This is a genomic window from Streptomyces sp. NPDC060028 (assembly GCF_042736725.1).
Taxonomy (GTDB): domain Bacteria; phylum Actinomycetota; class Actinomycetes; order Streptomycetales; family Streptomycetaceae; genus Streptomyces.
In genome coordinates this window covers 1-55,242 of the sequence record NZ_JBHWVJ010000017.1, presented here as the reverse complement: position 1 = coordinate 55,242, position 55,242 = coordinate 1, and the positions used below count along the sequence as shown (strand labels likewise).

The 55,242-nt window shown below is 71.9% G+C and carries 54 protein-coding genes and 1 tRNA gene (1 of these 55 only partly in view); 31 read left to right on the top strand and 24 right to left on the bottom strand.

Translation table 11 applies throughout. The features are described from left to right. From ACFWBF_RS11835 to ACFWBF_RS11825, 3 genes are all read left to right on the top strand, one after another. On the top strand, nt 1–1,398 hold the 3' portion of the coding sequence (locus tag ACFWBF_RS11835) for a beta-galactosidase (protein WP_385598992.1). It extends 699 nt beyond the left edge of the window; the window shows 1,398 of its 2,097 coding nt (coding positions 700–2,097); its start codon lies beyond the left edge, outside the window; its stop codon occupies nt 1,396–1,398. Nucleotides 1,399–1,436: 38 nt separating this feature from the next. Next, nucleotides 1,437–3,308: a glycoside hydrolase family 5 protein gene (locus tag ACFWBF_RS11830; RefSeq protein ID WP_385599083.1), complete on the top strand. Its 1,872-nt coding sequence runs from the start codon at nt 1,437–1,439 to the stop codon at nt 3,306–3,308. A gap of 164 nt (nt 3,309–3,472) precedes the next feature. Next, the gene (locus ACFWBF_RS11825; protein WP_385598988.1) at nt 3,473–4,396 is read left to right on the top strand and encodes an aminoglycoside phosphotransferase family protein; all 924 of its coding nucleotides are present in this window, start codon (nt 3,473–3,475) and stop codon (nt 4,394–4,396) included. Between the two features lie 40 nt (nt 4,397–4,436). Here the strand turns inward: ACFWBF_RS11825 and ACFWBF_RS11820 are convergent, their stop codons facing one another. The 3 genes from ACFWBF_RS11820 to ACFWBF_RS11810 form a co-directional block, all read right to left on the bottom strand. Further along, nucleotides 4,437–4,823, bottom strand: a complete 387-nt coding sequence (locus ACFWBF_RS11820) for a VOC family protein (protein ID WP_385598985.1) — start codon at nt 4,821–4,823, stop codon at nt 4,437–4,439. Between the two features lie 48 nt (nt 4,824–4,871). Then, the gene (locus ACFWBF_RS11815) at nt 4,872–5,675 is read right to left on the bottom strand and encodes a polysaccharide deacetylase family protein (RefSeq protein WP_385598982.1); all 804 of its coding nucleotides are present in this window, start codon (nt 5,673–5,675) and stop codon (nt 4,872–4,874) included. 180 nt (nt 5,676–5,855) lie between these two features. After that, entirely contained in the window at nt 5,856–6,443 is a 588-nt protein-coding gene (locus ACFWBF_RS11810; protein WP_385598980.1) for a TetR family transcriptional regulator, read from the bottom strand. Nucleotides 6,444–6,552: 109 nt separating this feature from the next. On the opposite strand from ACFWBF_RS11810, the gene ACFWBF_RS11805 reads away from it, so the two are divergent. Beyond that, a complete protein-coding gene (locus ACFWBF_RS11805) occupies nt 6,553–7,536 on the top strand; it encodes an aldo/keto reductase (protein WP_385598978.1) in 984 nt (327 codons plus the stop codon). On the opposite strand, the gene ACFWBF_RS11800 is transcribed toward ACFWBF_RS11805, so the two are convergent. The 4 genes from ACFWBF_RS11800 to ACFWBF_RS11785 all read right to left on the bottom strand — a co-directional run bounded on the left by ACFWBF_RS11800 (nt 7,522) and on the right by ACFWBF_RS11785 (nt 11,885). After that, complete coding sequence (locus tag ACFWBF_RS11800) at nt 7,522–9,891, bottom strand: Orn/Lys/Arg decarboxylase N-terminal domain-containing protein (RefSeq protein WP_385598975.1); 2,370 nt, start codon at nt 9,889–9,891, stop codon at nt 7,522–7,524. The genes ACFWBF_RS11805 and ACFWBF_RS11800 overlap by 15 nt on opposite strands. Nucleotides 9,892–10,062: 171 nt before the next feature. Continuing rightward, complete coding sequence (locus ACFWBF_RS11795) at nt 10,063–10,863, bottom strand: VOC family protein (protein ID WP_385598972.1); 801 nt, start codon at nt 10,861–10,863, stop codon at nt 10,063–10,065. Between the two features lie 84 nt (nt 10,864–10,947). Then, a complete protein-coding gene (locus ACFWBF_RS11790) occupies nt 10,948–11,310 on the bottom strand; it encodes an STAS domain-containing protein (protein WP_385598969.1) in 363 nt (120 codons plus the stop codon). Nucleotides 11,311–11,342: 32 nt separating this feature from the next. After that, entirely contained in the window at nt 11,343–11,885 is a 543-nt protein-coding gene (locus ACFWBF_RS11785) for a type 1 glutamine amidotransferase domain-containing protein (RefSeq protein WP_385598966.1), read from the bottom strand. 189 nt (nt 11,886–12,074) lie between these two features. Between ACFWBF_RS11785 and ACFWBF_RS11780 the strand changes: the two genes are divergently transcribed. Further along, nucleotides 12,075–14,441, top strand: coding sequence for a phosphoketolase (locus ACFWBF_RS11780; RefSeq protein ID WP_385598963.1), 2,367 nt, complete (start codon nt 12,075–12,077; stop codon nt 14,439–14,441). Between the two features lie 356 nt (nt 14,442–14,797). Here the strand turns inward: ACFWBF_RS11780 and ACFWBF_RS11775 are convergent, their stop codons facing one another. Continuing rightward, the gene (locus tag ACFWBF_RS11775; RefSeq protein WP_385598961.1) at nt 14,798–15,031 is read right to left on the bottom strand and encodes a hypothetical protein; all 234 of its coding nucleotides are present in this window, start codon (nt 15,029–15,031) and stop codon (nt 14,798–14,800) included. A 175-nt stretch (nt 15,032–15,206) separates the two neighbouring features. On the opposite strand from ACFWBF_RS11775, the gene ACFWBF_RS11770 reads away from it, so the two are divergent. Continuing rightward, nucleotides 15,207–16,310 (top strand): NAD-dependent epimerase/dehydratase family protein, encoded by a 1,104-nt coding sequence (locus tag ACFWBF_RS11770; protein WP_385598958.1) that lies wholly within the window; start codon nt 15,207–15,209, stop codon nt 16,308–16,310. Between the two features lie 28 nt (nt 16,311–16,338). Here the strand turns inward: ACFWBF_RS11770 and ACFWBF_RS11765 are convergent, their stop codons facing one another. Beyond that, nucleotides 16,339–16,575: a DUF6479 family protein gene (locus tag ACFWBF_RS11765; protein WP_385598955.1), complete on the bottom strand. Its 237-nt coding sequence runs from the start codon at nt 16,573–16,575 to the stop codon at nt 16,339–16,341. Between the two features lie 232 nt (nt 16,576–16,807). Between ACFWBF_RS11765 and ACFWBF_RS11760 the strand changes: the two genes are divergently transcribed. Then, nucleotides 16,808–17,083, top strand: a complete 276-nt coding sequence (locus ACFWBF_RS11760) for an isoamylase early set domain-containing protein (protein ID WP_385598953.1) — start codon at nt 16,808–16,810, stop codon at nt 17,081–17,083. Between the two features lie 115 nt (nt 17,084–17,198). Further along, on the top strand, nt 17,199–17,843 hold the full coding sequence (locus ACFWBF_RS11755; RefSeq protein ID WP_385599080.1) for an endonuclease: 645 nt from the start codon (nt 17,199–17,201) through the stop codon (nt 17,841–17,843). Between the two features lie 101 nt (nt 17,844–17,944). Here the strand turns inward: ACFWBF_RS11755 and ACFWBF_RS11750 are convergent, their stop codons facing one another. Further along, nucleotides 17,945–18,196: a DUF6213 family protein gene (locus ACFWBF_RS11750; RefSeq protein WP_385598950.1), complete on the bottom strand. Its 252-nt coding sequence runs from the start codon at nt 18,194–18,196 to the stop codon at nt 17,945–17,947. A 149-nt stretch (nt 18,197–18,345) separates the two neighbouring features. Between ACFWBF_RS11750 and ACFWBF_RS11745 the strand changes: the two genes are divergently transcribed. Next, entirely contained in the window at nt 18,346–18,768 is a 423-nt protein-coding gene (locus ACFWBF_RS11745) for a CBS domain-containing protein (protein ID WP_385598947.1), read from the top strand. A gap of 30 nt (nt 18,769–18,798) precedes the next feature. On the opposite strand, the gene ACFWBF_RS11740 is transcribed toward ACFWBF_RS11745, so the two are convergent. Next, nucleotides 18,799–19,656 carry a SigB/SigF/SigG family RNA polymerase sigma factor gene (locus ACFWBF_RS11740; protein ID WP_385598945.1) on the bottom strand — a complete coding sequence of 286 codons (858 nt, stop codon included), beginning with the start codon at nt 19,654–19,656 and terminating at the stop codon, nt 18,799–18,801. Between the two features lie 270 nt (nt 19,657–19,926). On the opposite strand from ACFWBF_RS11740, the gene ACFWBF_RS11735 reads away from it, so the two are divergent. Genes ACFWBF_RS11735 through ACFWBF_RS11715 form a run of 5 tightly spaced genes read left to right on the top strand, consistent with a single transcriptional unit; the run spans nt 19,927 to nt 22,582 of the window. Further along, nucleotides 19,927–20,541, top strand: coding sequence for a nucleotidyltransferase family protein (locus tag ACFWBF_RS11735; protein ID WP_385598942.1), 615 nt, complete (start codon nt 19,927–19,929; stop codon nt 20,539–20,541). After that, the gene (locus ACFWBF_RS11730) at nt 20,538–20,804 is read left to right on the top strand and encodes a BON domain-containing protein (protein ID WP_385598939.1); all 267 of its coding nucleotides are present in this window, start codon (nt 20,538–20,540) and stop codon (nt 20,802–20,804) included. The genes ACFWBF_RS11735 and ACFWBF_RS11730 overlap by 4 nt, the downstream gene beginning before the upstream one ends. Next, nucleotides 20,801–21,532 carry a metallophosphoesterase gene (locus ACFWBF_RS11725; RefSeq protein WP_385598936.1) on the top strand — a complete coding sequence of 244 codons (732 nt, stop codon included), beginning with the start codon at nt 20,801–20,803 and terminating at the stop codon, nt 21,530–21,532. The genes ACFWBF_RS11730 and ACFWBF_RS11725 overlap by 4 nt, the downstream gene beginning before the upstream one ends. A gap of 54 nt (nt 21,533–21,586) precedes the next feature. Further along, nucleotides 21,587–21,898: a PRC-barrel domain containing protein gene (locus ACFWBF_RS11720; RefSeq protein WP_385598934.1), complete on the top strand. Its 312-nt coding sequence runs from the start codon at nt 21,587–21,589 to the stop codon at nt 21,896–21,898. 36 nt (nt 21,899–21,934) lie between these two features. Continuing rightward, nucleotides 21,935–22,582 carry an ATP-binding protein gene (locus ACFWBF_RS11715; protein ID WP_385598931.1) on the top strand — a complete coding sequence of 216 codons (648 nt, stop codon included), beginning with the start codon at nt 21,935–21,937 and terminating at the stop codon, nt 22,580–22,582. A gap of 176 nt (nt 22,583–22,758) precedes the next feature. On the opposite strand, the gene ACFWBF_RS11710 is transcribed toward ACFWBF_RS11715, so the two are convergent. Then, entirely contained in the window at nt 22,759–22,932 is a 174-nt protein-coding gene (locus tag ACFWBF_RS11710; RefSeq protein ID WP_385598928.1) for a CsbD family protein, read from the bottom strand. 263 nt (nt 22,933–23,195) lie between these two features. Here ACFWBF_RS11710 and ACFWBF_RS11705 point away from each other — a divergent pair, with 263 nt between their 5' ends. The 9 genes from ACFWBF_RS11705 to ACFWBF_RS11665 all read left to right on the top strand — a co-directional run bounded on the left by ACFWBF_RS11705 (nt 23,196) and on the right by ACFWBF_RS11665 (nt 30,823). Further along, entirely contained in the window at nt 23,196–23,867 is a 672-nt protein-coding gene (locus ACFWBF_RS11705; RefSeq protein WP_385599077.1) for a HemK2/MTQ2 family protein methyltransferase, read from the top strand. Next, nucleotides 23,851–24,132, top strand: coding sequence for a CDGSH iron-sulfur domain-containing protein (locus ACFWBF_RS11700; protein WP_385598925.1), 282 nt, complete (start codon nt 23,851–23,853; stop codon nt 24,130–24,132). The genes ACFWBF_RS11705 and ACFWBF_RS11700 overlap by 17 nt, the downstream gene beginning before the upstream one ends. After that, nucleotides 24,129–25,154 carry an iron-containing redox enzyme family protein gene (locus ACFWBF_RS11695; protein WP_385598922.1) on the top strand — a complete coding sequence of 342 codons (1,026 nt, stop codon included), beginning with the start codon at nt 24,129–24,131 and terminating at the stop codon, nt 25,152–25,154. Before ACFWBF_RS11700 ends, ACFWBF_RS11695 begins: the two co-directional genes overlap by 4 nt. Nucleotides 25,155–25,421: 267 nt before the next feature. Continuing rightward, a complete protein-coding gene (locus ACFWBF_RS11690) occupies nt 25,422–26,834 on the top strand; it encodes a family 2B encapsulin nanocompartment shell protein (RefSeq protein WP_385598919.1) in 1,413 nt (470 codons plus the stop codon). 289 nt (nt 26,835–27,123) lie between these two features. Further along, nucleotides 27,124–28,407: a family 2 encapsulin nanocompartment cargo protein terpene cyclase gene (locus ACFWBF_RS11685; RefSeq protein ID WP_385598916.1), complete on the top strand. Its 1,284-nt coding sequence runs from the start codon at nt 27,124–27,126 to the stop codon at nt 28,405–28,407. 14 nt (nt 28,408–28,421) lie between these two features. Continuing rightward, entirely contained in the window at nt 28,422–29,318 is an 897-nt protein-coding gene (locus ACFWBF_RS11680; RefSeq protein WP_385598914.1) for a geranyl diphosphate 2-C-methyltransferase, read from the top strand. 18 nt (nt 29,319–29,336) lie between these two features. Continuing rightward, nucleotides 29,337–29,756: a BlaI/MecI/CopY family transcriptional regulator gene (locus tag ACFWBF_RS11675; RefSeq protein WP_385599074.1), complete on the top strand. Its 420-nt coding sequence runs from the start codon at nt 29,337–29,339 to the stop codon at nt 29,754–29,756. Between the two features lie 8 nt (nt 29,757–29,764). Next, complete coding sequence (locus tag ACFWBF_RS11670) at nt 29,765–30,208, top strand: hypothetical protein (RefSeq protein ID WP_385598911.1); 444 nt, start codon at nt 29,765–29,767, stop codon at nt 30,206–30,208. Nucleotides 30,209–30,538: 330 nt separating this feature from the next. Then, nucleotides 30,539–30,823, top strand: coding sequence for a hypothetical protein (locus ACFWBF_RS11665; RefSeq protein ID WP_385598909.1), 285 nt, complete (start codon nt 30,539–30,541; stop codon nt 30,821–30,823). Nucleotides 30,824–30,841: 18 nt separating this feature from the next. On the opposite strand, the gene ACFWBF_RS11660 is transcribed toward ACFWBF_RS11665, so the two are convergent. Further along, entirely contained in the window at nt 30,842–31,951 is a 1,110-nt protein-coding gene (locus tag ACFWBF_RS11660; protein ID WP_385598906.1) for an alpha/beta hydrolase, read from the bottom strand. A gap of 253 nt (nt 31,952–32,204) precedes the next feature. Between ACFWBF_RS11660 and ACFWBF_RS11655 the strand changes: the two genes are divergently transcribed. Both ACFWBF_RS11655 and ACFWBF_RS11650 read left to right on the top strand, forming a co-directional pair. After that, nucleotides 32,205–32,816 (top strand): phosphatase PAP2 family protein, encoded by a 612-nt coding sequence (locus tag ACFWBF_RS11655; protein WP_385598904.1) that lies wholly within the window; start codon nt 32,205–32,207, stop codon nt 32,814–32,816. Then, complete coding sequence (locus ACFWBF_RS11650) at nt 32,813–33,472, top strand: phosphatase PAP2 family protein (RefSeq protein WP_385598901.1); 660 nt, start codon at nt 32,813–32,815, stop codon at nt 33,470–33,472. The genes ACFWBF_RS11655 and ACFWBF_RS11650 overlap by 4 nt, the downstream gene beginning before the upstream one ends. A gap of 69 nt (nt 33,473–33,541) precedes the next feature. Here ACFWBF_RS11650 and ACFWBF_RS11645 read toward each other — a convergent pair whose 3' ends face one another. The 5 genes from ACFWBF_RS11645 to ACFWBF_RS11625 form a co-directional block, all read right to left on the bottom strand. Continuing rightward, nucleotides 33,542–36,103 (bottom strand): aldehyde dehydrogenase family protein, encoded by a 2,562-nt coding sequence (locus tag ACFWBF_RS11645; protein ID WP_385598898.1) that lies wholly within the window; start codon nt 36,101–36,103, stop codon nt 33,542–33,544. Next, the gene (locus tag ACFWBF_RS11640) at nt 36,100–37,281 is read right to left on the bottom strand and encodes an acyl-protein synthase (protein ID WP_385598895.1); all 1,182 of its coding nucleotides are present in this window, start codon (nt 37,279–37,281) and stop codon (nt 36,100–36,102) included. Before ACFWBF_RS11640 ends, ACFWBF_RS11645 begins: the two co-directional genes overlap by 4 nt. Continuing rightward, nucleotides 37,278–38,471, bottom strand: coding sequence for a GNAT family N-acetyltransferase (locus tag ACFWBF_RS11635; RefSeq protein ID WP_385598892.1), 1,194 nt, complete (start codon nt 38,469–38,471; stop codon nt 37,278–37,280). The genes ACFWBF_RS11640 and ACFWBF_RS11635 overlap by 4 nt, the downstream gene beginning before the upstream one ends. After that, a complete protein-coding gene (locus ACFWBF_RS11630) occupies nt 38,468–39,745 on the bottom strand; it encodes a phenylacetate--CoA ligase family protein (RefSeq protein WP_385599072.1) in 1,278 nt (425 codons plus the stop codon). Before ACFWBF_RS11630 ends, ACFWBF_RS11635 begins: the two co-directional genes overlap by 4 nt. Before the next feature lie 526 nt (nt 39,746–40,271). After that, nucleotides 40,272–41,354, bottom strand: a complete 1,083-nt coding sequence (locus ACFWBF_RS11625; protein WP_385598889.1) for a DUF5954 family protein — start codon at nt 41,352–41,354, stop codon at nt 40,272–40,274. 199 nt (nt 41,355–41,553) lie between these two features. On the opposite strand from ACFWBF_RS11625, the gene ACFWBF_RS11620 reads away from it, so the two are divergent. Together ACFWBF_RS11620 and ACFWBF_RS11615 are read left to right on the top strand one after the other, a co-directional pair. Then, entirely contained in the window at nt 41,554–42,303 is a 750-nt protein-coding gene (locus ACFWBF_RS11620) for an SAM-dependent methyltransferase (RefSeq protein ID WP_385598886.1), read from the top strand. Between the two features lie 40 nt (nt 42,304–42,343). Further along, a tRNA-Trp gene (locus tag ACFWBF_RS11615) sits at nt 42,344–42,418 on the top strand. A 231-nt stretch (nt 42,419–42,649) separates the two neighbouring features. Here the strand turns inward: ACFWBF_RS11615 and ACFWBF_RS11610 are convergent. The 4 genes from ACFWBF_RS11610 to ACFWBF_RS11595 all read right to left on the bottom strand — a co-directional run bounded on the left by ACFWBF_RS11610 (nt 42,650) and on the right by ACFWBF_RS11595 (nt 48,554). Then, complete coding sequence (locus tag ACFWBF_RS11610) at nt 42,650–44,782, bottom strand: hypothetical protein (RefSeq protein ID WP_385598883.1); 2,133 nt, start codon at nt 44,780–44,782, stop codon at nt 42,650–42,652. Between the two features lie 299 nt (nt 44,783–45,081). Continuing rightward, on the bottom strand, nt 45,082–46,293 hold the full coding sequence (locus tag ACFWBF_RS11605; RefSeq protein ID WP_385598880.1) for an enoyl-[acyl-carrier-protein] reductase FabV: 1,212 nt from the start codon (nt 46,291–46,293) through the stop codon (nt 45,082–45,084). Between the two features lie 123 nt (nt 46,294–46,416). Further along, nucleotides 46,417–46,557 carry a hypothetical protein gene (locus ACFWBF_RS11600; RefSeq protein ID WP_385598877.1) on the bottom strand — a complete coding sequence of 47 codons (141 nt, stop codon included), beginning with the start codon at nt 46,555–46,557 and terminating at the stop codon, nt 46,417–46,419. A 209-nt stretch (nt 46,558–46,766) separates the two neighbouring features. Beyond that, nucleotides 46,767–48,554, bottom strand: coding sequence for a hypothetical protein (locus tag ACFWBF_RS11595; RefSeq protein ID WP_385598874.1), 1,788 nt, complete (start codon nt 48,552–48,554; stop codon nt 46,767–46,769). Between the two features lie 641 nt (nt 48,555–49,195). Between ACFWBF_RS11595 and ACFWBF_RS11590 the strand changes: the two genes are divergently transcribed. After that, on the top strand, nt 49,196–49,849 hold the full coding sequence (locus ACFWBF_RS11590; RefSeq protein ID WP_385598871.1) for a class I SAM-dependent methyltransferase: 654 nt from the start codon (nt 49,196–49,198) through the stop codon (nt 49,847–49,849). 221 nt (nt 49,850–50,070) lie between these two features. Further along, on the top strand, nt 50,071–51,330 hold the full coding sequence (locus ACFWBF_RS11585; RefSeq protein ID WP_385598868.1) for an MFS transporter: 1,260 nt from the start codon (nt 50,071–50,073) through the stop codon (nt 51,328–51,330). Between the two features lie 29 nt (nt 51,331–51,359). Here ACFWBF_RS11585 and ACFWBF_RS11580 read toward each other — a convergent pair whose 3' ends face one another. Beyond that, entirely contained in the window at nt 51,360–52,355 is a 996-nt protein-coding gene (locus ACFWBF_RS11580; RefSeq protein WP_385599069.1) for a hypothetical protein, read from the bottom strand. Between the two features lie 125 nt (nt 52,356–52,480). On the opposite strand from ACFWBF_RS11580, the gene ACFWBF_RS11575 reads away from it, so the two are divergent. Further along, nucleotides 52,481–53,845: an RHS repeat-associated core domain-containing protein gene (locus tag ACFWBF_RS11575; protein WP_385598865.1), complete on the top strand. Its 1,365-nt coding sequence runs from the start codon at nt 52,481–52,483 to the stop codon at nt 53,843–53,845. Nucleotides 53,846–53,920: 75 nt separating this feature from the next. On the opposite strand, the gene ACFWBF_RS11570 is transcribed toward ACFWBF_RS11575, so the two are convergent. Next, nucleotides 53,921–54,325, bottom strand: coding sequence for a DUF5997 family protein (locus tag ACFWBF_RS11570; protein ID WP_385598862.1), 405 nt, complete (start codon nt 54,323–54,325; stop codon nt 53,921–53,923). Between the two features lie 58 nt (nt 54,326–54,383). Here ACFWBF_RS11570 and ACFWBF_RS11565 point away from each other — a divergent pair, with 58 nt between their 5' ends. Next, nucleotides 54,384–55,172, top strand: a complete 789-nt coding sequence (locus ACFWBF_RS11565; RefSeq protein ID WP_385598859.1) for a LysR family substrate-binding domain-containing protein — start codon at nt 54,384–54,386, stop codon at nt 55,170–55,172. Nucleotides 55,173–55,242: the final 70 nt, after the last annotated feature.

Here is a 55,242-nt window from a genome sequence, read left to right as displayed (position 1 = left end):
GACGCACTGCGCACGTGCTTCACCCTCGAACGCGACGTGCTGCGCCGCATCACCCCCGACGTTCCCGTGACCACGAACTTCCTCGCCGGTCACAAGGCGGTGGACGTCCGTGCGTGGGCACCCGAGATGGACGTCCTCGCCCTCGACAGCTACCCGGACCCGCACTGGGATGCGGCGCACATCGGCGCGGCCCTGTCGTACGACATCCTGCGGGGTGCCGGCGGGGGGAAGCCGTGGCTGCTGACCGAGCAGGCCCCGTCCGCCGTCAACTGGCGGGGCCGCAACGGGGGCAAGAGCCCCGGCCGGATGCGCCTCTGGAGCTGGCAGGCCGTCGCGCAGGGCGCGGACGCCGTCATGTACTTCCAGTGGAGGCAGTCCCGCGGCGGAGCGGAGAAGTTCCACTCCGGCATGGTCCCGCACGCGGGGCCCGGGACCCGGGTGCACGCGGAGGTGCGCGAGCTGGGCCGCGAACTGGCCCTGGTGCCCGAGCTGGCCGGCACGCGTATCCGCAACGAGGTCGCGATCGTGTTCGACTGGGAAAACTGGTGGGCGCTCGAACTCGACTCGCACCCCTCGGACGGCGTGCGCTGCCTCGACCGCGTCCTCGACCACTACGCCCCCCTGTTCGAAGCGGGCGTCGGCATCGACGTCGTCCATCCCTCCGCGGACCTCTCGCCGTACAAGCTGCTGGTGCTGCCCAGCCATTACCTGCTGTCGGCTGAGAACGCCGGGCGGATACGCGCCTTCGTGGCGGACGGCGGCTCCCTCCTCGCGTCGTTCTTCACCGGGATCGTCGACGAGCACGACCGCGTGCACACGGGTGGCCATCCGGCCCCGCTGGACGACGTACTGGGCGTACGGGTCGAGGAGTTCTGGCCCGCCGCCGTCGATGAGGCGGTCGCGCTCCGAACCCCGGATGCGGATACGGATGCGGACGCCCCGGTGCCCGCGCCGGCTTCGCTGTGGCGCGAGGACGTGAAGCTCACCGGCGCCCGCGCCGAGCTCCTCTTCGCCGGCCCCGACTGGGACGACCGCCCGGCCGTCACGGTGCACACCCACGGTCGGGGGACCGCCCGTTACATCGCGACCCGGCCCGACCCCGTCACGATGCGGGCCGCCGTCGACCGCTCACTCGCCGAGGCGGGAGTCGCCCCCGTTCTGCCCGGTCTGCACGCCGGCATCCAGGCGACGATCCGCCGCGGCGCGGATCACGACGTCCTCATCCTGCTCAACCACACCGAGGACACCCATGAGGTGACCCTGCCGACCGACCGCCGAGACCTCCTCGACGATCACAGGCCTCTCGTCCGCAGGATCGCCCTCGAACCGCGGGGCGTCGCCGTCCTCGGCAGCGCCGTACCCTCTTCCACCCCCCAGGTCCCTCGGAGGACACCGTGAGAAGACCCCTGGTGTCGACGGCACTCGCCGCGGCGCTCATGCTCGGAACGCTGGGTGCCCACCCGGCCGTCGCGTCCGCGCCGCCCGCATCGACCGCGGCCCCCGCGGCCCCCGGCGCACCGGCCGTCCTGTCCGACTCCTGGCGTGCGCCCCTCAGCACCCGGGGCCGCTACATCGTCGACGCCGACGGCAACCGCTTCAAGCTCAAGTCCGCGAACTGGCACGGGGCTCAGGGATCGTGGAACGGCTCCGGCGACATCAACGACCCGGCCGCCCACCACGACGGTGAGAAGGCCGACGAGATGCCGCTCGGCCTGGACCGCGCGCCGATCGCACGGATCCTCGCCGGATTCCACGAGCTCGGGATCAACAGCATCCGGCTGCCGTTCTCGAACGAGATGCTGCACGACCAGCGCCCGGTTTCCGACGCATCGATCGCCGCGAACCCGCAACTGCGCGGCAAGACCCCGCTCCAGGTCTTCGACGCCGTCATCGCCGCCACCACGGCCGAGGGCTTCGCGGTGGTCCTCAACAACCACACCAACACCTCGCGCTTCTGCTGCGGTCTGGACGGCAACGAACGCTGGAACACCAGCCAGTCGACCGCGCAGTGGGAGAACGACTGGATCAGTCTCGCCCGCCGCTACAAGGACAACAAGCGCGTCGTCGGCGCCGACCTCTACAACGAGGTCCGCCGCACCGTCACCGACGACGCCAACTGGAACTGGGGCGACGACCACGACTGGTGGGCCGCGTCCCAGCGCCTCGGCGACCGGCTGCTCACCGAGGCCAACCCCGACCTGCTGGTGATCGTCGAAGGCATCAACTGGCAAGGCATCCCCGCCGACGGGCTGCCCCACGGGCGTCCCACCCTCGAACCGGTACGCACCCTCTCGCACACGCTCGTCGCGTCCAACAAGCTGGTGTACGCGGCGCACTTCTACGGCTACACCGGTCCGAACCACACCGGCGCGACCGGTATGGGCGAGACCCACGACCCGCGATACCAGGAACTCTCCCGCGAAGACCTGTTCGCGACCCTGCAGCGCCAGGCGTTCTACGTCACGTCCGAGACCGGCCGCCACTTCACCGCACCCCTGTGGATCAGCGAGTTCGGCATCGGCAGCGATGAGACCAACCCGCAGGCCCGCGCCTGGTTCGGCAACTTCGTGGACTATCTGATCGCCAACGACACCGACTTCGCGTACTGGCCCCTGGTCGGCTGGGCCGGACACGGCAGCTGGTCGATCCTCAACTTCGACGCCGCGGGCCGCCGTTCCGGGATCCTCGACGGCGGTGACTGGCGCGCCGCCAACTGGAACCGGCTCGTCAACGCATCGCAGAAGAGCGGTCAGGTAGCCGTATCCGACACCTGGGACATGCTCAACCTCGACCACGCCGATGCGGTCCAGTCGGCCCGTACGAGGGCGCTCGGGGACTGGGATTCGGGAGCCCGCAAGGGAGCGTGCCCCGACGGCCAGCGGCTCGTCGGCCTGTCGCACCGTGACGGGCGCGGGTTGTGCACCGATGCGGGGGCCGCCGCTCTGGCGGGCGCCGCCCCGGTCTCGACCGTGGTGAGCGACGAACGTCACGTACAGCAGGGCGACTGGGCCGGTGGCTACACCAAGTACCAGTGCGGGCCCAACCAGTTCATGACCGGCTACAGCCTGCGGGGCCAGGCGGTCTCCGCGGTCCTGTGCACCCAGGCGGGCCGCACGCTCGGAACGAACGGCCGTACCGTCTGGTTCGACCGGGGCGAGAACCGTCCGGCCGGCGGCCCCGGGGGCGACTTCGCGTACGGCAACTACAAGGGCCAGTGCGGAACGGACGAATACGCCGCGGGGATCGCCTTCACCGGCGCATGGGCCAAGGGCAAGACCCCGGACGCCCTGTTGTGCCGCAAGCTGTGACACCCGGCCTCCTGCCCCCACGGGTGCCGCCGGACACCCGAACATGATCGAGCGCCTCCTCCGACGGCATGGCCCGCGGGCCGAACCGTCGGGGGAGGCGACTCGAGACCTCGGCCCGCGGTGCCTGCCCGCGTCCGGTTCCCTTCGATGTGTAGGGTGCCTGGATGATCGGGATTCCAGAGGCGTTCTCGCGGAGCACCATCGAGCGCGAGGGGGAGCCCGGAGCGGCGTGGCTCGTCGAACTGCCGGGGATCGTCGAGGGGTTGCTGCGGCAGTGGGAGTGCGTGCCGGACGGCGAAGTGATGCACGGAGGCGTCGGGCTGATCGTCCCGGTGTTGCGGGGGACCGACGGGGCCGCCGTGTTGAAGGTGTCCTTTCCGCACCCCGGCAACGTGCACGAGCCCGACGCGTTCGCGGCGTGGCGCGGGCGCGGAGCGGTGCGGCTGCACGAGCGCCACGACGAGCAGTTCGCGATGCTGCTGGAGCGGGTCCGGTCCTCCACTCTGGCGGAAGTCGAAGACGGCGACGAAGTGGTGAGGGTCGCAGGGCGCCTCAACCACCGGCTGGCCGTCCCCGCACCGCCCGGCCTGCCCCGGCTGCGGGAGCAGGCCGACGCTTGGGAGGAGGAACTGCGCAAGGACGCGATGGAGCTGCCGCACGGACTGTCGCCCTACGTGGTGGACGCCGCAGTGGCGACCGTACGGGAGGTGGCCCGCGTCCAGCCGGACACCCTCATCCACGGCGACCTCCACGCCAGGAACGTCCTGGCCGCCGACCGTGAGCCGTGGCTGGCCGTCGACCCCAAGGGATACGCGGGGGACCCCGCCTACGACTGCGGCACCCTGCTCAAGTCGCGGGCACTGACGCTCATCGAAGCGCACGACCCGCACAAGGCCGTCCACCGCATCCTGGACGTCTTCGCCGATGCCGCGGAACTCGATCGCGAACGCGCCCGACGGTGGGCTCAGTTCCATGCCGTCCAGGCCGCGTTCTGGGGCCGCCGCCACGGATTTCGTGTGGCCCGCGCGGGATCGCGATTGGACTGGCTCACCGAATTCCTCGACCGGCTGGCGGAGTTGCTCACGTAGGGTGCGCGCCCCGATGGACCCGGCGGCGGCGCCGAACGGCTCAGGGGCGCGAGCGCAGCGGGTGATCGGCTGGCACCTCCACGACCGCGATGCGCACGCCGTCCGGGTCGGCGATCCACATCTCGATCAGGCCCCAGGGCTCGCGCAGCGGAGGCCGCAGCACCTCCGCACCCCGGCCGCGCAGTTCCTCGTACGCCGCCTGCGCGTCGGCGACCTGGAGCCACAGCCGCAGCCCGGGCGCGGGCGGCGCCTCGGCGCGCCCCGACAGCTCCAGGAAGCCGCCGCCGAGGAAGTAGACCGTGCCGCGCTCGGGGCCGGTCGCGAACTCGCGGTAGACAGCGAGCCCCAGGACGTCCCCGTAGAAGACGCGTGAGCGCTCGGGATCAGTGGGGCGCAGCAGAATCCTGCTGCCCAGTACGTGCACCATGGCCCCACCTTCGCTCACGCAGGGGGACCTGCCCGGCTCGCCGCGCTGTCAGGGGGCGGTGCGGACGGGGAAGGCGAAGGAGTAGCCGTGCCGGGCGAACCAGGGAAGGACCTCGCGCAGGGCGGCCACGGTCTGCGAGCGGTCGCCGCCGCCGTCGTGGAAGAGGACGGTCGGGTGGGGCTGCTGCTGTTCCACCGTCGACACGATGGACGCGGTGCCCGGACGGCTCCAGTCCCTGGGGTCCACGCTCCAGCCCAGCGGGCGCATGCCCCCGGCCGCGGCGATCTGCCGGCTGTCGGGGGTGAAGGCACCGCCGGGCGCCCGGTAGTAGTCCACGGTCGCGCCCCGCGCGGCCTGCTCGATCATGGCCTTGCCGTCGAGGATCTCCCGCTGCTGGAAGGCGACCGGCTTGTGATCCATCGTGGTGTCGTGGCTGACGGAGTGGTCGCACAGCCGATGGCCGGCCGCGACCACGTCCTTGACCAGGGCGGGGTACTTCCGGGCGCTGGTGCCGATCATGCAGAAGGTCGCCTTGACGTTGTTCCGCCTGAGCACGTCGAGGACCTGCGGCGTCCACACCGGGTCCGGGCCGTCGTCGATGGTGATCGCGACGTCCCGCGGACCGCCGGCGGCCGAGCGGGCGATCGTGACGGGTATGGATGCCGGGGCGGCCGGGACCACCGACGGCGCCGGGCGCCGGGCCCGCGCGCCGGACGCGTCGGTGCCGGGGAGTGCGGTGCCGGGGACCGCGGTGGCGGTGCCCGCTCCCAGGAAGACCATCGGGGTCAAGGCCGCTGCCGCGAGGGCGGCCCGGGCCGTGTGCCGGGCCGTGCGCGTGCTGATGAGTGCCATGAATGCCGGTCTTCCGTCGCGGGTGGGGTGTGCGGACTCCAGAGTAGGAGCGGTCGGCCGCCTTCCACCTCCCCCGAAGGAACGACCCGAACGCCGTCGGCGCCGGGCCGTCGCGGCGGGGTGCGCGGTCCAGCCGCACGGGGCGCCGGGCGGCCCCTTTCCACAGGCACGCCTGACGGCTCAGCGGGCCGGCCGTGGGGGCAGGATCAGGCGGCGGACGGATTCGACCACCGTCTCGCGGTGACGGGCCAGCCGCTCCGGGGGCCAGGCGGCGCCCAGGCCGCCCGCCGCCACGCCGCCCACCGTGCCCGTCCACGCCTGGGCCAGGGCCATCGCCAGCGTGAGCAGGTCCGCCGGATCGAGTGCGGGGTCGATCAGTCCCGCCCCCTGTGCCCGCTCCACCGCCGCGATCTTGCCCCGGTAGGACTCCGCCTCGGCGTCGGTGGTGCCCGGCCGCTCCAGCTGCTTCCACTGCACCAGCCGCATCAGGTCCGGCCGCGCCACGAGATGGTCGAAGACCGCCCCCGCGTATCCGGGCAGGTCCTCCGCGTCGAAGGGCACCGACTCCGACCCCGTCGCCAGGGCGCGCTGGAGCACGGCGTCGAAGAGCTGCTCCTTGTTGCCGTAGTAGACGTAGATGAGCCGCTTGTTCGCCTGGGCGGTCTCCGCGATGCGGTCGACCCGCGCCCCGGCGATGCCGAACGCGGCGAACTCGGAGAACGCCGCGTCGAGCAGCCGTGCCTTCGTTGCGCTGGAATCCCGTGCCATGGCGGGCAGCCTAGCAAGTAACTATCTAGTTATTGACATCTGGCGGACCCGTGCCGCAGACTCGAACTATCCAGTTAGTTACCTACCTGCTCGCTTTATGGAGGACATCATGGAGATCCGCGCACTGGGCAACCAGGGACTGAAGGTCGGCGCCGAGGGCCTCGGCCTCATGGGCATGAGCGCCCACTACGGAGCCACCGACGAGACCGAGTCCCTCGCCACCATCGACCGCGCCCTCGAACTGGGCGTGACCCTGCTCGACACCGCCGAGGGCTACGGCCCCTTCCTCAACGAACAGCTCCTCGGCAAGGCCCTCACCGGCCGCCGCGACGCCGCCGTCATCGCCACGAAGACCGGCGTCGAGTTCACCGACGACGGAGCCTTCCGCGGGCAGAACGCCACCCCCGAGTACATCCGCCGCTCCGCGGAACGCTCCCTGCGCCACCTCGGCACCGACCACATCGACCTGTACTACCTCCACCGCGTCGACCCGAACGTGCCGATCGAGGAGAGCATCGGCGCGATGGCCGAGCTGGTCGCCGCCGGCAAGGTCGGCCACATCGGGATCTGCGAGGCCGCCGCGGGCACCATCGCCCGCGCCCACGCCGTGCACCCGCTGGCCGCCGTACAGACCGAGTACAGCCTCTTCGAGCGCGGGATCGAGCACGACGGCGTACTGGACACCCTGCGCGAGCTCGGGATCGGTCTCGTCGCCTACTCCCCGCTCGGCCGCGGCTTCCTCTCCGGCGCCGTGACCAGCCCGGACGACTTCGCCGCCGACGACTTCCGCCGCACCGACCCCCGCTTCCAGGGCGAGAACTTCGAGCGCAACCTGGCCGTCGTCGACCGGGTCCGCCACCTCGCCGCGGAGAAGGGGGTCACCCCCTCGCAGCTCGCGCTCGCCTGGACCCTGCGCAGCGGCGCCGTCCCGATCCCCGGGACCAAGCGCCGCCGCTACCTGGAGGAGAACGTCGCCGCGACCGCGGTGACGCTGACCGACGCCGACCTGGCGTCCATCGACTCCGTCGCGCCGCACGGCGTGGTCTCGGGGGACCGGTACGCCCCCGAGCTCATGACGTCACTGAACGGCTGAGCCCGGCGCCCGGTCGTCGTGGGCCGTGCGGACGCATTCGATCAGGTAGTCGCCGTTGTCGGGATCCACGCTCACCCCGTGCGCCTCGCTGTGGAAGCCCGGGAAGACCCGGTCGAAGGCCTCCAGGGCCCGCAGGTACCGCAGCAGTGGCCCGTCCGGAGCGCCGGTGGACTCCCCGGGCATCAGTACGGGGATCCCCGGCGGGGTCACGGTCACCATCGCCGCGGCCACCCGCCCGGCCGCCTCGGCCAGCCGTACGCGCTCCGTGCCGCCCCGGATCAGCAGCTGGTAGCAATGGCGCGGCGGGGCCACCGGCTCCGGCAGCTCCTGGAAGGCCGCGTCGAGGGCGGTGATCAGCTCGGCGCGCGTCAGGTGCTCGTGCATCTCGCGGCACAGGGCGCCGAGGGTGGTACGGCCGTAACGGCGCGGGAACTGCTCGACCAGCCCCGGAAGGACCCGGTCCAGCGGGGCGTCCGCATCGTGGAGGGCCTTGAAGTCGATGAGGGCGTCCATCAGGGTGCCCCACTTGCCCTTGGTGATGCCCATCGAGAAGAGGACCAGGGTGGTGTAGCTGTCGGTCTTCTCCACCACGATCCCGCGCGCCGCCAGATAGGCGGTGAGGATCCGCGCCGGGATGCCCCAGTCGCCGGTCTCACCGGTGGCCGTCACCCCGGGGCAGGTCAGGGTGACCTTGACCGGGTCCAGCAGGCAGTAGCCCTCGCTCAGCCCGGCGAAGCCGTGCCAGTCGGCGCCGGGCTCCAGGTGCCAGCAGGACGGCTCGCGGCTCAGCAGGGACGGCGGCGCGTCCGCGAACGCGACGCGCGCCCCGGTCGCCGGGTCGGTGACCGACTCCGGCTGCCACACGCCGAAGAACCAGCCCGGCCGGTCCCCGGCCGCGGCGATGCGGCGCCCGGTGCGGACCACGGCCTGACGGAACCGGATCGCCTCGGTCACCGCCTCGTCGATCAGCCACTGGCCCTGCGCGCCGTCCATCATCGCGGTGGCCACGTCCAGGGAGGCGATCGCCGGATACAGCGGCGAGGTGGTGCCGTGCATCATGAACGCCTCGTTGAACCGCTCGTGTTCGACCGGTGCCCGGGGCGCCGACCTGACGTGGACCATCGCGCACTGGGAGAGGGCGGCCAGCAGTTTGTGCGTGGACTGGGTCGCGAAGACCGTCGGCCGGCCCGGCCCACTGCCGTCGTCCGGGAAGGTGTGCGGACCGACGGCCATGCCGTAGCGGCCCGTGTACAGCGGGTGGAAGCGGGCGTACGCGAACCAGGCCTCGTCGAAGTGCAGGCGCGGCGTGCTCGGCGCGAGGGCCCGCGCCGCCGCGACGGTGTCGTAACACAGGCCGTCATAGGTGGAGTTGGTGACGACCGCGTACTGGGCCGCGGGGGAGAGCGCCCCGGCCGTGAGCGGGTTCGCGGCGATCGTCGCAGCCACCGCCGCCGGGTCGGTCACGGCGGGCGGCAGGGGGCCGGCGAGCCCGTAGCCGTTGCGGGTCGGCACCAGGTAGACGGGGCGGGCCCCGGAGATCACGAGTCCGTGCAGCACGGACTTGTGGCAGTTGCGGTCCACGAGCGCGATCTCGTCACTCGTCACGCTGTAGTGGCCGACCATCCGGTCCGCGGTGGAGTCGCCGTGCAGGACGAAATAGGTACGGTCGGAGCCGAAGACCCGGGCGGCGTTGCGCTCGGCCTCGCCGATCGGGCCGTTGTGCTCGAAGAGCGACCCGAGTTCGCCGACCGAGATCGACAGGTCGGTGCGGAACAGCCGCTCCCCGTAGTAGTCGAAGAACGCCCGCCCGGCCGGTGACTTGAGGAAGGCGACCCCGCCGGAGTGGGCGGGAGTGTGCCAGGAGTACTCGTGGGAGTCGTCGAACCGGCGCAGCGCCTTGAAGAACGGCGGCAGGAGGTCCCGGTGGTAACCGTGGGCCGCCGTCGCGACCCGGCCCGCGATGAAGGACGGCGTGTCCTCCAGCGGCCAGATGTAGCCGATCACCGTCTCCGAGACCCACAGCGGCAGCCGCTCCAGGTCCTGGTCCGCGTCGTCCGTCATCACCAAGAAGACCGGCAGGTCCTTGAAACGCCGCCCGATGTGGCGCAGGACCTCCCCGCCGCCGCCCTCCTCGACCGCGCCCCCCGCCGTGAGCGGCAGGTCCCAGGCGACCACGGCGGCCGCGACTCCGGCCTCGGTCTGCAAGGCGGCCCGCGCGTCACGCGCACTCGGCGCCCAGCGAAGCTCCAGGCCCTTGTTCTCCAACTCCTTGCCGATGCGGCCCAGTTGCTCGGCGCTGACGCCGCCGCCCATCGGGTTCTCCCGCAGTACCAGCAGGACCGTGTCGTTCGCCATCTCTTCCGCTCCCCGCGCCCAGGGGTACGGCCGCCCGTACCGGGCCCCAGTGTCCCGGCCCTCCGGGCACCCCCGCCGATCTTCGACGGGGCTTCACCCGCAGGTGGGCGTGGCGGCGCGCGGCAGTGACGCGGTGGCCGCGGGATCGGCGGGGAGATGCGGATTACCGGCTCAGCTCCGGGCCGGGGCCAGCACCACGAAGTCCGCGTTCGACGGGTCGAGGCAGACGGCCAGCCGGCCGACACCCTCGGCGTCCGCAGGCCCCATCTGTACGCTGCCACCGTTCTCGGTGACCTGGGCGACCGCGGCGTCACAATCGGCGACGGCGAAGACCGGGTGCCAGTACGGCCGCCCGTTCGCCAGGGCGAGGTTCTCCTCCGGCATCTCCATGAGGCCGCCGTGCATGCGCTCCTCGGGGAGTTCGGCCGGGGTGATGAGGGAGTACGTGCCCCCGCCGCCCGGCAGCTCCGTGTCGCTGAACCGCCAGCCGAAGACACCGCCGTAGAAGTCCTTCGCGGCCGCGGCGTCGCTCGTGTAGAGCTCGGTCCAGGACAGCGAGCCCGGCTCGTCCACCAGTTGGACGCCCGAGTTCTTGCCCGGCTGCCACACCGCGAACTGGCCCCCCAGAGGGTCGCTGAACTGCGCCATCCGCCCCCACTCGCCGAGGTCCCGCGTCGCCAGCCGTACCGTGCCGCCGGCGCGCTCGACGGCCTGGGAGGCGGCGTCCGCGTCAGTGACGGTGTAGTAGATCATCCAGGCCGGGCGGGCTCCCTCCTCGGTGAGCTTGCCGAGCCCGGCGACGATCTTGCCGTCCTTGCGGAACATCCCGCCTTCCATGTCCTCACCCTCCCCGCCCATGGCCTCGTAGTCCCACCCGAAGACGGCGCCGTAGAAGGCTGCGGCGGCGCGGACGTCGGGAGAACCGAGATCGATCCAGCAGGGGGAGCCGGGGACGAAGTCAGTGGTGATCATGGGCCTTCCCTTCGCGCGTCCTGTGGGGACTCAGCGTGACACCGGCCGCTGACACCCGCCCCTCGACCGCTCCCACGACCGCTCCTAGGGCGGGCCGGAGTTCCGCCGGGCCGTCGACAGTGCCGCCTCCACATCGGCATGGACCTGGAAGAGGCGGTCCGCGCCCGTGACGCGGAACATGCGCTCGACCGGTGGGTGCAGGCCGACCAACTCGAGGCTGCCATCGGATTCCCCGGCCGCGAGGCGGCCGTGCAGCAGCACGTTCAATCCCGTGGAATCGCAGAAGTCCAGGCGGCTCAAGTCGACCAGGAGCCGCCCGCCGCCGTGCCATGCGGCGGCGTCGATGGCCTGCCGCAACGGTTCCACGGTGTCGTGGTCGAGCTCCCCGGCCAGCGCCAGAACCGTGGCCCCGGGGACGGACCTCGCCTCGACGGCGAATCGTGCCATGGCTCCTCCTGTCCGGTCTCGGCCCGGTCCCGTCACGATCGAGGGAGGTCGAACTCCTTCACGAGCGTGGCGCAGAACGCGTCGAGGTCGTCGGGCTTGCGGCTGGTGATGAGCGTCGTGGGGGCCGCGCGGCACACCCGTACCTCCTCGTCGACCCAGGCGCCCCCCGCGTTGCGGATGTCGGTCGCCAGGCTGGGCCACGACGTCAGCGTCCTGCCGCGTACGACATCGGCCTCCACCAGGGTCCAGGGCGCGTGGCAGATCGCCGCGACCGGCTTGCCCGCCTCGAAGAAGCTCCGGACGAAGCCGACGGCCCGTTCGTCCGTGCGCAGCGCGTCCGGATTGGCGACGCCGCCGGGCAGCACGAGCGCGTCGAAGGCGTCCGAGGTGTCGCCGGCCAGTACGTGGTCGACGGGGAAGGTGTTCGCCTTGTCGAGATGGTGGAACGCCTGCACCCGTCCGGCCTGCGTCGATACGAGCTGCGGGCTCCAGCCGGCCGCCTCGACGGCCTTCCAGGGCGCGGTGAGCTCGACCTCCTCCACGCCCTCCGGAGCGGTCAGAAACGCGATGCGCATGGCGCTCACTCCCTTCGCCGGGGTGCCGGTCACCCCGTTTGCCCCGATGCGCCTTCCCCGGCGGGCGGTCTTGAACCCGGCGTACGGCCGATCCGTCCCGCGGATTCAAGCGGACAACCGGGGGCAGGCGCCGGGATGTGCGGTTCTCACGCAGCTCGTCCTCGTCCCCGACGATTCGAAAGTGGCGTCGTGACCTCCTCCCTGCAATCCCGGCACACGCCCCGCAGCCCCTACGCACGGGCCGCGGACTACGTGGCGGCGGCCCTGATCCACCTCCAGGACAACGTCCTGCTGACGCAGCCGCTGCGGCCGGAACACATCAAGCCCCGGCTGCTGGGCCACTGGGGCACCTGCCCGGGCATCACCGCCGTCTACGCGGCCCTCAACACGCTGATCCGGGAACGCGGCGCCGACGTGCTCCTGGTCGTCGGGCCGGGCCACGGCGCACCCGCCGTCCACGCCGGCCTGTGGCTCGAAGGCACCCACGAGGACCACGACCCCGCGCTGGCCCGGACCGAGGCCGGCCTGCGCGAGCTGGCACGCCGCTACTGCGCCCCCGACGGTTTCCCGAGCCACCTCTCCCCATCCGTACCGGGCACCCTGCACGAGGGCGGCGAGCTGGGCTACGCCCTCGCGACCGCCGTCGGCGCCGCACTGGACGCCCCGGACCGGATCGTCGCCTGCATCGTCGGCGACGGCGAGGCCGAGACCGGCCCCACGGCCGGAGCCTGGCACTCGAACAAGTACCTCGACCCCGTGACCTGCGGCGCGGTCCTGCCGATCCTCCACCTCAATGGCTTCAAGATCTCCTCGCCGACGCTCTTCGCGACCATGTCCGACGACGAGCTGACCGCCCTCTTCCGGGGCTACGGCTGGGACCCGCGCATCGTGGACGTCACCGGCGACCCGCCCGGCGACCCGCTCGCCACCGCCGTGCTCGACGCACACGGCGCGATCCGCGACCTCCAGCGGCGGGCGCGCGGCGGCGACCGCGCGGCCCGCCCCGTCCGCCCCGCCTGGCCCGTGATCGTGCTGCGCAGCCTCAAGGGCCAGGGCGCCCCGGCCGAGGTCGAGGGGAAGCTGATCGAGGGGACCTTCCACGCGCACCAGGTGCCCCTGCCGGACGTACGCGAGGACCCGCAGCAGCTACGGGCGCTGGAAGGATGGCTGCGTTCCTACCGGCTCCGGGAGCTCTTCGACGACCAGGGACGGCCCGTGCCCGACGTCCTCGCCGCCGTCCCGCAGGGGGACGCGCGCATCGGGGCCCGGCCCGCCGCGAACGGCGGCAGCCTGCGCCGCCCGCTCGCCCTCCCGCCGCTCGAACCGTACGCAGTCGACGTCTCCAAGGGGCCGGGCACGGCCACCGCGAGCCCGACCCGCGTGCTCGGCGACTGGCTGGCCGCCCTCATGCGCGACACCGCCGACCGCCGGGACTTCCGTATCGTCTCGCCGGACGAACTCGCCTCCAACAAGCTCGACGCAGTCCTGGCCGCCAGCGGACGCGCGTACACCTGGCCGGTCGAGGAGTACGCCGAGGACCTGAGCCCGGACGGCCGCGTCATGGAGACCCTGTCCGAACACAACTGCCAGGGCTGGCTACAGGGGTACCTGCTCACCGGCCGGCACGGCCTCTTCCCCACCTACGAGGCCTTCGCCGCCATCGTGGACAGCATGGCCAACCAGCACGCCAAGTGGCTGAAGATGTCCCGCGAAGTCCCCTGGCGCGTCCCCGTCAGCAGCTTCACCTACCTGCTCAGCAGCGAGGGCTGGCGCCAGGAACACAACGGATACAGCCACCAAGGGCCGGGATTCATCAACAACCTGCTGAACCGGAAGAACACCGTCACCGGTGTCTACCTGCCGCCCGACGCCAACACCCTGCTGGTCACCATGGAGGAACTGCTGGACCAGACGGGGAAGATCAACGCGGTGGTCGCGGGCAAACACGACGCCGCCCAGTGGCTCGGCCTCGACGCGGCCCGCGCCCACTGCCGGGCGGGCGCGTCCGCCTGGCAGTGGGCCGGTACACACGAGGGCGAGGCCCCGGAGGTCGTCCTCGCCTGCGCCGGAGGCATCCCCACCGTCGAATCGCTGGCCGCCGCCGATCTGCTGCGCCGCGACCTGCCCGAGGCCAGGATCCGCTTCGTCAACGTGGTCGACCTCTGCGCCCTCGCCCCGCCGGACCGCCACCCGCACGGGATGGCGGCCGAGGCGTTCCGCGATCTGTTCGGCGACGAGATCCCGGTCGTCTTCGACTTCCACGGCTACCCGTCCGCCGTGCACCAGTTGCTCCACGGCCGCCCGCGCCCGGACCGCTTCCACGTCCGCGGCTACGTCGAGGAAGGCACCACGACCACCCCGTACGACCTGCTCACCCTCAACGGAACCTCCCGCCACGACCTCGCCGTCACCGTCCTCGAACACCTGGGGGCGCACTCCGGCAGGTCCCGCGAACTCGCCGGTCGCTACGCACGCCGCCGCGACCTGCTCCGGCAGGAGCTGCGCCGTACCGGCGTGGACCCGGCGGAGATCACCGAATGGAAGTGGGCCGTCTGACCGGCAGGCTTTTGCTTCCGGGCGTGCCGGGTAGGCGCTGCGCGTGAAGGAGGAAGGAATCGTGAACGACAACGACAAAGACCACGACCACGACAGCAATGACGAACGGGCACCGGAGCGGGAAGCGGCCAGGCCCGCGCCCGGGTTGCCCGATGAGGGTGCCATGGTCGACGAACACGGCCGGGCGCCCGGAGTGCCGTCACGTACGGGGACCGGGTCCAGCGCACCGCCGGCCGATCGGAAGCGTGTCGAGCGCGCCGCCGCCGGGGCCGCCGATCGGGATCGGCAGCCCCGGCGACGGGACGGGACGGGTGGGTGACGGTGGGGCGGTCGACCGCCCCGCCGTCACCTACCGGTCATCCATGCCCCCCGCCCCGCTGCTCGCTCGCCCCGCCCTCCTTGGGGCTCACCCAGCGCCTGCGCCCGTTGCCGGGGTCCGGCGCCGCACCGGGCCGGTCGAGGCGGCTCGCCTCGTCCGTGTCGGCGGCGGCCGTCCGTTCTTCGTCGCCGCGCGGGATGCGTTGCCCGGCTCGTGGTGAGCCGTGTCCGTCGTGCGGAGGGACGCCTCCGGCGCCGCCCTGCTCGTCCATGGCTGCCTCCCTGTCCCTGTGTCGTTTCTGTCGTGCGGAGTCTCTCCGTGGCGGCTGCCCCTCCCGGGGCGCACGAAACCCGGCGGGCCGGTGGCAGGAGGAACCGGGACGTATGTGAGCGGGGAGTACGGGTAGGCGCCGGTCCCGTCCCCCGTGCAGGAGAGGAGCCCGCGCGATGTCACGTCGTACGTACACACAGGACCTTTCAGCGGCCAAGGCGGAGGGCAGCCGTGTCGTCGTCGTGGGGGCCACCGGAAACGTCGGGAGCAGCGTGGTGCGGGCCCTCTCGGAGGATTCCGCGGTGGGTTCCGTGCTGGGCTTGGCCCGCCGGCTTCCGGGCTGGCGCCCGGCCAAGACGCAGTGGCAGGCCGTGGACATCGAGCCGGGCGGCGCGGACCTCGTGGCGCTCTTCACCGGCGCTGACGCGGTCATCCACCTCGCCTGGCAGTTCCAGCCCACCCACCATCCGGCCGAGACCTGGCGCACCAACGTCCTGGGGAGCCTGCGCGTCTTCGACGCGGTGGCGGCCGCCGGCGTGCCCGTACTCGTCCACGCCTCCTCCGTCGGCGCGTACTCGCCCGGCCCCAAGGACCACAGGGTGGACGAGACGTGGCCCACGCACGGCTGGCCGCAAGCCGCGTACACCCGGGAGAAGGCCTATCTCGAACGAGTCCTCGACGCCTACGAGGGCAAGCACCCGGAGGTTCGCGTGGTGCGCATGCGGCCGGCCTTCCTCTTCAAGCAGGCGTCCGCCTCGGAACAACGACGGATCTTCGCGGGGCGGCTGCTTCCCGGCCGCCTCGTACGCCCCGGGCTCGTCCCCGCCGTTCCCGACCTGCCGGGGTTGCGTTTCCAGGCCCTGCACACCGACGACGCGGCCACCGCGTACCTGGCGGCCGTGGCGCTTCCGGTACGGGGGGCGTTCAACCTGGCGGCCGAGCCGCCCCTGGACGCTGAAGTCCTGGCCTCCCTGTTCGAGGCGCGGAGCCTGTCGATGCCCTCCGGCCCGGTGAGGGCGGCGCTCGCGGCCGCCTGGCGGCTGCACCTGGTCCCCGCCTCGCCGGACCTGTTCGACGCCGTCCTGCGCCTGCCGCTGATGGACTCCACCCGGGCGCGCGAGGAACTGTCCTGGGAGCCCGCCCACACGTCCGTGGAGGCTGTCGGCGAGTTCCTCGCCGGGCTGCGGTCGGGGGCGGGCATGGACACCGTCCCGCTCGCCCCGGACCAGCCCCTGACCCGGCGGCTGCGCGATGCCGCCGAACGCGTCGTCAGGGCCTGACCAGCGTTTTGACGACCATCAACGACCGTCAAGGACGGGAGGGCCGGCCAGGGCCGTCGGGGTCGTCAGGGGTCTGCCAGGAGTCCTGCCGGGCGCGTGCCGGGGGGCTCTGATCCGTCGGCCGTGCTCCGGGGTCCTTGCGGGCGGCGGTTCGTCGGCTTCCGTACCAGAACGCCCCGATCAGGAGCGCGACCACGACGACACCGGCCACGATCAGGAAGAGGGACGACGAACCGGAAGCTGCGAGCGGGAGAGAAGAGATCATGCCCCGCGCCTACCCGGTATCCCGCGCCTTGCACGTACCCGACCCGGCGCAAGAGCCAGACCCACATGGCGGCCCGCGCCGTCCCGCAATGGAAGCCTTGGGGCCGAGGGCCGCGGCCGGTTCCGCCCAGGTGACGTCGCGTCGCGCCGCGCCGCGCCGGGATGCGGATCGCCGGTCCGCTGCGGAGGATGTCACCGTCCCCACCCGCCTCTCCCGTCAGGAGCCGATCACCATGCTGGAGCGCACGCTGCGCAAGGACCGCACCGAGGTGACCTTCATCCTCCCCGCCGACCGCCCGCCCGGGCCGGTCAGCGTGGTGGGCGACTTCAACGACTGGCAGCCCGGCGTCCACACCCTCGAGCCCCGCAAGGACGGCAAGCGGGCGGTCACGGTCGAGCTGCCCAGCAAGGGCACTCACTCGTTCCGCTACCTGGCCGCCGGCGACTACTGGTTCAACGACGAGAGCGCAGGCGACCAGGAAGGCCCCAACAGCCGCCTGCGCACCTGACGTTCTCAGCCAAGGGCCTTCGCGGGCGTCCGTCCCGTGCCCGCGGTGCCGTCCCGCGTACGCACGGCAGGCGTATGGGGGGCGCAGCGCCGGGTAGGAGCCGCGCATGCCGCGCATGGATCAGCGAGCCGAAGTGAACCGCCTGCTGGCGCAGTACGGCCGGACGCACGCGGAGGAAGCGGGCATTCGGCTGCGGAACACCCCCGCCCCGCTCTACCAGGTGCTGGTGCTGACCGTGCTCTTCTCCGTACGGATCAGGTCCGACATCGCGGTCGCCGCGGCGCGCGAGCTGTTCGCCGCCGCCATGCGCACGCCCCGGGCGATGGCTGACACGCCGTGGCAGGAGCGCGTCGACGCCCTCGGTCGGGCCCACTACCGGCGCTACGACGAGAGCACGGCGAGCGCCCTGGGTGACGGGGCGGTGTTCCTCCTGGGGGAATACGGCGGAGACCTGCGGCGGATGCGCGACCGGGCGGCCGGCAAGCCGGCCCGGATCCGCGAACTGCTGCGGGAGGTTCCCCGGATCGGCCCGGTCGGGGCGGACATCTTCTGCCGGGAGGTGCAGGGTCTGTGGCCGGAGCTTCGGCCCGCCTTCGACCGCAGGGCCCTGGAGGGAGCTCGCGCCCTGGGCCTCCCGGAGACAGCCGAGGGCCTGGCCGAGCTCGTTCCCGCGGCCGACCTGCCCCGACTGGCGGCGGCTCTGGTCCGGACCCGGCTGACGCACGGGACCCCGGACCGGGGGCGCCGGTCCGGGGTCTGAACGGGCAGGGTCTGAACGGGCAGGGTCTGAACGGGCAGGGTCTGAACGGGCAGGGTCTGAAGGAGCGGAGTCTGAAGGGGCGTGGTCGCACCGGCCGCGCGTCACTCCCCGTCCGGCGCCTGGCCCTCCGGGGCCGATGCGAAGGCGATGCACTCCACGTCGATGCTGTCGGCGAGCTCGTCCAGTACGCCGGCCAGGCTGTCCACGGTCTCCCGGTCGACCGCCGGATCGGCGGCGTCCGCCGAGCGCAACCAGTCCACGGCGATCGTGCGCAGCAGGGCGGTGACCTGTTCGGCGGGAATCAGTGGCCCGCTCTGGCCCCCCGGGATCAGCGGAATGGTGACCTGGATCATGGAACCGCCTCCCGGGGAGCCTGTGAGCGATGGGTCATCCGCGGAGCGCATACCCCGCAGGGCAGGGGCCAATCACCCGGCCGCGCTTACCCGGCACGAGGGAGGGTAGGCGCTCCGCGCAAGCACCGCTTCCAGCAGCGGGAGGATCGATGACCCGACGAGTGCACGAGGTGATGACCGGGAATCCGGTGACCGTCGAGCAGCTCACCTCATTGGCGGAGGCCGCGCGGGTGATGCGGGACGCCGGCATCGGGGACGTGCTGGTCGTGGACCAGGGCCGGCTCCGCGGGATCCTCACGGACCGCGACATCGTCGTGCGCGGGCTGGCGGAGGACCGGGATCCCGCCGAGACGACCGTAGGCGCGATCTGCACCGCCGAGCCGGTCACGGTCAAGCCCGGCGACCACGTCGACGAGGCCGTCGACCTCATGCGCCGGCACGCGCTGCGGCGCCTGCCCGTGGAGAACGAGGACCGCGAACTCGTCGGCATCGTCACCCTGGGTGACCTCGAGGTCGAACGGGACCCTGGATCCCCGCTCGCCTCCATCGCGGCGGCGGAACCAGGCGCCTGAGCGGGCCGCGACCCGGACGGCGGCGCGCCGTCAGGCCTCGGGCTCCGCCGGGTCGGCCGTGGCGTCGCTCAGCATGCCGGTCCGCAGGGTGGCCATGATCTGGCCCAGCAGCCGGGAGACGTGCATCTGGGAGATGCCCAGCCGGTCGCCGATCTCCCGCTGCGTGAGCTCCTCGCCGAAGCGCAGCGAGAGGAGCAGCCGGTCGCGCTCCGACAGCCCGGCCAGCAGCGGCTTGAGCGCCTCCAGGCATTCGATCCGGTCGTACGCGTCCTCCTCGACGCCCAGCGTCCGGCTGAGGGAGTGTCCTTCGCATTCCTCGTCGGCCGGTGTTTCGATGGAGCCCGCGGTGTACCCGTTGGCGGCCATGAGGCCGTCCGTGAGCACGTCGTCGCTGATGCCCAGTCGCCCGGCGAGTTCGTGTTCGGTGGGGCGGCGGCCGAGCTGCTGTTCCATGGCGTCGTGGGCCTTGGCGATGTCGAGCCGGAGTTCCTGGAGTCTTCGGGGTACCTTCACCGACCAGGTGCTGTCCCGGAAATACCGTTTGATCTCGCCCGTGATGGTGGGCAGGGCGAAGGTCGTGAATTCGACGCCGCGCTCGACGTCGTACCGGTTGATCGCCTTGATCAGGCCGACCGTGCCCACCTGGACGATGTCCTCCAGAGGGTCGCTGCGGTTGCGGAACCGGTGTGCGGCGTACTTCACGAGGCTGAGGTTGAGCTCGACGAGGGTATTGCGCACGTACGAGTACTCGGAGGTGCCCTCGGTGAGCGAGTTCAGCCGCCTGAACAGCGCGGTGGACAAGGTCCGTGCGTCGGCCGTGCTGACGGAGAGCGGATCGGCGGGCATGCCGTTGACGAGGGCTTCTACTGCCAGGTGACTGGTGGGCATGTGGATCCTCCGACGGAGGGGTTCGGCGCCCTTGCGGCGCGGCGGGACCGTCGTGGTGTCGACGGTGTTATACCCACCTGTGCGCGGCACGACCCCACCTGCCCCGTCTACCCCTCTTACCCACCCTCACAGCGGGCACGGTCGACCCCGGCCGGGGCTGCCGGGTGCCGGGCGCCGCAGGCACCTTTGCGCACGGATGGCACCGTTTGGCCCCTCCTGGTCCGGGCAGGCGCCCTTCGACCTTCAAACGGGCCGACGAGGAGGCGCGCCGTGAGGGATCGCCCCACGTTCCTGGCGGGAGCCGGCGCTTCCCTGCCACACGACCACACCCAGGCCATCCTGGAGATCACCAAACAAGTGGCGGCGCTCCTCAAAGGCACCGGGAAGCCGTTCGCGCTCGCCGGGAGTGTGGCGGCGTTCGCGCACGGGGTGCCGGCCCACTTCCAGCACGACACGGACTTCTGCCTCCGCCGAGCCGACGCCGAGACGGCCGTGCACGCGCTGGAAAGCGGCGGCATCGAAATGCGAGCGGCCTCGGAGGACTGGCTGCTCAAGGGCCGGGCCGGCGGCGAGGAAATCGACTTGATCTTCGAGCTCGCGCGGCGCCCGGTGAGCACGGAACTGTTGGACCGTGCCGAAGAGCGGTCGGTGGATTCCGTGTGGATGCCGGTCCTGGCGCCCACCGACCTCATGGACAGCCGCCTCGCGGCGCTCACCGAGCACTACTGCGACTTCGGCGACCTGCTCCCCATGGCCCGCGTGCTGCGCGAGCGCATCGACTGGCCGCAGCTCCACCGGGCCCACCGGGCGACTCCGCTGGCGGACGCCTTCCTCTACCTGCTCGAGCGCCTCGACGTCATCAAGCCCAGGGAGTCCACACCATGATGCAGCTCGACCACGCCGGCCCCCTCAGATACCGCATCGAGCACCTGCGCGACCGCCTGGCACGCGAGGAGATCTCCGAGCTCGGCGTACGGATCGAAATGCGCGGCAGCGGCATCCTGCTGTGGGGCACGGTCACCACCCCGGCCTGCCGGGACGCGATCCTGCGCATCGCCGCGCAGGAGCTGGCCGGCCTGCCCTGGCGGCAGGATCTCCAGGTCGGCGGCGTGCAGCCACCCCACCACCGCCCCGAGGAGCTGTCGTGATCCGCGTCGCCGCCGTGGGTGACATCCACCTCGCACCGGGAGCCGAGGGGCTGCTGCGGCCGGCGTTCGAAACCCTAGGAACCTGCGCCGACCTGCTGCTCCTGGCCGGCGACCTGACCCGTCACGGGACGGAGGAGGAGGCCCGGGTGGTGGCCGGCGAAGTCGCCGGGCTGCCGGTACCGGTGATCGCCGTCCTCGGCAACCACGACTATCAGAGCGACCGGCAGGAAGCCGTCACCCGGGTGCTGTCCGAGGCGGACGTCACGGTACTGGAGGGGGATTGCGTCCAGTTCGACGTGGACGGCGTGACGGTGGGCGTGGCCGGAACCAAGGGGTTCGGCGGCGGTTTCGCCGGCCGCTGCGCCAGCGAATTCGGCGAACCCGAGATGAAGGCGTTCATCCAGTACACCCGCAGCTGTGCCGACGGGCTCCTCCGCTCGCTGCGGGAACTCTCCGACAGGGACTGCGCGGTGCGGATCGCCCTGACCCACTACGCGCCGGTCCCCGACACCCTGGCGGGCGAACCACCGGAGATCTACCCGTTCCTCGGCAGCTACCTGCTCGCCGAGGCCGTCGACGAGGCGGGAGCGGATCTCGCGGTCCACGGCCACGCCCACCTGGGCACCGAGCACGGAATGACGGAGGGCGGGGTGCGGGTGCGAAACGTCGCGATGCCGGTGATCGGAAGCGCCTTCGCCCTCTATCACCTGAACCGAGCACCGGCTTGAGCCGCCCGGACCGGGGTAGGTGCAGGGCGTCACACAAACCGGGAGGAGATCCTCATGGCGACCTCACCAGCCGATCTGATCGGATATCGGGTCGAAGCGTCCGACGGACACATCGGCTCGGTCGACAAGCACTCGGAGTACGTCGGCAAGACGTTCATCGTGGTGGACACCGGCCCGTGGATCTTCGGTCGGCACGTGCTGGTTCCGGCAGACCTGGTGGCGCGGGTGGACACCGAGACCGAGACCGTGTTCATCTCCGCCACGAAGGAGGAGATCAAGGACTCACCGGATTACGAGAGCGGTCAGCACGACGACGTGGCGATCATCCGCCTCGTCGAGCAGTACTACGCGAACAATCACATGTGAGGACCGTCGTTGGAAGGCGGGTAGCGGAGGACCATCATGGAGGAGCCCGAATTCCCGGTACCGGCCCGGCGATTGGCGCTGCGCAGCACCATCGGCGCCGTCGCCCGGTGCCGGGACTTCACCCGCCAGGCGCTGAGCGAGTGGTACGGAACACCGAAGGGCGTCGATGCGGAGGCCGGCTCCGGCTCCGGCGCCGATACGGAGGCCGGCGCCGACGACGTGCTGCTCCTGGTGTCCGAGGTGGTCGCGAACGCCTGCCTCCACGGCGGTGGCCCCAGATCGCTCCTCCTTCGGCGCACCCGTGACCGGCTGCGGATCGAAGTCACCGACAACAGTCCGGTCAGGCCGGCCATGCGCGTTCGCGCCGAGCCGTCCCGGCCCGGCGGGCACGGCCTGCGCATCGTGGACCGGCTGGCCCGGGACTGGGGCTGGACACCGGTGGAGGGCGGGAAGTGCGTATGGCTGGAGGTCTCCTCACCGCCGCGGCCGTGGGGCGCCGCGGAGCGGTACACGTCGCAGCGCGAACCGGCCCCACCCCCTGGCGCAGCGGATCTCGATGAAGCCCTACCTGAACGGTTCCGAGCGGAGTCAGTCATGGCTGCCGGCAGGCCTCACGGCCGTGTGCGACGGGGACCCGAGCACCCGGCCTCCCGACGATGCGGCCGGACGATACGTCCGAGGTGACCAGGTCGCGACCGCGGTGGCCCGCGGGGCCGCCGCCGCAGGCGTACGGGAAGGCCTGCCACGACCCCGGTCCCGGCAGGGCTCGGCCCCGGACCGGCCGCCCACCCCGACGCACGCACCCCGGGGCGATCGCTGTACACGATCGCCCCGGGGTGCGGATGTGCTGCTGCGGGTGTTCAGTGGTGAGACCTCTTGACGTGGTCCGCCGCCTTCTCCGCCGATTCCTGTGCCTTGCCGGTCATGCGCTCGGCCGCTCCTTCGGCTTCCATGCGCTTGTCGTCCATCGCGTCTCCGGCGGTCTCCTTGACCTTTCCCTTGACCTGCTTGGCCTTCGCCTTGGCCTTGCTCATGAGCGCTCCTCCGGGTCGTCATTCAGTGCGCCTTCCGATGAGCGGCGGCTGCCCAGGGCTCCGGGGAATATGCGTCGAAGCCGGGGTCGAAGTCGGAGTCGACGTCGAGGTCGACCGTCCTGACCTCGTGTGATCCTCTGAAGATTCCGGGGCCGCGGGTAGCCCTACGACTTTCGGGCAGCCGCCGTCTGTCGATCAACCGCATGCCGTCCGCCCTGCGCGGATCGCATTCGACCGGAGGTGGGCCTGTGCCAAGTACAGCAATCACCGGGGGTGTCGCACCCGGAGGGCTCGTCACCCTGCCCGGCGTGTACCGGCCGCAGGCCGACACACGGCTGCTCGCCGAGGCCCTCTCCCACGAGGAGCTGGGTCCGGCGACGGAGGTGATGGAGATCGGCACCGGCACCGGAGACCTCGCACTGCGCGCGGCGCACGCCGGGGCCCGGGTCACCGCGGTCGACGTCTCCTGGCCCGCGGTGGCCACCGCCCGGCTCAACGCACTCCGGCGGCGGCTGCCCCTGCGGGTGCTGCACGGCGACTTCGCCACCCGCACCCGGGGCCGCCGCTTCGACCTTGTACTCGCCAATCCGCCGTACGTGCCGTCCCCGCAGCCCCGGCTGCCGTCCCGCGGCGCCGCCCGCGCCTGGGACGCCGGGACGGACGGACGCGCGATCATCGACAGGATCTGTACGAGCGCACCGGCGCTGTTGCGGCCGGGCGGGACCCTGCTCATGGTGCATTCGGGCATGTGCGGAGCCACGGCCACCCTTGATCGCTTGCGGAGTGCCGGCATGACGGCCCAGGTGACGGAACGTGCCTGGGTGCCCTGGGGCCCGGTGCTGCGGTCCCGGCGGGCCTGGCTGGTCGGCCAGGGGCTGGCCGACGTAGGCGGGGAGTGGGAAGAGCTGGTGATCATCCGTGCCCAGCACCTCTGAGAACCCGGCCCCGGGCCGGGACCGGGCCGCCGACGGGCCACGCAGGCCGGCGTGCCGGATGACCCTGGACCCGCAGGGTCCGCTCCTCGTCGAGGGCCCGGTGGAGATCCTCATGGAGGACGGGAGCGTCGCCAGGTCCGACCGCTTCATGGTGGCCGTGTGCACCTGCCGGCGCAGCCGGATCCACCCCTGGTGCGATACGAGCCACCGCCGCCACGAACGCCCCGCCCCGCCCGCCGACCGGCAGGACAGGAGCACTCGATGACCTCGCCCACCAGGAGCACGACGAGCACCGGGCCCCACCTCGCCCGCAGCCGGGGCGCGCTGTCCGGCGCCGTCGTGGACGCGCTGCGCACCGGGCGCCCGCCCTCGCACACGCCAGGCGCCGTCCTCTCGGCCGACCCCTTGGGCGAGGACCTCCAGCTTGCCCTCTACCTCCTGTACGAACTCCACTACAGGGGCTTCGAGGACGTCGACGACGAACGCGAATGGGACCCCGAACTGCTGGGCCTGCGCCGGGCGATGGAGACGAGGTTCCTCCACGCCCTGCGCACCGGGTCGTCCGGAGCACCCCGGTCGGCAGAGGAAGCGTTCGCCCCGCTGCTCCTCGAACCGGCCGACCTCACGGGGAGCATCAGCCACCACCTGGAAACCGCCGGTGAACTCTGGCAGTTGCGCGAGTACGCGGCCTTGCGCTCCCTGTACCACCTCAAGGAGGCCGACCCGCACGCCTGGGTCATCCCCAGGCTCACCGGACGGGCCAAGGCCGGCATGGTCGCGATCGAGTCGGACGAGTTCGGGGCCGGGCACGCCGCGGACATCCACGCCCAGCTCTTCGCCGACCTCATGGACGACCTCGGCCTGGACCACGGCTACGGCCGGTACCTCGATCACGCGCCCGCCCCCCTGCTCGCCACCGTCAACCTCATGTCCCTGCTCGGCCTGCACCGGGCCCTGAGGGGCGCGCTCGTCGGGCACTTCGCCTGCCTGGAGGTGACCTCCTCGCCCGGTTCGCGCCGCATGGCCGCGGCCATGCGGCGGTGCGGAGCGGGCCCGGCGGCCGAGCGCTTCTACACGGAGCACGTCGAGGCCGACGCGGTGCACGAACAGGTCGTACGGCGCGAAGTGATCGGGGGGCTCCTCGCCGACGAGCCGGAGCTCGAGCCGGACATCGCCTTCGGCTGCGCCGCGACGGTCCTGCTGGAGGACCGGCTGGCCGACCACATCCGCGCGGCCTGGGAGAACGGGCGCTCCGCTCTGCGCACTCCCTTGCCGCACACGGTGTGAGGCGAGAGCGGGCGGCCTCGCGGGCCGCGCGCTCGGCGGGCTTTCGAACAGGCCGGATATCGCCGGTTGCCGGCCAAACTCCCTGCGGGACGAGATCACTGCATCGAGGTAAGCCGAACGGTTCCTCTTGATCGAGCGGGTGCACCGGCCGTTACTGTTCCCCCGGATCTGGGCGGTTCCTTTGCCGGATGTTCGCCCTGTTGTCCTCTTTCACCGGTGACGCGCACGCATGCCGATCGCCGACCTTTACGAAGGAGCGCTCGTCCGATGACCGTTGACACCAGCCCGGAAGCGCAGCTGGATCCGCCCCGGCAGTCCAGCCTGGGCACGGCGGCTGCCCGCAACCTTGCCACCACGACCAAGTCCGCCCCGCAGATGCAGGAGATCACCTCCCGCTGGCTGCTGCGGATGCTCCCGTGGGTGGAGACCAAGGGCGGCGCCTACCGGGTGAACCGCCGGCTCAGCTACACCGTCGGCGACGGGGTCATCGAGTTCGTCCAGGACGGCGGCGACGTCCGGGTGATCCCGCGCGAACTCGGCGAACTGGCCCTGCTGCGCGGCTTCGACGACGAGGAAGTGCTGACCGCCCTCGCCGGCCGCTGCGTCCAGCGCGACTTCCGTGCCGGTGAGGTGCTGGTCGAGCGCGGTACCCCCGCCGAGCAGATCCATCTGATCGCCCACGGCCGGATCAGCCAGACCACCGTCGGCAAGTACGGTGACGAGGTCGCCGTCGCCGTGCTCGCCGACGGCGACCGGTTCGGTGAGAACGCCCTGCTCGACGCCGACGCCGGCTGGGAGTACACCGCCACCGCCGACACCCCCGGCACCCTGCTCACCCTGTCCCGGGCCGACTTCGCCGCCGTGGTGTCCGCGGCACCCAACCTCCAGGCCCACATCCAGCAGTTCAGCGCGCTGCCGCTCCAGCGGCAGAACCGTCACGGCGAGGCCGAGATCGCGATGTCGGCCGGCCACACGGGCGAGGCCGAGCTGCCCGGCGCCTTCGTCGACTACGAGCTCAAGCCCCGGGAGTACGAACTCTCCATCGCGCAGACCGTGCTGCGGATCCACACGAGGGTCGCCGACCTCTACAACGGGCCGATGAACCAGACCGAGGAGCAGCTCAGGCTCACCATCGAGGCGCTGCGCGAGCGCCAGGAGCACGAGCTCGTCAACAACCGGGAATTCGGTCTGCTCCACAACGCCGCCTTCAAACAGCGGATCCAGACCCACTCCGGACCGCCCACTCCGGACGACCTCGACGAGCTGCTCTGCCGCCGCCGCGGCACCAGGCTCTTCCTCGCCCACCCCAAGGCGATCGCGGCGATCGGGCGAGAGTTCAACGCCCGCGGGCTCTACCCCGACCACGTCGACGTCGGCGGGCAGCAGGTCCCGGCCTGGCGCGGGGTCCCGATCCTGCCCTGCAACAAGATCCCCGTCAGCAAGGAGAACACCACCTCGATCCTCGCCATGCGCACCGGCGAGGACAACCAGGGCGTCATCGGCCTGCACCAGACCGGTCTGCCGGAGGAGTACGAGCCGGGCCTGTCGGTGCGCTTCATGGGCATCGACGAACGGTCGCTCATCTCCTACCTGGTCACCACGTACTACTCGGCCGCCATCCTGGTGCCCGACGCGCTCGGTGTGCTGGAGAACGTGCAGATCGCCCGCAGGCGCGACTAGTGCTGTGACCGGAAAGGTTCACCGGGGCGCGGCGCCCGGCACGGCACCTCGCCGCGTTGTCGGACCGCGCAAGTACGTCCAGTACGAGACGCGGTCCTCCGCCTTGCGATGCACCGCACCGGACACCGCGACCCGGCAAACCTTTCCGGCCACAGCACTAGGTCCTCTCTTTCGGCCTGGACCCTCCCCACCGCACCCGCCCGACGGCCACGACGGCCCGGGCCTTCCCCGGGCCGACCGGGCATGCCCGGATCCGGGACAGCCCGCCCACCCCACCAAGGAGCCACGGATGCCCGAGCCCGGGCCTTCCCCTCTGCAGTCGAGCCTGCCGGCCGCCGCGGCCCGCTTCGGGGCCCACGTCCTCGCCGGGGCCCAGGCATCCTCCGGCGCCGAAGCCGCCGCACCGTCCCGCCTGCCGTTCCCGTCCGTCCTGCCCTCCCTCTCCGTACCCGTCCCCGCTCCTGCCGCGGTCAGGCAGCCGAGCACCGCCCTGCAACGGATCCTGCGCGGCCCCAGCGGCCTGGGCACGGCGGGCCTGCACCCGGGCCGGCGCGAGGAGCCGCCCGCGCCGGCGGAGCCCGGGACACCGGTGGCCGGCAATCCGATCCCGGGTCTCTACCACCACCCGGTGGCAGAGCCCGATCCGGCGCGGGTGGAGGAGGTCAGCCGCAGGATCAAGGCCTGGGCCTTGGACGAGGTCGAGCTGTACCCCGAGGACTGGGAGGACCAGTTCGACGGCTTCCACGTCGGGCGTTACATGGTCGCCTGCCACCCCGACGCCCCCAGCATCGAGCACCTGATGCTCGCCACGCGGCTGATGGTCGCCGAGAACGCGGTCGACGACTGCTACTGCGAGGACCACGGCGGCTCGCCCATCGGCCTCGGCGGACGCCTGCTGCTGGCGCACACCGCTCTCGACCCCCTCCACACGACGAAGGAGTACGAGCCGCAGTGGGCCCGGTCGCTCCACTCGGACGCGCCCCGGCGCGCCTACCGCTCCGCCATGGCGTACTTCCTCCAGGAGGCCAGCGCCTCCCAGGCCGACCGGTACCGGCACGACATGGCCCGTCTGCACCTCGGGTACCTCGCCGAGGCGGCCTGGGCCCAGACGGAGTACGTGCCGGAGGTGTGGGAGTACCTGGCGATGCGCCAGTTCAACAACTTCCGTCCCTGCCCCACCATCACCGACTCCGTCGGCGGCTACGAACTGCCCGCGGACCTCCATGCGCAGCCCGCCGTGCAGCGGGTCATCGCGCTCGCCGGGAACGCCACCACCATCGTCAACGACCTGTACTCGTACACCAAGGAACTGGCCGGCCCCGGCCGGCACCTGAACCTGCCCGTGGTGATCGCCGAACGCGAGGGCACCTCCGACAAGGAGGCCTACCTCAAGGCGGTCGAGGTCCACAACGACCTCATGCACGACTTCGAAGCCGCAGCCGCCGAACTGGCCGCCACCTGCCCCGTCCCGGACCTGCTGCGCTTCCTGCGCGGAGTCGCCGTGTGGGTCGACGGCAACCACTACTGGCATCAGACCAACACCTACCGCTACAGCCTGCCCGACTTCTGGTAAGGATGGACCTGTTCGTGACCAGCACCGATCTCACCACCGCCCCCGCCCCCGCCACCGGCGCCGCCATGTTCATCCCCGCCCCGTCGACGCCGTACCAGGGCGACATCGCCCGCTACTGGAACGACGAGGCCAGGCCCGTCAACCTGCGTCTCGGTGACGTGGACGGCCTTTACCACCACCACTACGGCATCGGTGACGTCGACCACGCCGCCCTCGGCGACCGCGACGACAGCGCATACGAGAAGAAGCTGATCGCCGAGCTCCACCGCCTGGAGTCGGCGCAGGCCGAACTCCTCCTGGACCACCTCGGCCCCGTCGAGCGCGCCGACACCCTGGTGGACGCCGGCTGCGGCCGCGGCGGCTCGATGGTCATGGCCCACCAGCGGTTCGGATGCAAGGTCGAGGGCGTCACCCTCTCGGCGAAGCAGGCCGACTTCGCCAACCAGCGTGCCCGCGAACTCGGCATCGAGGACCACGTCCGCGCCCGTGTCTGCAACATGCTGGGCACGCCCTTCGAGACCGGGCAGGCCGCGGCCTCGTGGAACAACGAGTCGAGCATGTACGTCGACCTGCACGACCTCTTCGCCGAGCACTCCCGCGTCCTCGCGGTCGGCGGTCGCTACGTGACCATCACCGGCTGCTGGAACCCGCGCTACGGCCAGCCCTCGAAGTGGGTCTCCCAGATCAACGCGCACTTCGAGTGCAACATCCACTCCCGCCGGGAGTACCTGCGCGCCATGGCCGACAACCGGCTCGTACCGCAGGCCGTCATCGACCTGACCCCCGCGACCCTGCCCTACTGGGAACTGCGCGCCACGTCCGCACTGGTCACCGGAATCGAGGAGGCGTTCATCAACTCCTACAAGGACGGCTCCTTCCAGTACGTCCTGATCGCGGCCGACCGCGTCTGACCCCCGCCGCGAAGACGGCTGGGCGAGCTGGAGGCCGAGATCATGGACCGGCTCTGGCGGTGGGAGCGGGCGGCCACGGTCCGGGAGATCGTCGACGACATCAACAGGACCAGGCCGCTGGCCTACACCACGGTCCCGACCGTGGCCGACGTGCTCTACCGCAAGGGCTGGCTCAGGCGCGGCAAGAGCGGCCGGGCGTGGACGTACGAACCGGTGCGCAGCCGCGAGGACTACACGGCCGGCCTGATGCGCGATGCCCTGGGCTGCGCGTCGGACCGTCCGGCGGCGCTGATGCGCTTCGTCGAGCACATGTCGCCGGAGGACGTGGGGTCGCTGGACGCGGCGCTGCGTTCCCTCGGGCGTCAGGCCGCGACGGACGAGGGCGCTGCCCCGGGGGACGGCGTCCGAGGGGGAACCATCACGTCCTCCCGCCGCTGATCACGGCGGTGTGTACCGGCCTGCCGTGTCCGGGCCTGCTGGCCCGGGCGCGGTGGGTCGGGCAGGCGCCCCGACTGGCCGTCGCCGCCTGGGGCGTACTCGCGGCCACCTTCACCGCCGCGGTCTCGCTGCTGATCCTCGCCACCACCGACGACGGCGACGGCTACGGCCGGGCCCTGGCCGCCATGCTCTTCCTCGGCTTCGGCGCCGGCTTCATCATCGGCCCGACCAGCGACGCCATCGTCGGCTCCCTCCCCGAGGACGACCTGGGCGTCGGATCCGCCACCAACAGCGCGGCCGTCCAGCTCGGCTCCGCGCTCGGGGTCGCCGTACTCGGCAGCCAGCACCTGCCTGGCCGCGCAACAGTTCGGGCTGCTGCCTGCGCTGTGAGCGGCGAGGCGAGGCGGATTTCTCCGCCCGGGCCCGTGGGCGCCGTGGGTCAGCGGCACTGACCGGTGTGCGGACCGAGCACGGTGTCGGCCGGGACTTCGACTCCGCCGGTGTCGGCGTCCACGGTCAGCGGGCCCGTCACCGTAGCGCAGGCCGTTGCCGTGGTTGACGCCCGCGGCGAGTGAGGCGTCGGTGGACCCCGGGCGAGCTCCGCGCCCGCGCGGAAGTGGGCGCCGTGACCGGAGGCCGGATGTGCCGGGGCGCGCCGGTGGTGCGGGCAGGGGCCCGCGCCGGTCCCCGGTCCGTACGCCCGTCAGGGCCCGGCCGGGCCGACCGGCGCCGCGCCGATTACGATGAGATGTCAAGCGGTCGCAGTGTGTAACGGAGGCGTCATGGGGCTCGACGAGATCACCGCGCTGCCCAAGCTCTTCAAATGCATGGGGCGCAGCTACAGCGTGGCCCGGTCCGGCGGGGCGGTCGTCATCCAGGACGTCACCGACATCACCCGCCCCCTTCCCCTGGGCAGGGCCGAACGGTGCTCGGAGAGCCTGTGGAGCGTCCATACGCCGCAGGGGCACCTCGCCGGCCGCGCCCGGGGGACCCTCAATGCCATCGCCGTACTGCGCGAGGCCACGTGGCCGCCCCGCGATCCCTTCATCCGCGTGCCCGCCCCGTAGGGCCGGCCCGGCCAGGGGTCACTCGGCCGCGAGGCGGCCGCCCAGCCACTCCAGGGACGGCGGGATCTCCCGGTTCCAGGTGTTGAAGCTGTGGCCGCCGTGGTCGAGGGTGATGGACGAGACGCGCGCCGGGTCCTTCACCTTCTCGACGAACTTCCGTGTCGGGTCGAGGTTGCTCTCGCCCTGCAGGGAGGTCGTCACCAGGAAGGAGGACTTGCCCTGCGGCAGGTGGTCCAGGCTCCACAGCAGGTCGGATCGTTTCTCCTCGTCCTTGTTGCCGTGGAAGAGGTCGCCGGAGTCCCTGTCGACCTCAGGCTTGTAGTCCGCCGACAGGCCGACGCCGGCCGCGTAGTGCTCGGGATGCTGCAAGGCGACCTTCAGGGCGCAGTAACCCCCCGTGGAATCGCCCATGATGGCCCAGCTGCGGGCCGAGGTGCCGACCCGGTAGGCACCCGATATCGCCTCCGGGAGATCGGCGGAGAAGAAGGTCTCACTGGCGGGGCCGTCCGGAACGTCGACGCACTGGGTGTTGCGCGGCCCGACGGTGGGCCGCATCAGGACCAGGATCATCGGCTGCATCTTCTTCTGCTTGGCCAGGGTCCAGGCCGTCTTGGGGTACGGCAGGGGCTTGAGCAGGTTCTCCGCGGCCCCCGGGAAGCCGGTGAGTACGACGGCGGCGGGGAAGGTCCTCTTCTCGTTCCCCTTCTGGAAGTACTCCGGCGGCAGGTAGACGTAGGCGGGGGTGGCGACCTTGGACTGCCGGCCCTGCACCATCACCTTCTGGATCTCGCCGCCGATCTGCGGTGTCATGCCGCCGGGAACGTCCGGGTGCTGCCGTCCGATGACCTTCACCAGCGCGTCACCGGCCGTGTCCTGGGCAATGAGCGCGGACGGGCTCGCGGTGCCGAGCAGGTCGTCCCAGGTTCCGTAGACGAGCAGGCTCCTGTTCACCCCGAGTCCGATAGAGGAGAACACCAGCGCCTGCACGGCGAGGACCAGCCCGACCCGGCCCAGCGCCGGTCTCCAGCCCTGCCGCGCCAGCCGCGGCCACAGCCAGACGGTGGCCGCGAACAACAGGGCCGTGCAGCACAGGGTGAATGCGAGGAGCGTGGCACTCGTCAGACTCATGGATCGGGGAGGCTCTCTGTCGCGTCTCGGCCCGGCCCAGCGGCCCGGCGGCACCGCGCCCGGGTGCGTATCCCGTTAGAGAGAACTGGAGCAAGATCCGTTCCATGGCCGCGGTGTGTTGTTGACCTGGGCATTGCCTTCGCCTCACGCCCTCCCGCCCGGTGATCGTCTACAGTGCGATGGACCGTCTACACAGTTGTAGTCGTCAGCTCTTCCCATCCCATCCCACCCCCATCCAGTGAGAGGCCACCCGATGCATCCCGATTCCGGGTACGACGGCTCGGCCGTCGACGGCCGTGCCTACCTCGACGTGGTCGGCCTCGCGCACCGTGCGCCCGGCCCGTTCGACACCCTCATCGCCGCCTGGTCGGCGTACGGCCTGGGGCTCTTCGCGCTGCTGATGCTCGCCGCGTGGTGGCGGGCCCGGCGCGCCGGTCACCCCCGGGTGGTCATGGCGCTGGCGGTCCCGCCGATCACCCTGCTCGCCTTCGGCGTCGACGATCTGCTGAAGCTCGCCGTCCGCGAGGACCGGCCGTGCCGGACCCTCGGCGTGGCCACCCTGGAGGCCTGCCCCGCGCCCGGCGACTGGTCCTTCCCCAGCAATCACGCCGCCCTCGCCGCCGCGGCGGCCTGCGCGCTGCTCCTCGTGTCGCGCCGGCTCGGCGCCGTCGCCCTGGTGGCCGCGGCGCTGATGGCCGCCTCCCGGGTCTGGGTGGGCGTGCACTACCCGCACGACGTGCTGGCCGGCTGCCTCGTCGGAGCCCTCGTGGCCCTCGCCGTCGGCAGCGCCGTCCGGCGCCGCCAGAACGCGCTCGCCGGGCGGCTCGCGAGCGGTCCGCTTCGACCGCTCCTGACCGCGGCATGACCCGTTCCCGCTCCGCCGCCCGTACCGCCGGGTGGCTGGCGGCGGTCGCCGCGGCGCTCTTCGCCCTGCTCGCCGCGTGGGTGATCCGGTCGCCGGGCCGGCCGCTGCCGGGCGACACGGGACTGACCCACTGGTCCCGTGAGCACCGGCCGGCCGCCGCCGCGGTCCTGGCGCGCCTGATCACCGACACCGGCACCGGAGTGATCCCGTACGCCCTGCTCCTCCTGGCGGGCCTGCTCGCGGGCCACACGGCCCGCCAACGCGTCACCACCGCCGTCGGCCTCGCCCTGTGCCTCGCCGCGGGCCAGGCCGTGCGGTGGTACGTCATGTGGCTGATCGCCCGTCCGCGCCCCGCGGTCGCCGACTGGGCCACCCACGCCTCGCGCTGGTCCTTCCCGTCCGGCCACACCAGTACCGCCACGATGACGGCCGGACTCCTGATCGCCGCGCTGTTCCTGCGCGGCTCCCGGGTGCCGCGAACCGCCGTGGTGCTGGTCGCCGCCTGGTGCGCGGCGGTCGGCCTGACCCGCGTCTACCTCGGGGTGCACTGGTTCAGCGACGTGCTAGGCGGCTGGCTCTTCGCCACCGCCTGGCTGTCCCTGGTCACCTGCGGGTACCTCACGCTCACCGGGCGGAACGGCCGACTCCCGTCGTAGGCAACGCTGCTCCCCGGGGCGGCGGGCCGATCCGCACCGCCGCCCACGGCCGAAGAGCCGGTCGTCCTCCTACCTCCGGCGGTCCACCACCGTCCGCAGCTTGCCGCTCGTCGCCGTGCGCTCCAGGGCCTCGCCGTCCACGCTCACCACGGTGAGGTCGAGCAGCCTCTCCCGCACGGCCGACCGCAGCTCCGGATAGTCGTCGAGGAAGGCCGCGCGGGCCGCCTCCGCCGACCCGCCCGCGGGCCCTTCCGCCGGCCCTTCCGCCGCGTGTTCGATCCGTACGGTGAGCTCCTCGCGGGCATCGCCGCCGGTCAGCACCACCTGGATCTCCCCGCGGTGGCCCAGCCGCTGCGAGGCGATGGCCACGAAACGGCGGTAGTTGAGGAGGTACGTCGCCACCCGCATCACGTCGCCGAGCCGCCCGAGCAGCTCGAAGCGCGGCGAACGGCTGCCGCAGGCGCACCGCCCCGGCAGCGCCCGGCCGAGATCGCCGATGACGTACCGGTCGAGGCTCTGCCCGCGCCGCGCCCGCGTGGTGAACACCAGCCGGCCCGTCTCGCCCGCCGCCACCGGGCGGTCCTCGTCGACGTCGAGGATCTCCAGGGTGTGCAGGTCGGCGTGCAGGTGGTGGACGCTCCCGGTGCTCTGCTCGCACTGGTACCCGAGGGGACCCAGGTCGGTGCTGCCGTACGCGAGGGAGCGTACGACCTCGATGCCGAAGGTCTCGGCCAGGTGCGCGCGCTGCCCTTCGCTGAAGTGTTCGCCACCGTAGAAGATCTTCCGGATGCCGCCGTACGCACGCAGCAGCTCCTCCTCCTCGTTCAGGAGCTGCCACAGGTAGGAGGGCATGCCGAAGAGCGTGTCCACCCCGTGGGCCACCAGCATCTCGGCCGTGGCCCGGTGGTCCGTCCCCGCGGCCATCGGCAACTGCACGCCGCCCAGCCGCTCCAGGATGGAGAAGAAGCTGATGAAGCTTCCGTACATGCCGCCGCAGAAGAAGAGGTTGGCGGTCCGGTCGCGCGCCGGGTCGTAGCCGGCGGCCAGCAGGCCGCGGGCGGCGGCGTGCATCTGGGTGTCGTAGTCCTCGTAGCTGAAGAGGGACAGGGCAGGGGCCCCGGTGCTGCCGCCGCTGCGGAAGTACAGCTCCGCGTCGCGCGCCGAGACCTGCGCGTTGAGCTTCTGGACGGCGTCCTTGTCCCGCAGCGGGCCGGTGGGCGGCGGGAACTCCACCGGCCCGGCCAGGTCGTCGAGGCAAGCCGTGGCGGCGAAGCGCTCGTCGGTCCGTACGGCGACCCGGCGGCTGTAGCGCTGGAGGGCGTAGACCCCGTCGTGCGGCTCGCCCGAGTAGCCCGCCGTCATGGCGCCGACGGGCGCGATACGGGTGGCGCCCGCGGCCAAGGCCGTGCGGGACAGTTCCGCGATGTCCGGGCGGCTGCCCGCGATGCCGGCGGTCTGGAGGTAGCGCCGCATGGGTCGCAGCGTCGGGATCAACTGCTTGCGGGGCAGCGGCTTGACCCACACGCTCCGGTGCAGCGGAGAGGCCGTCAGCGCCGGGCGCACGTCGGCCAGGACGCGCCAGGAACGGTCGGCGGCGGCGCGTACCCGGGTCAGCCCGAGGTGCTCCTCCAGGCGCGCGATCATCTCCGTGGTGGTGATCTCGGCGTCCTCGGCGGTGGCCCGCACGTCCCCCGAGGGCGGCGGCATCGTGGCGAGCACGCCGGCGAAGCGGTCCGCGAAGGCGAAGACCTCCTCGGTGTCCTCGGTGTCGAGGTACACCACCTGCGGGCTGGAGCAGGCCTGCTGCTCGTACAGGCAGACGTCCGCGGCCAGCGCGGCGAGCGTCCGCGGATCGTCCCAGGCGTCCCGCGTGAGGTAGGCGAAGGAGATCTTGTGCCCCCACTCCACCAGGCGGCAGCCGGCGGGCACATGGGCGGCGACCCCTTCGACGGCGGCCTCGCCGCCCCATACGGCAACGGCGTCCGCGGGCGCGCACATCAGGCGCAGCCACTCCTGACGGGAGGAGGGGAAACGCAGGACGACCACGCGCTCGGCGATCGCCCCCGTCGCGTCGAAGGCAGCCAGCTCGGCGAGCAGGTGCTGGGCGAGGAGGGTGTCGTCGCTGCTCGTCTTGAGGACGTTGACGTTGCCGGCGAGGAGGCCCTCGACCAGGCTGAGCGGGGCGACGGCCGCGCCGTTGCCGGGTGCTATGTGGGCGACGAGGCCGACCGGGGCCCAGGCCTCGTACACGGTCTCCTTGGCGTCGGGGCGGTTCAGCCGCTGCGGTGCGGCCGAGCCGAGCTCGCGGCGGACCTTGCGGGTGAGCTCGTCGCGGCCCAGGAAGCAGGCGAGTTCGGCGAGGACCGCGGAGCCGGCCGCGGCATCGCCCTCGGCCTCTCCCTCGCCGTCAGGGGGTATGTGCTCGGCCAGCCTCGCGGAGACGGGGTGCTCCGGATCGCGCAGGGCCGTGGCCAGTGCGTCGCACGCGGCCAGGACCGTCTCGGTCTCCAGCGGTACGGCCAGGGCCGCCTCGACGATCGCGGGCAGGCCGGCCAGGCGCCGCTCCGCCTCCTCGTCGTCGACGAAGGCGCCCTGCCAGTAGTGGTGGTGTGCTCCGGGGTTCGAGGTCATGACATTCCCTTCATCAGTTCGGCGGCGGCCACGGCGCAACTGCGGTTGCGGCTCACTCCGGCCCGGCCGTGGACGGTGAACCAGTCGGTCTCCAGCCCGCAACCGCAGGCGCTGCCCGGCCGGACGGTGGCGAGGTCGCCCATGACGACGCTCTGCGCCGGTACGGACGTGATGTACGGCGAGACCAGGTGCAGATGGCCGGCCTCCCCGTACGGGAGGGGCTCCAGGGTCCGCGTGGAACGGGCGGACACCCTGGACCAGACCGGCGCGTGCAGACTGTGGCGGTCGCATTCGACGTACGGGACGCAGTGCTCGACGGAGCCGAAGGTGTCGCGGATCCGCTCGGCGGGGATGCCCAACTGCTCGGTGATGCGCCCGTACAGCTCGTCCTTGCCGATCCGGCGGTCCGCGTTGCCCTTCCAGCCGCCGCCGAGGACGACCAGGGAGTCCTCGGGCAGGCTCAGGGCCGGCATTGCGAGGGCACGCATCCGCTCCAGGGTGAACCACAGGAAGGCGGGGAAGCCCAGGATCCGTACGGGGGCGTCGTCCCGCTCGAAGCGCTGGAGCGCGGACACGCAGCCGAAGGGGTCGAACTCGTGGCCGCCCTTGCCGGTGTTGCGCAGCGCGTACTCGACCCGGCGGGCGGGGGCGAAGTCGCAGAGGTAGTTGTCGGTGAAGGAGGTGCCGAGGTTGAGGTCGCGGGCGGGTGCGTAGCTGTACAGGAGGTAGTTGACCTCCTGCGCGGGAGTGATCCAGCCGTTGTGGTCGAAGATCCGGGCGACCATGCGCTGGGCGGAGCGGATGGTCCACCGGTCGAAGAACATCTGCGACTTCTGGCCGGTCGTACCGGACGAGGTCAGGTGCAGGTGTACGTCCTCCCGCGGGATGGACAGGAGCTCGTGGCGTTTGAAGAGGTTCGCGTGGACGAGGGGCGCGCGGTACTCCTCGGCGGGCCCCGGCCCGGGCTCCGTGGCCTCGTACAGGCTCCGGAAGAACGGGGACCGCTCGGCGTGCCAGGCGTTGATCTCCGCCATGGCGGCGCTGAACAGCGCGTCCTCGGCGGGGCCGACGGCGTACGGGTCGGTGAGGTCGCACAGCTCCTGGACCCGGGGCAGGAGCGCCGGGTCGGGGACGGTGACGGGGGCGAGATGGGGGTTGACGAAAGACACGGGGGTCATGGAGCCACCTCGGGTAGGGGCGGGACGGGCTGTACGGGCAGGTATCGCGAAGACCAAGCCGACACGTAGGCGTCGAGGTAGGGCTGGAGAGGGGCGTCGACGACCATGCCGCGGAAGTCGATCTGTTCGGCGGTGCGGGACATGACGACGTAGTCGTGGAACCTGTCGTCGCCCTCGCGGCGCATCGCCGGGTAGAGCGCGCTGGGCAGGAAGCCCTGGGAGAGGAACGCGGAGAGCGCGGCGAGGTGCGCCAGGGGCACCAGGGCCTCCACGTAGCCGGCGCCCGCGCGGGTGAGGGCGTGCGTCAGCGCTTCCAGGTGGGCGGCCGCGGTGGCGCTCGGGTAGCCGGCGAGCAGGGCGCAGTAGCCCCCGCTGCGGTTGAGGCAGGCGTACACCTCGAAGCTGCCGTCGGCGGCGGCCAGCAGCGTGTTGGGCGTGTGCAGTGGATAGAACCACTGGGCGGCGTCGGGGAAGTGCTCGTCGAAGCGGCGCCGCACGAAGGCCGGCGCCTCGATCAGCTCCAGCCGTACGCCGCTTGCGGGCGCGGGCGACGGGGGCGCGGGGAGCGCCGGCGACGGCGGGGCGACCCGGGTCCCCGCGTAGCTGATGCTCAGGCCGCGCTCGACGGTGCGCAGGAGCGGCGCCAGCGGTGCGGGCACCTCGGGGACCGGGACCCGTCGCTCCAGCACGCCGGGGGAGTGACGCGCGTAGAGTGCGAGGCTTTCGCGGGAGCCGAGGGCAACGGCGTTGGCCAGCAGGCCCATCGGCCGGAAGCCGCAGTGCGCGACGACGCGCTGGGGCCCGGCGCTGACGGTCCGTACGGTGGCGTAGACGGAGTCCAGGCGGCCGGTGCCCAGCGTCCGCTCGCACAGCCGCTCGGTGAGCCGCGCGGCCAGGCCGCCACCGCGGTGGTCGGGGTGGACGGCGAGGCCCTCCAGGCGCCCCAGGCGGCTGCCGGGCTCACCGTGGACGGCGGCCGAGCCCACGAGGGCGTTGCTGCGCGGGCAGCGCGCGACGAGCCAGACGGTGTGCGGGTCCTGGATGAGCCGGGCCATCTCCGCCGGGTCGGTGCCCAGCGCCACCGGGTAGTGCGGCCCGTAAACGGCGTAGTAGAGGTGGCGCAGATCGGCGATGTCGGCGCAGCCGGCCCGCTCGACGACGGGGATCTGGCGGCCGGGGTCGGAGGTCATGAGGTGGTCGGCCGCTCGTCGAGGACGCGGATGAGCTTGCCTGAGCGGGAGTTGACGGCGAGGTCGCGGTGGCGCACCCACTCCACCGCGAGCGGGTGCACGAAGCGCTTGGCCACGCTGTCGGGGAAGTGCGGGCGGGCCGCGTACAGTCCGTCGGCCACGGCTTCGGCCAGCGCGCTCAGCCGGGCCGGGTCCTCGCCGTCCCCCGGGGCGGTGGCCAAGCGCAGGATCAGGCCGTCCCGCCCGTCCCAGCGGCGTACGACGAGCTGCGACCCGACGACCAGGCCCTGCCGGTCCGCCGCGGCGAGTACGGCTTGCACGTCCTGGTGGTACAGCGCCACGGGGCCCACGCGCACCCCCTCCTCGGACCGGCCGAGGATGCGGAAGTGCCCTGCTTCGGGGTCCGTCCACTCGGCACGGTCGCCGGCGGGGTAGCGGATGACCGGCATGAGGGTGCGGAAGAGGCTGGTCACCACGACGCGCCCGGGCCGGCCCGCCTCCGAGATGGGCTCTCCGGTGCTCTCGTCGAGGATCTCGACGACGGAGTGCGGGGTGAAGGCGCGGTGCGTGCGCGGGTCCGAGCCGGGCACGGGACAGCCGAGCAGGCCCGCGTCGACGCTCGCGTAACCGAGCGAGCGCACCTCGGCGTGGGGGAAGGCGGCGGCCAGCAGCCTGCGCTGGTCGCTGAAGAGCGCCTCGCCGCCGAAGAACAGCAGTTCAACGGCGGGCAGCTGCTCCCCGGTGGAGATCAGCTGTTCGGCGAGCCGGCACAGGGTGGTGGGGGTGCCAGCCACCACGTCGGCGGCGAAGTCGCGCAGCGCCGGGATCGTCGACTCCAGCGGAGCGCTGCCGCCGATGGGGAGCCGCACATTGCCGACGGGGGCGTGGGCGAGCGAGTCGAGGACGAAGAGGAAGCTGGCGTACAGCTCCCCGGCGTAGAACAGGTCCGCCACCCGGTGCCCGGACCGCAGCCCCGCCTCGACCAGCCCCGCGCCGAAGGCGGTGACGAACTCCTGCCATTCGTCCCGGGTGTAGAACGAGAACTTCGGGGCACCGGTGGTGCCACCGGTCTTGAACACGGTCGCCTCGGTGAGCGGGGCGGTCAGGACCCGGTTGCCCTGCAGGGCGTTCGCGGCCCAGAACTCTTCCTGATCCACGACGGGGAGGTCCAGGAGACAGTCCACGTCGGGCTTCAGGGAGGCGTAGAGGTCTGCGTAGAAGGGGGAGTGATCGCGGGCATGACGTATGAGGTCAGATAGCTGATGAATGACTATTCGGCCTTGCTGGAGAGTATGTTTGAATTCTGAATTACGCGCTTCACGCAGGAGCGTGAGCCCGGACAGAACTTACGCAACGATGATGGGGTCACCTCAAGAGCACGTGGCCGAAAACGGTCAGGAAGCAACTCTTTGCGGCATGCGCGGGGTTCACATTTCCCAGGTAATCGGGATGCGCCGGGGGCAGGCGACCTACAGCACCCCCGCTTGCCGAATGTCCGGATATGGCGGTGCCGTGCGCTGGGCGCCGGGTCGGCGAGCGCCGACGGGATGGCGCAGGTCAGCCCGGGTCCGACGGACTCGCGCGGTGCTCGGCGCGCGCCAGGCCACCGGCCTGGCTCGAGGGACTACCCGGCTGCGGCCGCCCCGCACGGCAGCAGTGACTTCACGTCGCTACCGCACGGCTTCGAGGCCATTTACCTGGAGAAGGCGGAGCGCCTCAACAGGGGCATGAAAAATCAACGGCTCGACGATGTGGGAAACATCCATCGGGATGTGGAGACGGGCGTCATTGTGTTCCGGGTCAGTCTTCGGGCAAAACACGGCCGTCCTCGTCGAGTGCAGGATGCATTCGTACGGGCTCTTGGGTGTTGGTGTCGGACGGGCGCGGCCCCTCGGGTCCGTCGGGGCCCCAGCGCAGCAGGCGGCGGGTGCGGACGATCTGGTACACGGTGCCTCGGAAGTCCAGCCGGTTGACGCGCCCGGCCCGGAGCGCGTCGGCGGCCCCGGCGTAGGCGATCAGCTCCGCAGCCCGCCGGTCGGCCGCCCCGGCTCCCGTCGCCCAGGTACGGGCGTCGGTGTGCGGGTCGGCGTCGTCGGGGATGTGGCCGTCCATCCGCGGCCACATCCACGTCAGGGCGAAGTCCAGCGACTTGCGGGCGGAGTGCGCGCTCACGTGCGGGCCGGTGACCGGCTTCCAGCTGCTCGCGCTCTTCTCCACGACCGTGAACGTCGGGGGCAACAGCAGTACGTCCGGGTGGGTGACCAGCGCCCGGCGCGCGTCGGCGCGTACGTCCTCGGGGAACCGCTTGCCGTTGTAGCAGAGGCCGCGCAGCGCAAGCCGCTCAAGGGCTTGTGTCGGGGTGACCGGAGCGTCCGGGTCCAAGACCAGGCCGTCATCGATCCCCGGATCTTTGACGGCACGGTCCCAGTTGGGGACGAGGGGCTCCGGATCGGTCGGGCGCGGCGCTTCCATGCCGCCCGGGCCCGCGCCCGCGTACTCCTCGGCGCGCACGACGCGGTACCGGGTCCCCGCCACGACGAGTTCGTCAACCCGTTCGCTCTCCAGCCGGGCCACCGCCGCCAGCAGTGCGCGCCGCTCCGCCCTGTCCTGCGCCTCGTCCTTCGCGCGGAACCACAGGTGCGAGTTCAGCCCGTCGCGCGCCACCTGCGGGCAGCCGTCCGTCACCGCCAGGACCACCCGCCACCGCGGCCCGTCGCCGGCGCCTTGCGCCGCCACCCCGAACAACGGGCCGCGCACCACCACATTGCCCGCCCGCGCCACGGCGTCGACCGCGTCGGCCTCCACCGCGGCTTCCACCGGCTCGACCGGCACCCGTACCACGATCGCCCGGGACCCGCCCGGCCCCACATCCCCACGGTCCATGCCTCCCATCCTGACGACCCTGGCGCCGCACCGCCCCGGATTCGCTGATTCCGGCGCCGCCTGCGTCCCGCACGCAGCCCGGTCCCGAACATTTCGACGGAACCCGAACGCTCGAACGCAGCTACAGCCTCGCCAGCGGGCGGCGCCGCCCGCCGATAACCGGGAGACCCACCAGGCCGGCGGCAGGCAGGATGTCGCCATGGACCGTCACCAGATCAGCTCCATCGCCCACACCGATCACCCCGTCGCCGCCCCGCTGGGCGACGACTCGGTACACGCGCTCCTCGACCGGGCCCTCCCGCGGGGCGACGCTCGGCTCCTCGACCTGGGGTGCGGATCAGGCACCTGGATGACGCGCGCACACGCCATGCGCCCCGACCTCCGCGCCGAAGGCGTCGACAACGACGCCGACACCATCGCGGCCGCCCAGCGCGCCGTCGCCGACGCAGGCCTCGGTGACCGGATCGTCTTCCACGCCCAGGACGCCCAGGAGTTCACCTCCCCGCACCTCTACGACCTGGTCCTCAGCATCGGCGCCACTCACGCCTTCGGCGGGCTGCTCCCCACCTTGGACGCCGCCCGCAAGCACCTCGCGCCGGGCGGAAGCATCCTCCTCGGCGACTGCTTCTGGGAACGCGAACCCGACCGGGCGGTCCTCGACGCCGGTTTCACCGCCGACGAATACGACGACCTGGCCACCACCGTCGACCGCGTCACGGCCGACGGCTGGACCCCCCTGTACGGACACGTCAGCACCCTCCAGGAGTGGGACGACTACGAGTGGTCCTGGACCGGAAACCTGTCCCGATGGGCCCTGGACCACCCCGAGCACCCCGACAACGGCCAAGCCCTCAAGACGGCGGCCGAACACCGCACCGCCTGGCTCCACGGCTACCGGGGCACACTCGGATTCGTCACCCTGCTCCTGCGCTCGACGCCCCGGCCCTGACCGCACCCGCGGTGAGAGTCCCTATGATCGCGGACGAGGCGGAGCCGTAGCGCAGAGGTCGACGCGCGCGGTCTCCAAAATCGCGAGGACGCCGGTTTGAATCCGGCCGGCTCCGCCTTCCCAACGGTGCTCGGCGTCTCTGCGGTGTTCCGGACCGCACTTGGCCGCGACACGCGCGGTGTGGACCAGCATGACCACGCCGCCGACCTGAACTCGAAGGGGCAGGGGAAAGCGGCAGGTATGCCGCCGCCCAGAAGCCCGGGCGGGTGCGGAGTCCATCGGTGGCGGAGGGCGGTTCGTCCTCGTATCAGTCGGCCACCGACTCGCCGCCAAGGCTGCCGGGCGGTCAGTCGTCGGTCGGCAGCGGGGGGAAGAGCTGCATGGGGTCAGGTGGTGCCTGGTTGCCGGCGATCCAGTCGGGGCTCCCCGGCTCCGGCATGTGGTTGCTCCACGCGGGAACGAGTTGCCACGCGGCCGTGGCGTTGAGGACGTTCAGCCAGAAGGGGAGGTCCTGGAGCTTGGGTTCCTGCTTCACCCGGGTCTTGCCCGTCCAGCGGCTCGGGTACCCCTTGGACTGAAGGCCGGAGGGCAGTCCCCCGGCCGCGGCCACGTCGATGTCGAGGGTCCCGCCGAAGAGCATCGGGGGCAGGAGGCTCAGCTTGGCTTCGAGGAGCAGGGAGCAGTCGTAGCCCGGTTCGGTGTTCTCGACGTCGGCGACGAGCAGCCATGATCCGTCGAGGAAGCGGCAGATCAGCTCGGCCGAGTGCACGATGATCTTCCCGCTCGCGCTCCTGCCCGACGACTGCTGCTTCGGCGGCGACAGCACGAACCGCTTGATGCCCTGGATCACGTCGTAGCGCGGGTTCCTCACCGAGCGCTCGCCGCACGACTCCTGGACGGCCCAGACCGTGTCGTCGGCGGTCAGCCTGCGGGTCAGTCCGATGACGGGGTCGGCCCTCGTGGCATCGCGCTCGCCGATGAGCTCGTCGCTGCCGCCGTTGCGCGGCGCGGCCCAGACGGTGATGTGCGCCCCGGATACGAAGCCGAGCGGCAGGACGGCCTTCTGGCCCTCGACCGGGTCGCGCAGCTCCACCGGTACCAGCTGTGGCGACGGCTTCACGTCAACGGGCGGCGTGCTGTCCAGCCAGCCGCCGCCACAGGCGAGTTGCCGCACCCAGACCTTCTGCGCAGTGGTGAGGTAGGGGAACACCCCGACCGTCGTGACGGCCCGTTTCGCGTGGACGCGTTCCGAGATCTGCGCGGGGCCGGCGCCCGCATCCGCCCAGACCTCCAGGTACGCCCCCGGCCTGGTGCCGACCGAGAGCGCGCGCCCGCAGCTGAAGAGGTCCCCGAGGATCTGCGGGGGCGGGGCGGGGTCCTCGTCCAGGATGCTCACGGTCGTGGCGGTCGAGAATCCGCACACCTCCAAGGTGGCCGTGAGGTGCTTGTGCGCGGGCAGGACTTTGACGGGCGCGTCCCACTCGGTGCGCTCGGGCGGTACGAGGTACTTCAGCGAGCCCTGGCCCTCGACGCTGATCGTGAGCGTGGCGCCGGGGCGCAGGTTTTCGAGGTGGACGGATGTCGACCCGGCGCACGGCGCTTCGACCGCGATCGGGTCGGGCTGGTGGGCGGCCGCGATGTCCGCGAACGCGGCCTCGGATGGATGGTGGCGGCATTGCGCATGCAGGGTCTGGGTGACAGAGATCCGGTCACCGGTCGGGGGGAACGGTTCGGAGAGGGTGAACGGCAGCCGGGAGTAGGGGAACGTCGCGGTCCACTTCATGTTGTCGGACTTGCGCTCCACGGTCACCTGGGCGCCGTCGATGACACCGCCGATGAAGAGGGTCGACTCGCAGCCCATGGGCAGGGGGCTCTCGAGGGAGGGCGCTGGAAGGGGCTCGACGGGGACGGCGACGCTGTCGGCGGAGGCGATGTGCGCAGCTCCGGTGAGGGGAGGGAATCCGGGTGGTGCGCTCTGCGCCGCCCGGATGGTGGTGCCCGGTGACGGCAGGAACGGCACGGCCGCGGTGATGCCCACGACGGCGCCACCGGAGTTGCCCGCACGGGCGGTCCCCAGCGTGGTCGGCCCGTCCGCGACGCTCACCAGCGCGCCGGGCGCCGCGCCGGTGAGCCAGAGCGCCATGCCACAGCTGTAGGGGGTCGATGCGAAGGCGAGCTGCGGGAGCTGGGCATGGGAGGTGGGTGCCGCGCCGACCACCACGGCCTTCGGGCCCGCAGTCCAGTCGCCGGGTACGCCGTTCACGATCTGCTGGGCGATGAGTCGCTGGCCGGCCTTCAGCTTGGGGACGACCAGCGGGACCAGGTCGCGCCCGCCCTGACTGGTGCCCTTCGCGACCACGGTCGCGGCGGCGTCATCGGTCCGGACCAGCACCTGGGCGTTGGGCCAGCATCCTTCGACGGGTACGGAGGCCAGCCACTCGCCGAGCGGGCCGACCACAGACGGAATTCCCCAGGCCATGACGGCGGCTCCCAACCGAACGGAGGCTCGAGCGGAAACCCAGGCTAGGGCGGACCTCTCGGAGAGTGGGGGAGGCGGCGGTGCGCGGCGACACGCGGCGAGACAGCCGGCTGATCGGGGCGGACGGCGCCTGCCGCGCAGCAAGACGCGCAGCCGGACTCCGGCGCGGACCAGCATGGCGACGACGTGGCGGCCGACGTTGCCGGCGCGTGTGATCCGTCGCGGCTCGGCCTGACGGCGGGCCGAGGGCGGGGTGATCCCCCTGGGCATCACCCCGCCGGCCCGTCACATCACGTGGCTCACGCGCCCGGCGCCGGTACCGGCATCGGTGCCGGCCACGCGACCGTCGTCTGCGTGGGCCGCCCGTAGTCCACACCGTCGACACCCCACCCGTACAGCTCGCGGATCTGTCCCATGAACCAGTCCGCGCCGCCCAGGGCGCGCTCCAGTCCGGCTTCCGGATCCGCCCACAGCTTCCGCACCTGGTCCTGGACCTCCGCGTCGAGCTCCCAGCCGTCCAGCCGGATCCGGCCCTGCTTGTCGAGGACCAGGGGTGTCGCCCCCGTCAGTTGCTCCCACAGTTCCCCGGCCTGCTCGGCCGTCGTGCGGAATCCGTCTCCGAGGACGGTCCGCAGGAACGCCGTGTACAGGGCGATCGACGGGATCGCGCTCGACGCCTGGGTGACGGCCGCTCCCGCGACCGCGGTGAACGCCCGGCCCGCCTCCCCCAGTTCGGCGTCCAGCTGCCCGGCGGTCCGCTCCAGGTCCTCCTTCGCCGCGCCGATCGTGCCCTGCCGGTAGATCGGCGCCGTCAGCTCCGAGCCGATGTACGTGAGCGCCACGGTCGTGAACCCCTCGGCCAGAAGGCCGCGCCCGGTCAGGGCCTCCACCCACAGCCGCCAGTCCGCGCCGCCCATCACCTGCTGCGTGGCGTACCGCTCCTCGTCGTCGGCCGGCTCCAGCGACACCTGCCCGACCTTCGGGGCGTCACCGGAGAAGTCCAGCGCCGGAGCCTCGTACGGGCCGCCGATCGGCTTGATCACGGAGTGGTGGACCGTGCCGGTCGCCGGGTCGGTTCGGCGAGGAGCGGCCAGGCTGTAGATCAGGTAGTCGACCTTGCCGTAACGTTCCTCCACCAGGGCCAGCACCTGCTCCTTGCCCGCCTCGGAGAACGCGTCGGTGTTCACGAACACGAAGTCGCGGCCGGCGTCCCGGGCCAGGGCGTCGGCGGCCGCGGTGCGGTACCAGCCCGCCGTGGCCGAGCGCCGCTCGGTCTCCGCGCCCTCGAAGGCGACACCGACACCCCGGATGCCGTGCCGGCGCAACCCCGTCAGCAGCGTAGCCAGCCCGTACCCGGCGCTGTGGCCGAGGAGCAACACGACCGGGCTGCTGCCGTCGGCGCGGGCCGGGATCTGCTCCCACATCCGGCGCACGGTCTCGGCGGCCCCGTCCGGGTGGGAGTTGACGATCAGGAAACCGCGTTGCTTCGGGTCGATCTGGCGAAGGCTCACAACAGTGCGTCCATTCCGTGTTCGGTACGAGCCGGGCGAGGAATGCGCGCACGTTTGAGAGCGTCCTCAGGCGGCCCGTGGCCTCGTCCGGGATGACGACGGCCAGGCGTTGTTCGAGACCGGTCACCGGCCGGGCCAAGGCCAGCCGTCGATACCGAACTCCTGCTCCACACATCCGTCTTCAGGGATCGTATCGACGCCGTTGCCGGCGGCGGGTGCCAGCTCGGCACGGAGAACATCCCCGGTCGTTGTCACCTTCGGCATTGACGATGCTCCTTCCCCGGTGGATGTCGGGCCCGGCCGGCCCGTTGTCGTGCCCGGCATGCCGGGCGAGGAGGTCCCGCCGCCGGTGCAGGCCCTCGGTGGCGGCCTGGACGTGCTCGCCGTCCACCCAGGGCGGAACGCAGTGGCCGTGGCCGCGGCGCTGAGGAAGCCGACGGGGTGCTCCCGGTGTCGGGAGCACCCCGTCGGGGTCACGGGCAGCCGGGGCCGGTGCCGGGGTTGGTGCAGATGTCGGTGCCGGGGCCGCCGTTGTTGGTGTTCGTGCCCGGGCCGCCGTCGAGGGAGTCGTTGCCGGGCTCACCGAACAGGGAGTCGTTGCCGTCTCCGCCCGTCACGGTGTCGTTGCCCGGGCCGGCGTGGATGGTGTCGTTGCCCGCGTCGCCGGCGATCCGGTCGTTGCCGGCGCCGCCGGTGATCGAGTCCGTGCCGCCGCCGCCGCAGATGAGGTCGTCACCGGCGGCGCCGTTGACGGTGTCGTCGCCGCCGCGGGCCAGGATGACGTCGCGCCGGGGCGTGCCGGTGATCTGGTCGTTGCCGGGGGTGCCGGTGATCGTCGGCTGCTCGCCGAAGCACGTGGTCGCCTCGACGGTGGTGGTCTCCGATGCGACGTCGTTCGCCGGGACGGGGTCCGATACGGCGCCGGCCACCGCTGCCGTGTCGGTGTGGGTCCCGGCGGTCGTGGCCGTCGTGGTGATGGTCCGCACGGCGCTGTTGCCGGGAATGAGCGTGCCGACGTCACAGGTGACGACGTCCGGAGTGGAACCCGCCGCGGTGCATCCCGCGGACGCCGAGGCGAACTGGAGCCCGGCGGGCAGGGTGTCCTTGAGGACGACCCCCTCGGCGGTCTGTGGGCCGTTGTTGGTCGCGGTGAGCGTGTACGTCACGCTCTGCCCCACCTCGACGGGGTCGGAACCCGCGTCGGACTTATTGACGGCGAGGTCTGCATCGGTCAGGTCGAGACGCCCGATGTAGTTCGCGGTCTCGGCGAACCAGATGTCGTTGTCCGGACCCTTGGTGATGCCCCAGGGGCCGCGCTCCGAGGAGGGCAGCGGGAACTCGGCGATCACACCGGCCGTGCTGATCCGCCCGATCTTCCCGCTGTTGCGCTCGGTGAACCACAGGCTGGCGTCCGGGCCGGCGGTGATGTCCTGGGGCTGGCCGACGTTGGTGGGTACGTCGTACTCGGTGACGACGCCCGACGTGGTGATCCGGCCGATCTTGTTGCCGCCGAACTCGGTGAACCACAGGTTCCCGTCGGGACCGGCGGCGATGTCCGTCGGAGCCCCGCCGTTGGGGAGGGGGTACTCGGTGAAGGCGCCGGCCGGTGTGATCCTTCCGATCTGATTGGCAGCCAGTTCGGTGAACCACAGGTTCCCGTCCGGCCCGGTGGTGATGGCGGACGGCTGACTGGATCCGGTGGGTACGGGGTACTCGGTGAGGCCGCCGGTCGTGGTGATCCGGGCGATCGCGTTGCCGTTCTGCTCGGTGAACCACACGGCACCGTCCGGTCCGGCCGTGATGCCGGTGGGCTCGGCGAACTGGGTGGGCAGGGGGTACTCGGTGATCGTGCCGTTCGTATCGACCTTCCCGACCCTGGAGTCGAAGTGCTGCATGGTGAACCAGACGTTCCCGTCAGGCCCGGTGGTGATGTCGTGCGGGGTGCTGAACTGACCGGGCAACGGGTACTCGGCGATGACGGTGCCCGTGGGGCTCATCCGGCCGATGTTGTTGCCGTTGGCCTCGGTGAACCACAGGTTGCCGTCCGGCCCTGTCGTGATGCCGACCGGAGTGCTGGCCGGAGTGGGGACGGGGTACTCGAAGATGCCGACGGCCGCCTGGGCCGCCGGGGCTCCGGCGGTCAGGGGCAGAGCGGCAGCCATCAGGGTGCCGGCGAAGAGCGCCGTCAGACGGCGCCGCCAACGGGACTTCGGACGCGGGGGCATCCCGGGCGCCGGCGCGCTGCGGGTGGTGGTTGGCATGAGGCGAGCACCTTTCGGTCGCGGTGGAACGCGCCAGTCCTACCAAGCCCCCATCGTTTCTTCAGATGCGTCCGCACCCGGGGCGCGCCGGATGTCCACTCACCTTCCACCCGATCGGAGTATCCCTGACCGGCACGTTCAGCTGGTTCGTCTGCTGGGGCCACGGCGACCCGCACCCCGGCCTGCGCGAGTGCTGAAGGTTTCACTCATCCGCCCCGCTCCATCGGCCGGGGTGAGGATCCGGGCGGCTCGCTCGGCCCCTCCGGCCGAGCAGGCCGCCCGGTCACGCGTGCGCGCCGGCACTGGCCTGCCCGGCCCGGCTCCGGAGGCTGGTCGGGGGTGCGGAGAGCTTGGTGCTGCCTCCGCTGCCGCCGCCGTCATCTTCGGCTTGCGCGTTCAGGGTTGCGGCGGAGGTCAGAGCGAGGGTCAGTGAGAACATCACCGCCTCGTAGGGGGCGGCCGTTGAGCCGTCGGCCACCCGCGGCTTGCCGCGGCGACAAAGGGGCCGACGTGAAGGCGACCGACCGCAAGGTCCTGGCCCAGTGGGCCAGTGGAGCCCGCCCTCTGGGGGAGCTGCTGCGGGCGGTCCTCCCGCCCCGACGGCCAGACCTTGCCCAGTGAGGGATGCCAAAATCGCCACCATGACGAACTCGGCTGCCATCGCCGCCTATTGGAACGACGCCGCCCCCGATTTTGACGACGCGCCCGACCACGGCCTGCGCGACGAAGTCACTCGCAGCGCCTGGCAGGAGCGCCTGTTCTCATGGGCGCCGACCGCCCCGGCGGAGGTGCTGGACGTCGGCTGCGGTACCGGCTCACTCTCACTGCTCCTGGCCGAGTCCGGACATCGCGTCACGGGGGTGGACCTGGCGCCGCGGATGGTCGACCAGGCCCGCGCCAAGCTGACGGCCGCCGGTCACCAGGCCCGGTTCCTCGTGGGTGACGCTGCCGTGCCGCCCACCGGTGACCAGCAGTTCGACCTCCTGCTCTCCCGCCACCTGCTCTGGACGCTGCCCGATCCGCGGGCCGCGCTGCGCGAGTGGGTTGCCCGCATCCGCCCGGGTGGCACGCTCGTCCTGGTCGAGGGCCGGTGGCGCGAGGCCGGACAGGCCGGAGTTGCGTACGTCGCGGGAGCCGAGGCCCTGCCCTGGCATGGCGGCATCGGCGCCGAGGAACTGACAGCCGTCGTACGCCCGCTCGTCACCGACCTGCGAACGGACGACCTCAGCAGCAGCCCCGACCTCTGGGGCGGGCCGGTGACCGATGAACGTTACGCCCTCATCGCTCATATCTGATCTTCTTGCCGCCCGCGCCCCGCACCCCGCACCCTAAGTATCTTGACGTCAAGATTATTCTCGGGCAGGCTTCCCCAGGTATCTCGATGTCGAGATACCTGGGGACGAAGGAATCGGGGGCCGGGATGCGGCGGGGCACGGGGGATCGGAAGACGCCGCGGGGGGAGGGCGGTCTGATAGCGCAGTTGCGCCGTCCGCCGGGGGGTCGCGATGCGCGGATCATGCTGCTCGCCCAGACGCTGGACCGTGCCGGCACGGGCCTGTGGGCCGCGTCCTGCGTCCTGTTCTTCACCTTCGTGGTCGGACTCGACGCCGGGCAGCTGGGTCTGCTGCTCGGCGCGGCCGGAATCGCGGGCATCGCCGGATCACCGCTGGCCGGCCACTTGGCCGGCCGCTTCCCGGTGCGCTCGCTGCTGATCGGCTGCCACCTGCTCCGCCTCGGGGCCCTGTGCGCGCTGCTGGTGGTCACCAGCTTCGAGGTGCTGCTGCCCGTGGTCGCCGTGACCTACCTCGGCGACCGGGCGGCCAAGACGCTGGAGATGCTCTTCGCCACGCGGGTGGCCGGCGAGCGGCGCTCCACCTACCAGGCGCTTTCGCGCAGCTCGGCGAACGCCGGATACGCCGTCGGCGCGGGCCTGGCCGCCATCGGCCTCGCCGTCGGGACCCGGGGCGCCTACGACGTGCTGATCCTGGCCAACGCGCTGTCGTTCCTCGTCGCCGCGGCGCTGGTGTGGCGCACCCGGGAGCCGGGCGGCCAGGGGCTCGTGGCCGTCGCGCGGCCCGGTGGCGCGGCCCCGGAGGTGTCGGCGGCCGGGTCCGGCGGGGAGGGCGCGGCCGCGGCCGCGGCGAGTCCGTGGCGGGACCGCGGCTACCTCTGGTTCGTCCTGCTGGACATTCCGATGTGCCTGGACGGCTCGATCCTCGACGTCGGCCTGCCGCTGTGGCTGGTGAACCACACGACGGCGCCGCACGCCTTGATCCCGGCCTTCCTGGTGATCAACACCGTGCTCGTCGTGGTCCTGCAACTGCGCGTGTCGGCGCGGGTCGAGCGGCCCCGCCAGGCGGCCGCGGCGGTCGCCGTGTACGGGCTGGCGATGCTCGCGTGCTGCACCCTCCTGGCCACCGCCACCGGGGGCGGCGTGTGGACCACCTCGGCGGCCCTCCTCGCCGCGGCGATGCTGGTCACCTTCGCCGAGCTGATGCGCTCGGTGAGCTCGTGGGAACTGGCGGTCTCCCTCGCACCCCGGCAGGCGCGGGCCTCGTACCTGGGCGTGGCCGGCATGTCCCAGTCCGTCCAGAAGTCCGTCGGCCCACTGCTGCTGACCGGCGCCGTGATGACCGCGGGCCCGGTCGGCTGGCTGGCCCTCGGCGCCGCGGTGGCAGGCCTGTCCCTCGTCCAACGCCGCTTCAGCCTGCGGCGGCTGGACACCCTGCACGCCGCGACCGCCGACGTGGAGGTGCCCGTGCGGGCCCGCTCGTGACGGACCCGCACGGGCCCTCGCCCTACGCCCTACCAGGTGCCGGCGGGGGCGTCCCAGCTCTTCAGGGCGTTGTTGTTGCTGTACTTTCCGTTCGCTCCCGCGATGAAGGTGAACGTGGCGTACACGCCGTTGCCGTAGTCGTACAGGGCCGACATGTCGGAGCGGCCGTCGCCGTTCTCGTCCCCGGCCAGCGGCCAGGAGCGGTCGGCCTCCCAGTTGCCGTAGCCCGTGTCCACGGTCATCTCGGGTGTTCCGAGGGTGCCGTCGGCGCCGCCGGGGAACTGGAACAGCCCCATACGGCCGCTGCCGTAGCGGTACATGGCCGTGAGGTCGGCCCGGCCGTCCCCGTCGGTGTCCCCGGCGAAGAGCTTGACGGGGTCGAGCTGCCAACTGCCCGCCGGGGCGGACCAGCCGTCCTGATCGAAGCCCGGGTGGGTGCCGTCGGGGCGGGCCAGTCCGGTGAAGACGCGGACGGCGTTGTCGGCGTACACGTACAGGCCGATGATGTCGCTGCGGCCGTCGCCGTTGACGTCGGCCGCCGCGTACTTGGCGCTGGTCACGCACCAGGTGTTGACCGGGGCCTTCCAGGATTCGAAGGGGGCGCTCAGGCCGCTGGTCGGCGTGCCGAGGTGGGTCCAGAGCGCGGCTCTGCAACTGCCGTAGTCGACGATGGTGGCCATGTCGGAGCGTTTGTCGCCGTTGAAGTCGCCGGACAGGACGATGCGTGCCGTGCCCTCGCCCGTGCCGTACGCGTACCGCGTCACCGTGGCCGTGGTGCCGTTCCAGCGGACGTAGCCGCCCTGGAAGTCGGACCGGGCGCCGTTGGTCACGACGTACTCGTCGGAGGTGGGGAAGCCGAGCGTCCCGTTCTCCCAGCCCTGTTCGGACCAGTGGCCGCGGATGGCGCCGAGCACCACGTGCGCCCCGGTGTCCGGGCTCCAATAGATCGAGTGCGGGTACGCGCCCGGTGTCCGGAAGTGGATGAACCGCCCGTACAGATCAGGGGTATTGGCCGTGTCGGTGATCCTCGGCCACCAGGGCCGGCCCGGCCGGAGCCGTCGACACCGCCGCCTACTCGTACGACGACACGGGCGACACCCTGACCCGGCCGGGTGGCCAGACCCTGACCTGGGACCCGGAAGGCCACCTGGTGGGCAACACGGGCAGCACCTACCTGTACGACGCGGCGGGGCAACGGCTGCTGCGCCGCGAATCCGGAAAGACGACCCTCTATCTCGGCTCCGACGAACTCACCCTGACGGCCTCCACCGGCAAGGTCACCGGCGCCCGCACCTACGCGGGCTTCGGAGGCGGCCCCTCGATCGTCCGCACCCCGACGGGCCTGACGTACACGGCGAGCGACCACCACGGCACGGCGACCACCACCCTGGACGCCGCCACCCTGGCGATCACCCGCCGCGCGCAGAAGCCGTACGGAGAATCCCGCGGCCCGGCCCCCGCCGCCTGGCCGGACGACAAGGGCTTCCTCGGCAAACCCCAGGACACCACCGGCCTGACCCACGTCGGCGCCCGCGAGTACGACCCGGCGCTGGGCCGCTTCATCAGCGTCGACCCGGTGATGGACCTGGACAAGTCCCAGCAGATCCACGGCTACCTCTACGCGGGCGGCAACCCGGTCACGAACAGCGACCCGACGGGCCTGGACTACTGCCCCAGCACCGAGTGCAACCACTACAACCCGGACACCGTGGCCATGCTGCGGGACGAGACCCACGAGGAAGGGGTGGCGACCGTCGAGAACACGAGGCGGCAGGAGAAGGCACTGGGCATCCCGTGGCGCCCCTCGACGGTGACGGCCAAGCCGACGGGTGGATCGGGGCGGAACCTGGGGTGCGACAGGTACTGCCAGAACATGCTGCTCATGCTCCAGGACCGCACGAACGCCCAGGGGGCGAACACGAAGCTGGCGCAGCAGCTCCAGCAGTACGTCCTCGTGCGGTCAGGGCTCGCGGAGTGCGCGTTCGACGGGACGCCGGGCATGCGGGCAGGCTGCATGGAGAAGGCCGACACTCCGGGGCAGGACGACGGGGTGGACGAGTTGCTGGCCCAGTGGATCTCCGGCCGCGGCGGAACGTTCGTCTACGTCGGCAAGGATGCGATCGTCCGCAGGCTCAGCGACACGAGCAGGCTGAACGGGGCCATGAACGACATCTTCCGGTGGAGCCAGAGGGACGGCGTCCACGGTCTGGGCGGCTCGGCCAACAACAAGGCGAACTGGAAGGGCCTGCCGGAGGACCTCCTGGGCATTGTCACCAATGGGCACCTGGGCACGAATGAACCACAGGCGATGATGGGCTCCTACAACATGGTCTACCAGACCATCGGGTACGACGCCGACAGCGTCCAGGTCGCCGTGGGCATCTACAACGCCACGGGGGTCCACTCCCTGACCCACTCGCTCCCCGATGTTCCCGAGGGGACCCCAGGGGCGACCACGCAGCAGTACTACTTCTGGACCGTGACCGTGACCAACCGGGGTGTCAGCTTGGACTGACCCGGACCTGCTCCCAGGGGGAGATGCCAGGAAGCCCCGGACCTCGGTCCGGGGCTTTCCCGCGTTCAGCGTGGGTCAGGCGCGCGGGTCTTCGGTGCGGGCGGCCCGCTCCGCGTTGCGCTCCTTGATGCGCACGGCTTCCTTGCGGACGTCCGCCTGGGTGGCGCGCTCCTTCTGCAGCCACTCGGGGCTCTCCTGCTTCAGCGCCTCGATCTGCTCCGTGGTGAGCGCCTCGGTGACTCCGCCGCGCGCCAGGCCGGCGATGGAGATGCCGAGCTTGGCCGCGACCACCGGCCGGGGGTGCGGGCCGTTGGCGCGCAGGTCCTGCAGCCACTGGGGCGGGTCGGCCTGCAGTGCGGTCAGCTCGGTGCGCGAGACGACACCCTCCTGGAACTCGGCGGGGGTGGCTTCGAGGTACACACCCAGCTTCTTGGCCGCGGTCGCGGGCTTCATGGTCTGGGTGGTCTGGTGCGACGTCATGCCGTCAAGAGTAGCGAGCGTGTGCGATCCCTCCGACCACGACCGGTAACCTGGCCGGGTGACAGGCTCGGAAGTACCTCCTTCGTTCCGGCTCGCGTATGTCCCGGGAGTGACGCCCACCAAGTGGGTGCGGATCTGGAACGAGCGGCTGACCGGCGTCCCCCTGACCCTCGTCCAGGTGCCCGCCGGGGAAGCGGCCGAGGCGCTGCGGACCGGCGGGGCGGACGCGGGGTTCGTGCGGCTGCCGATCGACCGCACGGACCTCAGCGCGATCCCCCTCTACACCGAGACCACGGTGGTCGTGATCCCCAAGGACCATCTCGTGGCGGCGGTGGAGGAGATCTCGGTCGGCGACCTCGCCGAGGAGATCGTGCTGCACCCCCTCGACGACACCCTCGAATGGGAGCAGCTGCCGGGGCGGCCCGCGCTCGAGCGTCCGGCCACGACGGCCGATGCCATCGAGCTGGTGGCCGCGGGGATCGGCGTCCTCCTCGTGCCGCAGTCGCTCGCGCGCCTGCACCACCGCAAGGACCTGACCTACCGGCCGGTCTCCGGCGCCCCCGAGTCGCGCGTGGCGCTGTCGTGGCCGGAGGAGAAGACCACCGATCTGGTCGAGGAATTCATCGGGATCGTCCGGGGCCGCACCGTCAACAGCACGCGGGGCCGTACGCCGACTCCGCCGCAGCCGAAGGCCAAGCGCAAGCCCGCGCCCGGCAAGGCGACGGGCAAGAGCGGCGGCAAGCCGGCCGGCGCCGGCAAGAACCCGCGCGGCGGTGCCGGCGGCTCCGGCGGTGCCAAGGGCGGCGGCAAGGGTGGCGCCAAGCGCGGCAAGCCCCGCGGCAGGTAGTCCCCCTACCCCCTCACCCCCCTACCCCCCTGACACCCACCCGGCGGCGGGCACGGCACCAGGCCGTGCC

Bases quoted from the DNA above. Each gene is read 5' to 3' on its own strand.
- ACFWBF_RS11600 (WP_385598877.1), bottom strand. From the start codon at position 46,557: ATGCCGAAGGTGACAACGACCGGGGATGTTCTCCGTGCCGAGCTGGCA.
- ACFWBF_RS11595 (WP_385598874.1), bottom strand. From the start codon at position 48,554: ATGCCAACCACCACCCGCAGCGCGCCGGCGCCCGGGATGCCCCCGCGT.
- ACFWBF_RS11820 (WP_385598985.1), bottom strand. From the start codon at position 4,823: ATGGTGCACGTACTGGGCAGCAGGATTCTGCTGCGCCCCACTGATCCC.
- ACFWBF_RS11830 (WP_385599083.1), top strand. From the start codon at position 1,437: ATGCTCGGAACGCTGGGTGCCCACCCGGCCGTCGCGTCCGCGCCGCCC.
- ACFWBF_RS11720 (WP_385598934.1), top strand. From the start codon at position 21,587: ATGGCGACCTCACCAGCCGATCTGATCGGATATCGGGTCGAAGCGTCC.
- ACFWBF_RS11625 (WP_385598889.1), bottom strand. From the start codon at position 41,354: ATGGACCGTGGGGATGTGGGGCCGGGCGGGTCCCGGGCGATCGTGGTA.
- ACFWBF_RS11590 (WP_385598871.1), top strand. From the start codon at position 49,196: ATGACGAACTCGGCTGCCATCGCCGCCTATTGGAACGACGCCGCCCCC.
- ACFWBF_RS11810 (WP_385598980.1), bottom strand. From the start codon at position 6,443: ATGGCACGGGATTCCAGCGCAACGAAGGCACGGCTGCTCGACGCGGCG.
- ACFWBF_RS11635 (WP_385598892.1), bottom strand. From the start codon at position 38,471: ATGACCTCCGACCCCGGCCGCCAGATCCCCGTCGTCGAGCGGGCCGGC.
- ACFWBF_RS11790 (WP_385598969.1), bottom strand. From the start codon at position 11,310: ATGGCACGATTCGCCGTCGAGGCGAGGTCCGTCCCCGGGGCCACGGTT.
- ACFWBF_RS11775 (WP_385598961.1), bottom strand. From the start codon at position 15,031: ATGGACGAGCAGGGCGGCGCCGGAGGCGTCCCTCCGCACGACGGACAC.
- ACFWBF_RS11710 (WP_385598928.1), bottom strand. From the start codon at position 22,932: ATGAGCAAGGCCAAGGCGAAGGCCAAGCAGGTCAAGGGAAAGGTCAAG.
- ACFWBF_RS11805 (WP_385598978.1), top strand. From the start codon at position 6,553: ATGGAGATCCGCGCACTGGGCAACCAGGGACTGAAGGTCGGCGCCGAG.
- ACFWBF_RS11685 (WP_385598916.1), top strand. From the start codon at position 27,124: ATGCCCGAGCCCGGGCCTTCCCCTCTGCAGTCGAGCCTGCCGGCCGCC.
- ACFWBF_RS11655 (WP_385598904.1), top strand. From the start codon at position 32,205: ATGCATCCCGATTCCGGGTACGACGGCTCGGCCGTCGACGGCCGTGCC.
- ACFWBF_RS11645 (WP_385598898.1), bottom strand. From the start codon at position 36,103: ATGACCTCGAACCCCGGAGCACACCACCACTACTGGCAGGGCGCCTTC.
- ACFWBF_RS11825 (WP_385598988.1), top strand. From the start codon at position 3,473: ATGATCGGGATTCCAGAGGCGTTCTCGCGGAGCACCATCGAGCGCGAG.
- ACFWBF_RS11715 (WP_385598931.1), top strand. From the start codon at position 21,935: ATGGAGGAGCCCGAATTCCCGGTACCGGCCCGGCGATTGGCGCTGCGC.
- ACFWBF_RS11610 (WP_385598883.1), bottom strand. From the start codon at position 44,782: ATGGCCTGGGGAATTCCGTCTGTGGTCGGCCCGCTCGGCGAGTGGCTG.
- ACFWBF_RS11785 (WP_385598966.1), bottom strand. From the start codon at position 11,885: ATGCGCATCGCGTTTCTGACCGCTCCGGAGGGCGTGGAGGAGGTCGAG.
- ACFWBF_RS11660 (WP_385598906.1), bottom strand. From the start codon at position 31,951: ATGAGTCTGACGAGTGCCACGCTCCTCGCATTCACCCTGTGCTGCACG.
- ACFWBF_RS11690 (WP_385598919.1), top strand. From the start codon at position 25,422: ATGACCGTTGACACCAGCCCGGAAGCGCAGCTGGATCCGCCCCGGCAG.
- ACFWBF_RS11750 (WP_385598950.1), bottom strand. From the start codon at position 18,196: ATGATCCAGGTCACCATTCCGCTGATCCCGGGGGGCCAGAGCGGGCCA.
- ACFWBF_RS11770 (WP_385598958.1), top strand. From the start codon at position 15,207: ATGTCACGTCGTACGTACACACAGGACCTTTCAGCGGCCAAGGCGGAG.
- ACFWBF_RS11755 (WP_385599080.1), top strand. From the start codon at position 17,199: ATGGATCAGCGAGCCGAAGTGAACCGCCTGCTGGCGCAGTACGGCCGG.
- ACFWBF_RS11795 (WP_385598972.1), bottom strand. From the start codon at position 10,863: ATGATCACCACTGACTTCGTCCCCGGCTCCCCCTGCTGGATCGATCTC.
- ACFWBF_RS11665 (WP_385598909.1), top strand. From the start codon at position 30,539: ATGGGGCTCGACGAGATCACCGCGCTGCCCAAGCTCTTCAAATGCATG.
- ACFWBF_RS11585 (WP_385598868.1), top strand. From the start codon at position 50,071: ATGCTGCTCGCCCAGACGCTGGACCGTGCCGGCACGGGCCTGTGGGCC.
- ACFWBF_RS11730 (WP_385598939.1), top strand. From the start codon at position 20,538: ATGATGCAGCTCGACCACGCCGGCCCCCTCAGATACCGCATCGAGCAC.
- ACFWBF_RS11760 (WP_385598953.1), top strand. From the start codon at position 16,808: ATGCTGGAGCGCACGCTGCGCAAGGACCGCACCGAGGTGACCTTCATC.
- ACFWBF_RS11740 (WP_385598945.1), bottom strand. From the start codon at position 19,656: ATGCCCACCAGTCACCTGGCAGTAGAAGCCCTCGTCAACGGCATGCCC.
- ACFWBF_RS11640 (WP_385598895.1), bottom strand. From the start codon at position 37,281: ATGACCCCCGTGTCTTTCGTCAACCCCCATCTCGCCCCCGTCACCGTC.
- ACFWBF_RS11620 (WP_385598886.1), top strand. From the start codon at position 41,554: ATGGACCGTCACCAGATCAGCTCCATCGCCCACACCGATCACCCCGTC.
- ACFWBF_RS11650 (WP_385598901.1), top strand. From the start codon at position 32,813: ATGACCCGTTCCCGCTCCGCCGCCCGTACCGCCGGGTGGCTGGCGGCG.
- ACFWBF_RS11765 (WP_385598955.1), bottom strand. From the start codon at position 16,575: ATGATCTCTTCTCTCCCGCTCGCAGCTTCCGGTTCGTCGTCCCTCTTC.
- ACFWBF_RS11570 (WP_385598862.1), bottom strand. From the start codon at position 54,325: ATGACGTCGCACCAGACCACCCAGACCATGAAGCCCGCGACCGCGGCC.
- ACFWBF_RS11800 (WP_385598975.1), bottom strand. From the start codon at position 9,891: ATGGCGAACGACACGGTCCTGCTGGTACTGCGGGAGAACCCGATGGGC.
- ACFWBF_RS11815 (WP_385598982.1), bottom strand. From the start codon at position 5,675: ATGGCACTCATCAGCACGCGCACGGCCCGGCACACGGCCCGGGCCGCC.
- ACFWBF_RS11745 (WP_385598947.1), top strand. From the start codon at position 18,346: ATGACCCGACGAGTGCACGAGGTGATGACCGGGAATCCGGTGACCGTC.
- ACFWBF_RS11695 (WP_385598922.1), top strand. From the start codon at position 24,129: ATGACCTCGCCCACCAGGAGCACGACGAGCACCGGGCCCCACCTCGCC.